The organism is Streptomyces rhizosphaerihabitans (genome assembly GCF_025399795.1).
Taxonomy (GTDB): domain Bacteria; phylum Actinomycetota; class Actinomycetes; order Streptomycetales; family Streptomycetaceae; genus Streptomyces; species Streptomyces rhizosphaerihabitans.
In genome coordinates this window covers 1-57,671 of record NZ_JAODTZ010000054.1, presented here as the reverse complement: position 1 = coordinate 57,671, position 57,671 = coordinate 1, and the positions used below count along the sequence as shown (strand labels likewise).

The 57,671-nt window shown below is 71.8% G+C and carries 29 protein-coding genes (1 of these 29 running past the window's edge); 22 read left to right on the top strand and 7 right to left on the bottom strand.

Going from position 1 to position 57,671, the window contains the following annotated elements; genetic code table 11:
- On the bottom strand, nucleotides 1–404 hold the start of the coding sequence (locus N4G66_RS36920; RefSeq protein ID WP_261708687.1) for a glutamine synthetase family protein. It extends 937 nt beyond the left edge of the window; 404 of the gene's 1,341 nt are visible here — the first part of the coding sequence; the start codon lies at nucleotides 402–404; the stop codon falls past the left edge of the window.
- A gap of 796 nt (nucleotides 405–1,200) precedes the next feature.
- Between N4G66_RS36920 and N4G66_RS36915 the strand changes: the two genes are divergently transcribed.
- The 7 genes from N4G66_RS36915 (at nucleotide 1,201) to N4G66_RS36885 (ending at nucleotide 30,704) form a co-directional block, all read left to right on the top strand.
- Nucleotides 1,201–1,509, top strand: coding sequence for a DUF5132 domain-containing protein (locus N4G66_RS36915; RefSeq protein WP_261708686.1), 309 nt, complete (start codon nucleotides 1,201–1,203; stop codon nucleotides 1,507–1,509).
- Between the two features lie 210 nt (nucleotides 1,510–1,719).
- Nucleotides 1,720–4,017 carry an ABC transporter ATP-binding protein/permease gene (locus N4G66_RS36910; RefSeq protein WP_261708685.1) on the top strand — a complete coding sequence of 766 codons (2,298 nt, stop codon included), beginning with the start codon at nucleotides 1,720–1,722 and terminating at the stop codon, nucleotides 4,015–4,017.
- A gap of 119 nt (nucleotides 4,018–4,136) precedes the next feature.
- On the top strand, nucleotides 4,137–28,235 hold the full coding sequence (locus N4G66_RS36905; RefSeq protein ID WP_261708684.1) for a non-ribosomal peptide synthase/polyketide synthase: 24,099 nt from the start codon (nucleotides 4,137–4,139) through the stop codon (nucleotides 28,233–28,235).
- Nucleotides 28,236–28,240: 5 nt separating this feature from the next.
- Nucleotides 28,241–28,456: an MbtH family protein gene (locus N4G66_RS36900; protein WP_261708683.1), complete on the top strand. Its 216-nt coding sequence runs from the start codon at nucleotides 28,241–28,243 to the stop codon at nucleotides 28,454–28,456.
- 11 nt (nucleotides 28,457–28,467) lie between these two features.
- A complete protein-coding gene (locus N4G66_RS36895) occupies nucleotides 28,468–29,715 on the top strand; it encodes a cytochrome P450 (protein WP_261708682.1) in 1,248 nt (415 codons plus the stop codon).
- 27 nt (nucleotides 29,716–29,742) lie between these two features.
- Nucleotides 29,743–30,483 carry an SRPBCC family protein gene (locus N4G66_RS36890; RefSeq protein ID WP_261708681.1) on the top strand — a complete coding sequence of 247 codons (741 nt, stop codon included), beginning with the start codon at nucleotides 29,743–29,745 and terminating at the stop codon, nucleotides 30,481–30,483.
- 32 nt (nucleotides 30,484–30,515) lie between these two features.
- Entirely contained in the window at nucleotides 30,516–30,704 is a 189-nt protein-coding gene (locus N4G66_RS36885) for a hypothetical protein (protein WP_261708680.1), read from the top strand.
- 89 nt (nucleotides 30,705–30,793) lie between these two features.
- Here N4G66_RS36885 and N4G66_RS36880 read toward each other — a convergent pair whose 3' ends face one another.
- Nucleotides 30,794–32,152 (bottom strand): NAD(P)/FAD-dependent oxidoreductase, encoded by a 1,359-nt coding sequence (locus N4G66_RS36880; protein WP_261708679.1) that lies wholly within the window; start codon nucleotides 32,150–32,152, stop codon nucleotides 30,794–30,796.
- Complete coding sequence (locus N4G66_RS36875) at nucleotides 32,149–32,424, bottom strand: hypothetical protein (RefSeq protein ID WP_261708678.1); 276 nt, start codon at nucleotides 32,422–32,424, stop codon at nucleotides 32,149–32,151. Before N4G66_RS36875 ends, N4G66_RS36880 begins: the two co-directional genes overlap by 4 nt.
- 159 nt (nucleotides 32,425–32,583) lie before the next feature.
- Here N4G66_RS36875 and N4G66_RS36870 point away from each other — a divergent pair, with 159 nt between their 5' ends.
- The 5 genes from N4G66_RS36870 (at nucleotide 32,584) to N4G66_RS36850 (ending at nucleotide 37,935) form a co-directional block, all read left to right on the top strand.
- Nucleotides 32,584–34,344 (top strand): DUF885 domain-containing protein, encoded by a 1,761-nt coding sequence (locus N4G66_RS36870; protein WP_261708677.1) that lies wholly within the window; start codon nucleotides 32,584–32,586, stop codon nucleotides 34,342–34,344.
- A 129-nt stretch (nucleotides 34,345–34,473) separates the two neighbouring features.
- Nucleotides 34,474–34,881: a DUF5132 domain-containing protein gene (locus tag N4G66_RS36865; RefSeq protein WP_261708676.1), complete on the top strand. Its 408-nt coding sequence runs from the start codon at nucleotides 34,474–34,476 to the stop codon at nucleotides 34,879–34,881.
- A 467-nt stretch (nucleotides 34,882–35,348) separates the two neighbouring features.
- On the top strand, nucleotides 35,349–36,098 hold the full coding sequence (locus N4G66_RS36860) for a thioesterase II family protein (RefSeq protein WP_261708675.1): 750 nt from the start codon (nucleotides 35,349–35,351) through the stop codon (nucleotides 36,096–36,098).
- A 260-nt stretch (nucleotides 36,099–36,358) separates the two neighbouring features.
- Nucleotides 36,359–37,501 carry an alpha/beta hydrolase gene (locus N4G66_RS36855; RefSeq protein WP_261708674.1) on the top strand — a complete coding sequence of 381 codons (1,143 nt, stop codon included), beginning with the start codon at nucleotides 36,359–36,361 and terminating at the stop codon, nucleotides 37,499–37,501.
- Nucleotides 37,502–37,548: 47 nt separating this feature from the next.
- Nucleotides 37,549–37,935: a DUF5132 domain-containing protein gene (locus tag N4G66_RS36850; RefSeq protein ID WP_261708673.1), complete on the top strand. Its 387-nt coding sequence runs from the start codon at nucleotides 37,549–37,551 to the stop codon at nucleotides 37,933–37,935.
- 276 nt (nucleotides 37,936–38,211) lie between these two features.
- On the opposite strand, the gene N4G66_RS36845 is transcribed toward N4G66_RS36850, so the two are convergent.
- Nucleotides 38,212–38,898 (bottom strand): hypothetical protein, encoded by a 687-nt coding sequence (locus N4G66_RS36845; protein ID WP_261708672.1) that lies wholly within the window; start codon nucleotides 38,896–38,898, stop codon nucleotides 38,212–38,214.
- 775 nt (nucleotides 38,899–39,673) lie between these two features.
- On the opposite strand from N4G66_RS36845, the gene N4G66_RS36840 reads away from it, so the two are divergent.
- The 8 genes from N4G66_RS36840 to N4G66_RS36805 all read left to right on the top strand — a co-directional run bounded on the left by N4G66_RS36840 (nucleotide 39,674) and on the right by N4G66_RS36805 (nucleotide 49,790).
- On the top strand, nucleotides 39,674–40,696 hold the full coding sequence (locus N4G66_RS36840) for a glycoside hydrolase family 3 N-terminal domain-containing protein (RefSeq protein WP_261708671.1): 1,023 nt from the start codon (nucleotides 39,674–39,676) through the stop codon (nucleotides 40,694–40,696).
- Nucleotides 40,697–40,990: 294 nt separating this feature from the next.
- Nucleotides 40,991–42,256: an MFS transporter gene (locus N4G66_RS36835; protein ID WP_261708670.1), complete on the top strand. Its 1,266-nt coding sequence runs from the start codon at nucleotides 40,991–40,993 to the stop codon at nucleotides 42,254–42,256.
- A 152-nt stretch (nucleotides 42,257–42,408) separates the two neighbouring features.
- Entirely contained in the window at nucleotides 42,409–42,966 is a 558-nt protein-coding gene (locus tag N4G66_RS36830) for a hypothetical protein (protein WP_261708669.1), read from the top strand.
- A 427-nt stretch (nucleotides 42,967–43,393) separates the two neighbouring features.
- Complete coding sequence (locus tag N4G66_RS36825) at nucleotides 43,394–43,681, top strand: hypothetical protein (RefSeq protein WP_261708668.1); 288 nt, start codon at nucleotides 43,394–43,396, stop codon at nucleotides 43,679–43,681.
- Between the two features lie 150 nt (nucleotides 43,682–43,831).
- Nucleotides 43,832–45,799, top strand: coding sequence for a M48 family metalloprotease (locus tag N4G66_RS36820; RefSeq protein ID WP_261708667.1), 1,968 nt, complete (start codon nucleotides 43,832–43,834; stop codon nucleotides 45,797–45,799).
- Nucleotides 45,800–46,174: 375 nt separating this feature from the next.
- A complete protein-coding gene (locus N4G66_RS36815; RefSeq protein WP_261708666.1) occupies nucleotides 46,175–46,639 on the top strand; it encodes a DUF3592 domain-containing protein in 465 nt (154 codons plus the stop codon).
- Between the two features lie 207 nt (nucleotides 46,640–46,846).
- The gene (locus N4G66_RS36810; RefSeq protein WP_261708665.1) at nucleotides 46,847–48,898 is read left to right on the top strand and encodes a phosphocholine-specific phospholipase C; all 2,052 of its coding nucleotides are present in this window, start codon (nucleotides 46,847–46,849) and stop codon (nucleotides 48,896–48,898) included.
- A 52-nt stretch (nucleotides 48,899–48,950) separates the two neighbouring features.
- Nucleotides 48,951–49,790 carry a phospholipid scramblase-related protein gene (locus tag N4G66_RS36805; RefSeq protein ID WP_261708664.1) on the top strand — a complete coding sequence of 280 codons (840 nt, stop codon included), beginning with the start codon at nucleotides 48,951–48,953 and terminating at the stop codon, nucleotides 49,788–49,790.
- Nucleotides 49,791–49,899: 109 nt separating this feature from the next.
- Here N4G66_RS36805 and N4G66_RS36800 read toward each other — a convergent pair whose 3' ends face one another.
- Complete coding sequence (locus N4G66_RS36800; protein WP_261708663.1) at nucleotides 49,900–50,868, bottom strand: hypothetical protein; 969 nt, start codon at nucleotides 50,866–50,868, stop codon at nucleotides 49,900–49,902.
- Complete coding sequence (locus tag N4G66_RS36795) at nucleotides 50,865–51,785, bottom strand: phosphatase PAP2 family protein (protein WP_261708662.1); 921 nt, start codon at nucleotides 51,783–51,785, stop codon at nucleotides 50,865–50,867. Before N4G66_RS36795 ends, N4G66_RS36800 begins: the two co-directional genes overlap by 4 nt.
- 229 nt (nucleotides 51,786–52,014) lie before the next feature.
- Between N4G66_RS36795 and N4G66_RS36790 the strand changes: the two genes are divergently transcribed.
- On the top strand, nucleotides 52,015–52,632 hold the full coding sequence (locus tag N4G66_RS36790; protein WP_261708661.1) for a TetR/AcrR family transcriptional regulator: 618 nt from the start codon (nucleotides 52,015–52,017) through the stop codon (nucleotides 52,630–52,632).
- A 272-nt stretch (nucleotides 52,633–52,904) separates the two neighbouring features.
- On the opposite strand, the gene N4G66_RS36785 is transcribed toward N4G66_RS36790, so the two are convergent.
- Complete coding sequence (locus N4G66_RS36785) at nucleotides 52,905–53,909, bottom strand: DUF2510 domain-containing protein (RefSeq protein ID WP_261708660.1); 1,005 nt, start codon at nucleotides 53,907–53,909, stop codon at nucleotides 52,905–52,907.
- Nucleotides 53,910–54,938: 1,029 nt separating this feature from the next.
- Between N4G66_RS36785 and N4G66_RS36780 the strand changes: the two genes are divergently transcribed.
- Complete coding sequence (locus N4G66_RS36780) at nucleotides 54,939–57,605, top strand: ATP-binding protein (protein WP_261708659.1); 2,667 nt, start codon at nucleotides 54,939–54,941, stop codon at nucleotides 57,603–57,605.
- Nucleotides 57,606–57,671 lie beyond the last annotated feature (66 nt).

The following is a 57,671-nucleotide window of genomic DNA, read 5'->3' as shown; positions in this document are numbered from 1 at the left end:
TCGACGGCCTCGGTGACCTGGCGGACGAATCGGCGCTGGCAGCCGGGGTGCGGAGTGCCGTCCTGGGTGTAGCGGTCGGCCGGGGCCCAGGCCCAGCCGGGCTGGGCGGCGAGCGGCGTGAGCCGGTCGAGGTCGGGGACGAGCCGCAGGTCGCCCACCGGGCCGGTACTCGAAGGCGCAGTGGTGATGGAGTCGTCGACCAGGGCGACGTCGAAGCAGGGTACGGCGCCGACGCCGTACTCGGCGGCGTGTTCGAGCTGGGCGAGAGGGACGGACTTCACCCGGGTCAGCCCGACGTTGTCGACCCAGCCGAACACCACCCCGTCGATTCCGTCGGCGGCGAGCTGGGCTTCGGCCGCCCGGGCCTGGGCGGCCCGCTCAGCTCGGGGGTACGTGGTGGCCATGCCGATCATGCTGGCGTTCGCGGCAGCCGGTGCGCCAGTGGCCGGCCGGGAGTTCACTCGTCCGTGAACGGTCGGACCTGCGACGTGACTCAGGACGCGTGCGCGGGAAGTCTCTCCGGTCACTGAGCTTTTCAGGGCGGGCTCGGCGAGGTGAGTCGAGGGGCAGGGCGATGGCGGTGAGGCAACCGCCGACAGGTGGGGCCGGAGCTGGATCCTGCGTAACGCGCGGCGGAGTGTGCGGTCGAGGCCGTCGGGTGTGCCGGAGGCAGTGCGGGTCATTGCTCTGCGAGCGAGTGACCGGACGGCGGCCTCGACCGGGTTCAGGCCGGGCGCGTACGGCGGCGGCCGGACCGCGGTGAGTGCCGGGTCCGGGACGTGCGGGCCTCCCGCGAAGCGGTGCTGGGAGGAGTCGCGTTGTCATTTCCCGCCCGGCGCCGGAGGGTGGCGCGCGAACTCGGAAGTCACCATGAAGCAGATCACCGGTAATAGGTAAATTAGAAAAGCACTTCGCTCGGCGAGTTCGCCTACTGCAATTCGTAGCGGTCAGAACAGGGATGGCACTCGCATGAGTGAAACCCGCCGAGACCGTTTGGTCTCGACAGTCATGACTGGGCTACGGTGATCGACGAGCGGACGGTTTACCTCATCGACAAGGAATTCAACCCGGCGGGGAGTCCGGCACGGGATATCGAGAATTCCGGAAATGGGTGCTTCCGCCTTCCCCACTGTGTGTGTTCCGGAGTACGCAATGCTCTGGGTCCCCTGTCATACATCTGCGCAGAGAAGTTGGAGCATCATGCCGCCCGTCGTTCCGCCGTTCCTGATCGGTCTCATCGTCGCGCCACTGGCCAAGCGTGTCCTCAAGCCACTGATGCGCGGTGTCGTCACGACGTCCGTCGGTCTTGTCATGGAGGTGAAGAAAGCGGCCCAAGAGGCCGGAGAGAACATCCACGACCTCGCGGTCGAGGTGGCTGCCGAGATGGTGGCGGCGCAGATCGCCTCCGGCGACGACCAACGGCCTACCGAGGGTGCAGCCTCGAACGCCGAGAAGGACGAGGCCAGGGCTCCGAAGATCCGCGCGACCGCCGGTGTCGCGAAGGCGTAGTGACGCCCTGATGCCCGCCCGCCGCCTGGGCGCGTCTTCCTGCCGACCTCGGAAGACGGGTCCTCGCGGCGGTCGGCCGTGGGCCTTTCGGCCGCGCCTCTTCCTCCCTCTCGGACTTTCCGCTCCGTCGCAGTGAATCCGCCGTGCGCCGAATTTCGTCGCGCCCGTTGACGGATTACCCGTGACCTCCGCAAACAGGTGATTGTACGCATGTCATCGCTACTGGGTGCCGCAGCCGGATTCCGGTCCGCGGAATGGGACGTGAACCCGCGCTCGGTCACTCCGGGCCGTCAGCGTTGGGACGTCAAGCTGGTGCTCGGACGGCCACGGACGGCCGAGTTCCTCGCTGCCGCGCTGCGCCGCATTCCCGGGATCACCGAGGCCCGGGCCAACCCGGTCACCGGTGGGGTGCTCGTCCGGCACGATGCACGGCTGCGCGCCACGGACGTCGGCCGGATCGTCCGCAGAGCCGTCACCCTGGTCGCGGAGGATCCGACCGGAGCGGGACGCCCGACACCGGCCCGGCCCGTCGCCGCACCGGCCCCGCAGGTGGACCGCGGCCTGGTCGTGCGACCGGTGCTTGCCGTCGGCGGCGGGGTCGCGGCCGGGATCGCGCTGATCAAGGGGTCGGCGCTGAGCAGGCAACTGGTGGCAGTGGGCGGGGTGGCCGCGTTGACCACGGCCGTCCTCCGGAAGGCCTGGCGCGGAACGGTCGACGCGCCCCAGGAAGCGGCCGGGCCCGGCGTCGAACGTCATCCCCTGCTGGAGATCGTCGGACCGCACCGACACCGTCTCTACGGGGCCGTTGCCCTGTCCGTCGCCTGCCAGGTCTCGGAGATGGCGCTCGGTACCTTCCTCGGCTGGACCGGACTGGTCCTCATCAAGGGTGAGGCAGCTCCACTGGCTCGCCTCGGCCTGACCACCGCGTCCGCCCAACTCTTCGGTCTGGCTGGGCTGATGGCCGCCGCCTGTGCCGCCGTGGCGGGCCTCTCGTACGCCTCGAACCTCCAGTGGCGCCGACTCGGCCAGGACATCGAGCACGACTGGCGCAACCGGACGTACGCCCACGTGCAGCACCTCGAACTACGGCACCTGGAAGGCGAGCGGACCACCCGGATCGCCGGCGCGCTCACCGACGACGTCCGTCAGCTGGGCACCTTCTTCGCCACCTCGGCGGGCGACCTGCTGCACCTTGGCACCAGCCTGGCCCTCCTGGTGCCACTGTTCCTGTTGCTGGCGCCACAGATCGCCTGGATCGCGTTCCTGCCCATCCCGGTCATCGCCTGGCTGTCGTTCCACTACCAGGACAAAGTCGCGGCCGACTACGCAGTCTCCGGCGAGCACCGGGCCAAGCTGCACAGCCAGCTGGTGAACACGCTGGACGCCGGTGCCACCGTCAAGAGCTTCTGCACCGAGGATTACGAGGCCGAGCGCATCGACCGGCTGAGCGGGGAGGTCCAGGACAGCAGTCGGCGGACCGACCGGAGCACGATCCGCCACGCCGAGATCGTCCGGGTCTGCACGACCGGTTCGATGGCCGGAACCCTGCTGATCGGCGGCCGGTCGGTACTCAACGGCAGCCTGCCGTTCGAGGTGTTCAGCCCGCTCATCGGGCTGCCCCAGATGGTGTTGCTGCGGATGAACCGGCTCGGCGGCATCGTCGACCAGTACCAGCGCACGCTTGTCGCCTACGACCGGGTCCGGCGGCTGCAAGCCCTCCCCCTCGAGGCCGACGGCGACGGCGGAGCGCTCGACGCCCGGAAGGTGCGCGGCGAGATCGTCCTCGACGACGTGACCTTCGCCTATCCCGACCGGCCGCCGGTGCTGGAGGGGCTCTCGCTGGCCATTCCCGCCGGGCAGGTCACCGCCCTCGTCGGTTGCACCGGCTCCGGCAAGACGACCGTCGCCAAGCTGCTGATGCGCTTCCTGGAAACGGAGTCGGGCAGCGTGCTGCTCGACGGGCGGGATGTCCGCGACCTGCCGAGGCAGGACCTGCGCCACGCGATCGGGTTCGTCGCGCAGGACCCCTTCCTCTTCGACGGCACCATCGCCGACAACATCCGCTACGGCAGCTTCGGCGCCTCGGACGAGGCCGTGGCCGAGGCGGCCGGGATGGCCGAGGCCCACACCTTCGTCGCGATGCTGCCGGACGGCTACGACACGGTGATCGGCGAACGCGGCGCAGCCCTCTCGGGCGGCCAGCGGCAGCGGATCGCGCTGGCGCGCGCGATCCTCAAGGACGCGCCGGTGGTGATCCTCGACGAAGCCACCTCCGCCGTGGACAACGAGACCGAGGCCGCCATCCAGCGCACGCTCCGTGTCTTCGCGGCCGACCGGACGATGGTGATCATCGCCCACCGGCTCTCCACGGTCCGCCACGCCGACCGGATCTACGTCATGGACACGGGCGGCGTCGTGGCCGAGCAGGGCACCCACGACGAACTCCTCGCCCTGCACGGACTCTACGCATCCCTCTGGCAGCTCCAGGCCGGAGAACTCGTCGCCTGACCCCACCAGCCGTACCACCGGCCGCCCGCCACGTGACGTCACCGCGGCCGGTGCTCCCTGGCGCGCCCTCCCCCCCCACCCTCCCCCCACGTCTGTCCCACTCCCGGAGGTATCCCCCCATGCCCCGTCCCGACGGCGACTCCCTTCCGCTGACAGCGGCCCAGCGCGAGATCTGGCTTGCCGAGCAGAGTTCCCGGACGCCGATCCCGGGCTACCGCGTCGGCGAGTGCCTGGAGATCCACGGGCCGGTGGACCGGGAGCTGTTCGAGACCGCGCTGCGCCGGGTGGTCGGCGAGGTCGACGCCCTGCACGTGACCTTCGTCGACGACGGCGAGGGCCCGCGCCAGGTCCTCAGGGAGAGCTGGGACTGGGCTCCGGCCCACCTCGACCTCAGCGGGGAGCCCGACCCCCGGGCGGCGGCCGTGGAATGGATGGAGCGGGACCTGCTGCGCCCGCTGGACCTCGCTCGTGACCCGCTGTTCGGCCACGCGCTGATCAAGGCGTCGCCGACGGAGTACCTCTGGTACCTGAACTACCACCACGTGGTGCTGGATGCGATCAGCAGCTCCATGCTCCGGCAGCGGGTCGGCGAGGTGTACTCGGCACTGGCCGAGGGCGGCGCCGTGCCGCCCTGCCCGTTCGGCTCGCTGCGGGACCTGGTCGACAGCGACGCCGCCTACCGCGCCTCCACCGACTTCGCCGCCGACCGCGCCTACTGGACCGAGCGCTTCGCCGACCTGCCCGCCCCGACCCGGCTCACCGACGCCTCCGCGACCGACCCGCACCGCGCCCTCCGGCTGGCCGACGAGCGGGAACTGCGCCGCCCGGACGCCCTGCGGGCGGCGGCCGGACGTTCCGGCGTCCGGTGGTCCCGGCTGGTGGTCGCGGCGACGGCGCTCTACGCCCACCGGCTGACCGGCAACCAGGACGTGGTGCTCGCCCTGCCCGTCACCGCCCGTCGGGGCGCCGACCGCGACCTGACGGCGGTGCCGGGCACGACGTCCAACGTGGTGCCGCTGCGGCTGACGGTGCGGCCGGACATGCCGTGGCGCGAACTCGTCGCCCAGGCGGCGCGGGAGGTCGAGACGGCCGTCGCGCACGAGCGCTACCGCAGCGAGGACCTGCTGCGGGACCTCGGCGCCCCCGGCAGTATCGGGACGGCGTTCCCGCTGATCGTCAACATCATGGCCTTCAACTCCAGGCCGAGCTTCGCCGGGCACCCGGCCTCCGTGCACCACTTCGTGTCCGGGTCGACCACCGACCTCGCCGTCTGGGTCTTCGACTACCGGGACGGCAACCCGCCGCTGCTCCGGCTGCACGGCTCGCCGGAAGCGTACGGCGACGACGGCCTCGCCGCGCACCAGCAGCGGCTGCTTGCCCTGTTCGACGCCGTCGCGGACTGCGACCTGGACGAGCCGGTGGGGCGGATCGAACTGCTCACCGCCGAGGAGCGCCGCGAGCTGGCGGTGCTCGGCGCCGGGCCGGTGGCGCCGGCCCCGGCCGCGAGCCTGCCGGAGCTGTTCCGGGAGCACGTCCGGGCGACTCCGGAGCTGGTCGCGCTGGTGTGCGGCGACGTCTCGCTGACATACGCGGAACTGGACGCGCGGGCGAACCGGCTGGCGCACGCCCTGATCGCGCGGGGTGCGGGGCCGGAGCGGCTGGTGGCGGTGGCGCTGCCGCGCTCGGCGGAGCTGGTGGTGGCGATCCTCGCGGTGCTGAAGACCGGCGCTGCGTACGTTCCGGTCGACCCCGAGTACCCGGCCGCCCGGATCGCGTACCTGCTCGACGACGCGCGGCCGACGCTGGTGGTCACCGACTCCCGCAGCGGGGACCGCCTGCCGGACAGCGGTCCTGTCGACCGGCTGGTGCTCGACGCCCCTGAGACGGCCGCCCTGGTGGCGGATTGCCCGGCGGCCGACCCGATGGTGGCCGTCGACCCGGGTCACCCGGCGTACGTCATCTACACCTCCGGTTCCACCGGCAGGCCCAAGGGCGTGCTGCCGACCCACGGCGGCCTGCTCGACCTGCTCGCCGACCTCCGGCAGGTGCACTTCGCGCCGGTGCTGAAGGCGCGGCAGCGGCTGCGGGTGGCGCTGACCACCTCGGTGTCCTTCGACGCCTCCTGGAACCAGTTGCTCGCCCTGTTCGGGGGCCACGAACTGCACGTCCTGGAGCACGCGACCTGGACCGACCCCGACGCCTTCGTCGGTTACGCGGCGCGGTGCGGACTGGACTACATCGAAGCCACCCCGTCCTATCTCCAAGTGCTCGTCTCCCACGGGCTGTTGAGCGACCCGCAGCGGCGCCCGGCACTGGTCGCGGTGGGCGGCGAGGCCGTCCCGGAGCGGCTGTGGGAGCAGCTGCGGGCGGCGGAGGGGGCATCCTGCCTCAACCTCTACGGGCCGTCCGAATGCACCGTCAACTCGGTGGTCGCACAGCTGGGTTCGAACGCACGCCCGGTGATCGGCCGACCCGTCACCAACGCCCGGCTGTACGTGCTCGACAGTGCCCTGCGGCCGCTGCCGACCGGTGCGGCGGGTGAGCTGTACATCGCGGGCGCGGGACTGGCCCGCGGCTACCTCGACCGGCCGGGGCTGACCGCCGGGCGGTTCGTCGCCGACCCGTTCGGGCCGAGCGGGTCGAGGATGTACCGCACCGGGGACCTGGTGCGCTGGGACGAGGCCGGGAACCTGGAGTTCCTCGGCCGCACCGACGACCAGGTCAAGATCCGCGGCTTCCGGGTCGAGCTCGGCGAGATCGAGGCCGTCCTCGCCGAGCACCCGCAGGTCTCCCGGGCCGCCGTGATGGTGCGCACCGAGGGGGAACCCCGGCTGGTGGCCTACGCGGTGCCCGAGCCCGGCGCCACCGTGACCGACACCGCCCTGCGCGACCACCTGCGGGACCGGCTGCCCCGGCAGCTGGTGCCGGCCGCGTACGTGCTGCTGGACGCGCTGCCGCTGACCCCGAACGGCAAGCTCGACCGGCGGGCCCTCCCGGCGCCCGAGCGAGCGTCCGCCGCGCCGGGCCGGGCACCGCGCACCGCGACCGAACACCTGCTCGTCGGGCTGTTCGCCGAGGTGCTCGGGGTGTCCGAGCCCGGGCTGGACGACAGCTTCTTCGACCTCGGCGGGCACTCCCTGCTGGCCACCCGACTGGTCGCCCGGGCCCGCTCGATCCTCGGCGTGGAGCTGCGGCTCGGCGACCTGTTCGACGCGCCGACGGTCGCGGAACTGGCGGCGGCGGTGGACGTCGCGGGCCGGGCGCGGCCGGCTCTGCGGCGGTGTGAGCGGTCCGAGGTGGTTCCGCTGTCCTTCGCGCAGCGCCGGCTGTGGTTCCTGCACCGCATGGAGGGCCCGAGCGCCACGTACAACATCCCGCTGGCGCTGCGGCTGTCCGGGAACCTGGACCAGCGGGCCCTGGAAGCCGCCCTGGCGGACGTGGTCGAACGGCACGAGAGCCTGCGCACCGTCTTCCCGGTGCTCGACGGCGTGCCCTGCCAGCGGGTGCTGGACCCGGGCGCGGCACGGCCGCGGCTGCGGGTGACCGAAGTGGGCGAGCGTGACCTGCCGGAGCGGCTGGCGGAGGCGGCCCGGCACGGCTTCGAGCTCTCCGAGGAGTCGCCGCTGCGCGCCGAACTGTTCCGGCTCGGCGCCGAGGAGCACGTGCTGCTGCTGGTGGTGCACCACATCGCCGGTGACGGCTGGTCGACGGGGCCGCTCCTGCGGGATCTGACGAGCGCCTACGCGGCCCGTGCCGAGGGGGCGAAGCCGGAGTGGTCGCCGCTGCCGGTCCAGTACGCCGACTACGCCCTCTGGCAGCGGGAACTGCTGGGCGACGGCGCGGACCCGGGCAGTCTGTTGAACAGTCAACTCGCCTACTGGCGCGATCAATTGGCGGATCTTCCTGAGCAGGTCGAGCTGCCGTTCGACCGGCCCCGGCCGGCGGCGATGTCCTACCGGGGCGCCCACCTGCCGGTACGGATCGACGCCGAGCTGCACCAGGGCCTGCGCGTGCTCGCCCGGGACGGCGGGGCCAGCCTCTTCATGGTGCTCCAGGCCGGGCTGGCCGCCCTGCTGGGCAAGCTGGGCGCGGGCACCGACGTACCCGTGGGCACGCCGATCGCCGGACGCACCGACGAGGCCGCGGACGACCTGGTCGGCTTCTTCGTCAACACCCTGGTGCTGCGCACCGACCTCTCCGGCGACCCGTCGTTCACCGAACTGCTGGGCAGGGTGCGGGCCGACGCGCTGGCCGCGTACGCGCACCAGGACGTGCCCTTCGAGCACCTGGTGGAGGCGCTGAACCCGGCCCGTTCGCTGGCGCACCACCCGCTGTTCCAGACCATGCTCGCCCTGCAGAACGCGCCGCTGGGCACGTTCGACCTGCCCGGGCTGCGGGTGGCGAGCGACCTGGTCCACACCGGGACGGCCAAGTGCGACCTGACCTTCATCCTGGCCGAACAGCCAGGTGAGGACGGCCTGTCGGGTGTGGTGGAGTACAGCACCGACCTGTTCGACGAGGCCACCGTGACCGGGATCGTCGAGCGGTGGCTGCGGCTGCTGTGCGCCGTCGTCGCCGACCCCGGCCGGCGGATCGGCCAGGTGGACGTGCTGTCCGCCGGCGAGCTCCGCGCGCTGTTCCCGGCGCGTACCGACCGGAGCGAGGGGTCGTCGGAGAGCAGCCTGACCGCGCTGTTCGAGCGACAGGTACGGGCGAACCCGGCCGCCGTCGCCCTCACCGACGGCGAAGTCACCCTGACGTACGGCGAGTTGAACGCCCGCGCGAACCGGCTCGCGCACGCCCTGATCGACCGGGGGGTGGGGCCGGAGCAGCGCGTGGCGCTGGCCCTGCCGCGCTCGGCGGAGCAGGTCGTGGCGGTGCTCGCCGTGCTGAAGGCGGGCGGCGGCTACCTGCCGGTGGACCCGCAGTACCCGGCCGCCCGGATCGCCTACCTGCTCCAGGACGCCCGGCCCGCGCTCCTCGTGACCACGAGCCGGACCGGCGACCTGCCGGGCGCGGACCCGGTGGACCGGCTGCTGCTGGACACCGCCGACCTGGACGGGCTGCCGGACACCGACCCGGAGGTCTCCCTCGACCCGGGCCACCCCGCCTACGTCATCTACACCTCCGGGTCCACCGGCAACCCCAAGGGCGTGGTGGTCACGCACCGGAACGTGGTGCGGCTGTTCGGCACGACCGAGAAGCTGTTCGGCTTCTCCGCAGAGGACGTCTGGACGCTCTTCCACTCCTACGCCTTCGATTTCTCTGTGTGGGAGTTGTGGGGCCCGCTGCTGCACGGCGGCCGTCTGGTGGTCGTGGACCACGAGACCAGCCGCTCGCCCGGCCGCTTCCTGGAGCTCCTCGCCCGCGAGCGGGTGACCGTGCTCAACCAGACGCCGTCCGCGTTCTACCAGCTGATGCAGGCGGACGCGGAGGCCCCGGAGACCGGCCGCCCGCTCGCGCTGCGCACGGTGGTGTTCGGCGGTGAGGCGCTGGAGCACGCCCGGCTGGCGAGCTGGTACGAGCGGCACCCGGACGACGCGCCGCTGCTGGTCAACATGTACGGCATCACCGAGACCACGGTGCACGTCACGTACGCGGCGCTCGACCGATCCGGCGGCGCCGTCGGCGGGATCGGCACGGCCGTTCCGGACCTGCGGACGTACGTGCTGGACGCCCACCTGCGGCCGGTGGCCCCGGGTGTGCCCGGCGAGCTGTACGTCGCGGGTCCAGGGCTGGCGCGCGGTTACCTGGACCGGCCCGGCCTGACCGCCGGGCGCTTCGTGGCCGACCCGTTCGGACCGCCGGGATCGCGGATGTACCGCAGCGGCGACGTGGTGCGCCGCGCGGCGGACAACAGCCTGCACTACGTCGGCCGGGCCGACCAGCAGGTGAAGGTGCGCGGCTTCCGGATCGAGCTCGGCGAGATCGAGGCGGCGCTGGCCGAGCACCCCGGCGTCGCCCAGGTCGCCGTCCTGGCCCGGCAGGACCGGGCCGACGACACCCGGCTGGTCGCGTACCTGGTGCAGGCCGCGGGCGCCGTACCGAGTCCGGCCGACCTGCGTGGGCACCTGCGCGAGCGGTTGCCGGAACACATGGTGCCGTCGGCGTTCGTCGTGCTGGACACGCTGCCGCTGACCGCCAACGGCAAGCTGGACCACCGGGCCCTGCCCGCCCCCGACCTCGCCCCGACGGCCTCCCCCAGCCTCCGGCCGGGGGGACCCCCAACCCGCGCGCCGCGCACCCCGCAGGAGCAGGTCCTCTGCGAGCTGTTCGCCGAGGTCCTGGGCGTGGCGTCGGCCGGCGTCGAGGACGGCTTCTTCGACCTGGGCGGGCACTCGCTGCTGGCCACCCGCCTGGCCGCCCGGATCCGCGCGACGCTCGGCGTGGAAATGCCGCTGCGCACCCTGTTCGAGGCGCCGACCCCGGCCGGCCTGGCCGCCGCCCTGGTGGCGGCCGGACCGGCGCAGACCGCCCTGGCACGGCGCGAACGCCCCGAGGCGATCCCGCTGTCGTTCGCGCAGCGGCGGCTGTGGTTCCTGCACCAGCTGGAGGGCGCCGGCGCGAACTACCACATCTCCCTGGCCTGGCGGCTGTCCGGGGATCTGGACCGGCCCGCCCTGGAGTCCGCCGTGGCGGATGTGGTCGAGCGGCACGAGAGCCTGCGCACCGTCTTCCCGGCGGTCGACGGAGTGCCGTACCAGCAGGTGCTGGACGTCGAGGCATCCCGCCCGCGGCTGCTCGTCAGCCGGACCACCGAGTCCGAGCTGCCGGACGTCATGGCGGAAGCGAAGGCCCGTCGGTTCGACCTGGCGGTCGATGTGCCACTGCGTGCCGGGCTGTTCGAGCTGGCGGCGGACGAGCACGTGTTCCAGGTGGTCCTCCACCACATCGCGGGTGACGGCTGGTCGCTGGGCCCGCTCGCGCAGGGCCTGACCGCCGCCTACGCGGCGCGCCGCCGCGGCGAGGAGCCGCAGTGGGAGGAGCTGCCGGTCCAGTACGCCGACTACACCCTGTGGCAGCACGAGCTGCTCGGCGACGCGGCCGACGGGGACAGCCTGTTCGCCCGCCAGGCGGCCTACTGGACCCGGCAGCTGGCCGATCTGCCCGAGCAGCTCCAGCTGCCCGGCGACCGGCCCCGCCCGGCGGTCGCCTCGCACCGGGGCGGTTCCGTGCGTGCCGGGCTGGACGCCGAGCTGCACCGCGGGCTGCGCGAACTCGCCCGCGCCCACGGCACCAGTCTGTTCATGGTGCTTCAGGCCGGTCTTGCAGTGCTGCTGAGCAAGCTCGGCGCGGGCGACGACATCCCGGTCGGCAGCCCGGTCGCGGGCCGTACCGACCAGGCGCAGGACGAGCTGGTCGGCTACTTCGTCAACACCCTGGTGTTCCGTACCGACACCTCGGGCGATCCGACGTTCGCCGAACTGCTGGGCCGGGTCCGGGAGACCGCGCTGGCCGGGTACGCGCACCAGGACCTTCCGTTCGAGTACCTGGTCGAGGCCCTCAACCCGGTCCGGTCGCTGGCGCACCACCCGCTGTTCCAGGTCATGCTGGTGCTGCAGAACGCGCCCCGGGCCGACTTCGCGCCGTCCGGGCTGCGCGTCGGCGACATGCCGTCGACGTCGACCACCGCCAAGCTCGACCTGATCTTCACCATGTCCGAGCGGCACGCGCAGGACGGCTCCCCGGAGGGGATCGACGGGTCCGTCGAGTACACCGGCGACCTGTACGACCCGGCCACCGTCGAGACGATGATCGAGCGGTGGGAGCGGCTGCTCCGCGCCGTGGTCGCCGACCCGCAGCGGCGGCTCAGCCGGTTCGGCCTGCTCACCGCCGAGGAGCACGATGAGTTGACGGCGCTGGGTACCGGCCCGGCGGCCCAGGCCTTCACCGAGAGCCTGCCGGAGCTCTTCAGGGCTCAGGTGCGTGCGACTCCCCACGCCGTCGCGCTGGTGGGGCCGGAAGCATCGCTGACATACGCGGAGTTGGACGCGCGGGCGAACCGGCTGGCGCACGCTCTGATCGCGCGGGGTGCGGGGCCGGAGCGGCTGGTGGCGGTGGCGCTGCCGCGCTCGGCCCAGCTGGTGGTGACGATCCTGGCGGTGCTGAAGACCGGCGCCGCTTACGTTCCGGTCGATCCGGAGTACCCGGCCGCGCGGATCGCGTACATGCTCGACGACACCCGACCGGTCCTGGTGGTGACCGACACCCACACCCGGGGCCGGCTGCCGGACACCGGTCCCGCCGGATGGCTGGTGGCCGACGACCCGGAGACGACCGCGCTGGTGGTGGGGTGCCCGTCCACGGACCCTGCGGTGGCCGTCGACCCGGGCCATCCGGCCTACGTCATCTACACCTCCGGTTCCACCGGCAGGCCCAAGGGCGTGGTGGCGACGCACGGTGGCCTGTCCAACCTGTTCGCCGACCAGTGTCCGCTGGTCTTCCGGACGGGGGAGCGGGTACGGATGGGGCTGACCACGTCGGTGTCGTTCGACGCCTCCTGCGACCAGATGTTCGCCCTGTACGCCGGCCACGAGCTGCACGTCCTGGACGAGGCGACCTGGACCGACCCGGACGCCTACCTCGAGTACGCGGCGCGGGCCGGGCTGGACACGGTCGGCGGTACCCCGTCCTACCTGCAAGTCCTTGTCGAACACGGCCTGTTGGACAACCCGCGGTGGCGTCCGTCGCTGGTCGGGCTGGGCGGGGAGACCGTTCCGGAGCAACTGTGGGAACGGTTGCGGGCGGCCGACGGGGTGTTCGCCCTGAACTACTACGGGCCGGCCGAGTGCACGGTGGACTCGACCTTCGCACCGCTGGAGTCGAGCCCGCACCAGGTGATCGGCCGCCCGCTCGGCGGTGTCCGGTTGCACGTGCTCGACGCCGCGCTGCAGCCGGTTCCCGCGGGTGTGCCGGGTGAGCTGTACATCGCCGGTGCGGGGCTGGCGCGCGGCTACCTGAACCGGCCGGGCCTGACCGCGGGACGGTTCGTGGCGGACCCGTTCGGTCCCGGCGGTTCGCGGATGTACCGCACCGGTGACCTGGTGCGGTGGGGATCGGACGGGAACCTGGAGTTCCTCGGCCGCATCGACGACCAGGTCAAGCTCCGGGGATTCCGGATCGAACTCGGCGAGATCGAGGCGGCACTGGCGGAACACCCGCAGGTCGCGCAGGCCGCCGTGACCGTCCGGCAGGACCGGGCGGGGGACACTCGCCTGGCCGCCTACCTGGTGCCCGCCACCGGGGCGGAGCTTCGGCCGGAAGACCTGCGGGCGCACCTGCGCGAGCGGCTGCCCGACTACATGGTGCCGGCCGCGTTCGTCGCCCTCGACGTGCTGCCGCTGAACGCCAGCGGCAAGCTGGACCGGCGCGCCCTGCCCGAGCCCGAGTACGCGGGGTCGCGGGCCGGCCGGGCCCCGCACACTCCTCAGGAACACGTGCTGGCCGGGCTGTTCGCAGAGGTGCTGGGCCTGCCTCAGGTCGGTGTCGACGACGACTTCTTCGACCTCGGCGGGCACTCCCTGCTGGCCACCCGGTTGGTGGCCCGGGTCCGTGCGGCCCTGGGCGTGGAACTGGCGCTGCGCACCCTGTTCCAGACCCCGACGGTGGCCGGGCTGGCCGCCGGGCTGGGCGGCGCGGACCGGGCCCGGCTCGCCCTGAGGAGGGCGGAGCGGCCCGTGGGGGCACCCCCGGCCGAAGGCTGGGGGACGGTGCCGCTGTCGTCCGCTCAGCGGAGGCTGTGGTTCCTGCGCCAGCTGGAGGGCGCCGACTCGGTCTACAACATGCCGCTCGCGTGGCGGCTCTCGGGGCCACTGGACCTGGCGGCCCTGGAGACGGCGCTGGGCGACGTCGTCGACCGGCACGAAACCCTGCGCACGGTCTTCCCGGCCGTGGACGGAGTGCCCCACCAGCAGGTGCTGGCCACCGCAGAGGCGCGCCCGGGGCTGTCGGTCACCCCGGCCGACGAGACGGTCCTGCCGGAACTGCTGGCGGGGGCCGCGGCGCGCGGATTCGACCTCGCGGCCGAACCGCCGCTGCGTGCCGAGGTGTTCGAGGTTTCGGCGGACGAGCACGTGCTGCTCCTGGTGATGCACCACATCGCCGGTGACGGCTGGTCGCTGGGCCCGCTGGCCGCCGACCTGGCCACCGCGTACGCGGCACGCCGCCAGGGCGAGGAACCGGGGTGGGCACCGCTGCCGGTGCAGTACGCCGACTACACCCTGTGGCAGCAGGAGCTGCTCGGCGACCCGGCCGACCAGGACAGCCTGTTCGCCCGCCAGCAGGCCTACTGGACCGAGCAGTTGGCCAACCTGCCGGAGCAGATCCGGCTCCCCGCCGACCGCCCTCGCCCCGCGACCCCCTCCTGCTCCGGCGGCCACCTCGCGATCGAACTGGACGCCGAACTGCACGCCGGGCTGATCCGGCTGGGCCGGGAGCACGGCGCCAGCGTGTACATGGTGCTGCAGGCCGCCCTGGCATCGCTGCTGGACAAGCTCGGCGCGGGAACGGACATCCCGGTCGGCAGCCTGATCGCGGGCCGGACCGACGAGGCCCTGGACGACCTCGTCGGATTCTTCGTCAACACCCTGGTGCTCCGCACGGACACCGGTGGCGACCCGGCCTTCGCCGAGCTCCTCGGCCGGGTCCGCGAGGGCGCGCTGGCCGCGTACGCGCACCAGGACCTGCCGTTCGAGCACGTCGTCGAGGCCCTCAACCCGTCCCGGTCGCTCGCCCGCCAGCCGCTGTTCCAGGTGCTGCTCGCGCTGCAGAACGTGCCCCGCACCGAGTTCGCGCTGGACGGTCTGGCCGCCGAGATCGTCCTGGTGCGGACGCCGACGGCGATGTTCGACCTCGGTTTCCACCTGCTGGAGCGCGGCGGCACCGGCGGGCCGGCCGAGGGCATCGTCGGGCGGGTCGAGTACAGCACCGACCTCTTCGACCCCGCCACGGTGGAGGCACTGGTCGCCCGGTGGCTGCGTCTGCTGGCGTCGGTGGTCGCCGAACCGGACCGGCCGCTGAGCCGGATCGACGTCCTCACCGCCGAGGAACGGCACGAACTGCTGGTCGTACGCAACGACACCGCCTGCCCGGCTCCCGATGCCGGCCTGCCCGCTCTGTTCGAGGCGCAGGTCCGGGCGACCCCGGAGGCTCCGGCGGTGGTGTTCGAGGACACCGTGCTGACCTACCGGGAGCTGAACCGAAGGGCCAACCGCCTGGCGCATGCGCTGATCGCGCGCGGGGTGGGGCCGGAGCAGGTCGTCGCCCTGCGGCTGCCGAGGTCGACCGAGCTGGTGGTCGCCGTCCTCGCGGTCCTCAAGACGGGCGCGGCCTATCTGCCGGTCGACCCGGACTACCCGGCGGCCCGTATCGCGTACATGCTCCAGGACGCGCGGCCGGCCGTGGTGCTCGACGACCTCGCGGCCGTCACACCGGACGGGGACCTGCCGGAGCACGATCCGGCAGCCGCCGTGGACGCGCGGCACCCGGCCTACGTCATCTACACCTCGGGTTCCACCGGCCGGCCCAAGGCCGTGGTGATGCCCGCCGCCGGGCTGCTGAACCTGCTGGCGTGGCACCACAAGGCCGTCGGTGGCGAACCCGGCACGCGCACCGCGCAGTTCACCGCGATCAGCTTCGACGTCTCCGTACAGGAGATGCTCTCCGCGCTGCTGTACGGCAAGACCCTCGTGGTGCCGACCGAGGAGCAGCGCCGCAGCGCCGAGCTGTTCGCCCGCTGGCTGGACCGGCACGGGATCGAGGAGCTGTTCGCGCCCAACCTGGTGGTCGAGGCGCTGGCCGAGGCCGCCGAGGAGGCCGGGCTGGAACTGCCCGACCTGCGGCTGGTCGCCCAGGCCGGTGAGGCGATGCGTCTGGGCAGTGCCGTGCGCCGCTTCCAGACCCGCCGGCCGGGCCGGGAGCTGCACAACCACTACGGGCCCGCCGAGACCCATGTGATCACCGCCTACCCGCTGCCGGCCGACCCCGCCGACTGCCCGCTGCCGGTGCCGATCGGTCGGCCGATCGCCAACTGCCAGGCATACGTGCTGGATTCGGCGCTGCGACCGGTCGCCCCCGGCGTGCTGGGCGAGCTGTACCTCGCCGGGGCGGGACTCGCCCGCGGCTACCTGAACCGGCCCGGGCTCACCGCCACGCGATTCGTCGCCAACCCGTACGGTCCGGCCGGCGTGCTGATGTACCGCACCGGTGACCTGGTCCGCTGGCGCGGCGACGGAGAGCTGGAGTTCGCGGGCCGGGTGGACCACCAGGTGAAGATCCGCGGGTTCCGGGTCGAGCCGGGCGAGATCGAGGCCGAGCTGGCCGCGCACCCGGGTGTCGCCCAGGTCGCGGTGCTCGCCCGGGAGGACCGGCTCGTCGCGTACGTCGTCCCGCCGGCCGGGACCGGGGCGACCGCGGCGGCGCTGGCGGCGTACCTGCGCGACCGGGTGCCGGACCACCTGGTGCCGTCCGCGTTCGTGCTGCTCGACGCGCTGCCGCTGACGCCGAACGGGAAGCTGGACCGGGCGGCGCTGCCCGCGCCCGAGCCGGGCACGACCGCCGGCGGCCGGGCGCCGCGCACGCCGCAGGAGCAGATCCTGTGCGAGCTGTTCGCCGAGGTGCTGGGCGTGCCGCGGGTCGGGGTCGACGACGGCTTCTTCGACCTGGGCGGGCACTCCCTGCTCGCCACCCGGCTGGTCTCGCGGGTCCGGGCGACCCTCGGGGTCGAGCTGGAACTGCGCAGCCTGTTCCGGGCGCCGACACCCGCCGGGCTCGCGGCCGGGCTGCACGACGCCGGCACCGCGCGGCAGGCCCTGGTACCCCGGCCCCGCCGCGATCCGATGCCGCTGTCGTTCGCCCAGCGCCGGCTCTGGTTCCTCCAGCAGTTCGGGGCGCCGAGCGCGACCTACCACATGCCGCTCGCCCTGCGGCTGTCCGGCGACCTCGACCGGGCCGCGCTGAGCGCCGCGCTCGCGGACGTGGTGGCCCGGCACGAGACCCTGCGCACGGTCTTCCCGCACACCGCCGGAGTCCCGTACCAGCGGGTGCTGGACGCCGGTGAGGCCGCCGTCCCGCTGACCGTACGCGCGGCCGGTGAGGCGGAGGTGCCCGCCCTGCTGCGCGAGGCGGCGGTACGGGCGTTCGACCTGACCTCGGAAGTACCGCTGCGGGCGGAGCTGTTCGCGCTCGCCCCGGACGAGCACGTGCTGCTGCTGGTGATGCACCACATCGTCGGGGACGGCTGGTCCATGGGCCCGCTGGCCCGTGACCTGGCCACCGCCTACACCACCCGGCAGGGTGGCGGGGCTCCGGCATGGCCGCCGCTGCCGGTCACCTACGGCGACTACACCCTGTGGCAGCACGAGATCCTCGGCGACGAGCACGACACGGACAGCGTGTTCGCCCGCCAGGTCACCTACTGGACCGAGGCGCTGGCCGGGCTGCCCGAGCAGTTGCAGCTGCCTGCCGACCGACCGCGCCCGGCCACCATGTCGTACGGCGGCGACCTGCTGGAACTCCGGATCGACGCCGAACTGCACGCGGCACTGGTGGAGTTGGCCCGAAGGTCGGGTGCCACCCTGTTCATGGTGCTGCAGGCCGCGCTCGCCGCGTTGTACACGCGGCTGGGTGCGGGCACGGACATCCCGATCGGGTCTCCGATCGCGGGGCGTACCGACGAGGCGCTGGACGAGCTGGTCGGGTTCTTCATCAACACGCTGGTGCTGCGGACCGACACGAGCGGTGATCCGAGTTTCGCCGAGCTGCTGGGTCGGGTGCGGGAGACGGCGCTGTCGGCGTACGCGCACCAGGACGTGCCCTTCGAGCACCTGGTGGAGGCGCTGAATCCGTCCCGCTCGCTGTCGCACCACCCGCTGTTCCAGACCGGTCTTGTCGTGCAGAACGCGCCGGGCGGCGACTTCGAGCTGCCGGGTCTCCAGGTCTCCGGGGTGACCGTGCTCACCGGGACCGCGCGGCTCGACCTGACCTTCGGGTTCGCGGAGGAGCACGGGCCCGACGGCGCGCCGGCCGGGATCGGCGGTGCGGTCGAGTACAGCACCGACCTGTTCGACCGCTCGACGGTCGAGGCCCTGGTCGCCCGGTGGACCAGGCTGCTGGCCGCGGTCGCCGCCGCACCCGACCGGCCGATCGGCGGGATCGACCTGCTGTCCGCCGAGGAACGCCGCGAGCTGCTGCCCGCCGTCCAGGACGGGGCGGCCGGGGGGAGCCTGCCGGAGCTGTTCGCGGCGCAGGTGACGGCGACGCCGGACGCGGTCGCGCTCGTCTGCGGTGATGTCGAGGTGACGTACCGTCAACTCGACGCTCGGGCGAACCGGTTCGCGCACGCGCTGATCGCCCGGGGCGTCGGTCCGGAGCAGGTCGTGGCGGTGGCGTTGCCGCGGTCGGTGGAGTCGGTGGTGGCGGTCCTGGGCGTGCTGAAGGCCGGGGCCGCGTACCTGCCGGTGGATCCGGGGTACCCGGCGGCACGGATCGCGTTCATGCTGGACGACGCGCGGCCGGCCGTGGTGGTCGACGATCCGGCACTGGTGACCGAGGCTTCCGGTCGGCCGGAGACCGATCCGGATGTCGTGGTGGACGCCCGGCACCCGGCCTACGTGATCTACACCTCGGGCTCGACCGGCCGGCCGAAGGGCGTCATGGTGAGCCACACCGGCGTGTCGGGCCTGGTGGCGGCGCAGGTCGACCGGCTCGGCGTGGCGCCGGGCAGCCGGGTGCTCCAGTTCGCCTCGCCCAGCTTCGACGCGTCCTTCTGGGACCTGTGCGGTGCGGTGCTCACCGGCGCCGCCCTCGTACTGGCCCCGTCCGAGGCCCCGCTGGAGGCCCTGACGGACCGCCGGCTCGACGTCACCCACGTGACGCTTCCGCCCTCGGCGCTGGCCGCGTTGGAGAGCTCCGACCTCACGGCCACCACCCTGGTGGTGGCCGGTGAGGCCTGCACGCCGGAGCTGGTGGCCCGGTGGGCGCCGGGCCGGCGGATGATCAACGCGTACGGTCCGACGGAGACGACGGTGTGCGCGACCATGAGCGACCCGCTGTCCCCGGAGCGCGGTGTACCGCCGATCGGCCGATCGGTCGCGGGCTTCCGGGTGTACGTCCTCGACGAGCGGCTGCGCATCGTGCCGCCGGGGGTGGCGGGGGAGTTGTACGTCGCCGGCCCCGGTCTGGCGCGCGGGTACCTGAACCGGCCCGGGCTGACGGCCGGGCGGTTCGTCGCCTGCCCGTTCGGGGCCGGTGAGCGCATGTACCGCACCGGGGACGTGGTGCGCCGCCGGACCTGGGGGTCCCCCCGGCCGGTGGGGGCACCTCCCAGCCTCCCCCAGACTTCGTCCGGGGGGACCCCCATGGCTGGGGGCGCTGGGGGAGAGCTGGAGTACGTCGGCCGTGCCGACGACCAGGTGAAGGTGCGCGGCTTCCGCATCGAGCCCGGCGAGGTCGAGGCGGCGCTGGCCGAGCACCCCGCCGTCGCTCAGGCCGCTGTCCTCGCCCGGGACGACCGGCTCATCGGCTACGTCGCGGCCCGTCCCGGCACGGTCGTACGTCCGGCGGAGCTGGCGGCGTACCTGCGTGGCAGGCTGCCCGACTACCTGGTACCGGCTGTCTTCGTGGTGCTGGACATGCTGCCGCTGACGCCGAGCGGGAAGCTGGACCGGGCGGCGCTGCCCGCGCCCGAGCCGGGCACGACCGTCGGCGGCCGGGCGCCGCGCACGCCGCAGGAGCAGATCCTGTGCGAGCTGTTCGCCGAGGTGCTGGGCGTGCCGCGGGTCGGGGTCGACGACGGCTTCTTCGACCTGGGCGGGCACTCCCTGCTCGCCACCCGGCTGGCCGCGCGGGTGCGCTCGGTGCTCGGAGTGGAGGTGGCGCTGCGCGCGCTGTTCCAGGTGCCCACCGTGGCCGGTCTGGCCGAGGCGCTGGGCGGGGCCGGCCACGCCCGCCCGGCGCTGACCACGCACGAGCGGCCGGAGGCGGTGCCGCTGTCCTTCGCCCAGCGCCGACTCTGGTTCCTGCACCGCATGGACGGCACCGCCGCGACGTACCACATCCCGCTGGCGCTCCGGCTGACCGGGACGCTCGACCATGCGGCGCTGGACGAGGCGCTGGCCGACGTGGTGGCCCGGCACGAGAGCCTGCGGACGGTCTTCCCGGAGGTCGACGGCGTACCCTGCCAGCTCGTCCTCGATCCGGCAGAGGCCCGGCCCCGGGCGCGGCTGACCGAGGTGTCGGAGGCCGAACTGTTCGAGCAGCTCGCCGAGTTCGCACGACAGCCCTTCGACCTCGAGGCCGAAGCGCCACTGCGGGCGGAGCTGTTCGTCCTCGCGCCGGACGAGCACGTGCTGCTGCTGGTGATGCACCACATCGCCGGGGACGGCTGGTCCACCGACCCGCTGGCCCGCGACCTGGCCGAGGCGTACGCCGCCCGGTGCGAGGGGCGCGCGCCGCAGTGGCCGGTCCTGCCGGTGCAGTACGCGGACTACACGCTGTGGCAGCGCGACCTGCTCGGCGACGCCGCCGACCCTCAGAGCCGGTTCGCCGAGCAGCTCGACTACTGGAAGCGCCAGCTGTCCGACCTGCCGGAGCTGCTCCAGCTGCCCGTCGACCGGCCGAGGCCGGCCGTCGCCGGCTGGCGCGGGGACCACGTCGGCCTGGAGCTGAGCCCCGAACTGCACGCAGCGCTGGTGGAGTTGGCCCGAAAGTCGGGCGCGAGCCTGTTCATGGTGCTGCAGGCGGCGTTGGCGGCGCTGTACACGCGGCTGGGTGCGGGCACGGACATCCCGATCGGGTCTCCGATCGCGGGGCGTACCGACGAGGCGCTGGACGAGCTGGTCGGGTTCTTCGTGAACACGCTGGTACTGCGGACCGACACGAGCGGTGATCCGAGTTTCGCCGAGCTGCTGGGTCGGGTGCGGGAGACGGCGCTGTCGGCGTACGCGCACCAGGACGTGCCCTTCGAGCACCTGGTGGAGGCGCTCAACCCGTCCCGCTCGCTGTCCCATCACCCGCTGTTCCAGACCGTCCTGGCCGTGCAGAACGCTCCGATGGGCCGGTTCTCCCTGCCTGGCCTGGACGTCGCCACCTACGCGGTGGCCACCGGGACCGCCAAGTTCGACCTCGGTGTGAGCCTCGTCGAACAGTTCGGTCCGGACGGCAGTCCGGCGGGGATCGTCGGCGCGGTGGAGTACGCCACCGACCTGTTCGACCGCTCGACGGTCGCGGCGCTCGCCGGGCGCTGGACGCGTCTCCTGGAGGCGGTCACCGCCGACCCGGACCGGTCGATCGGACGGATCGAGCTCCTCGACGCCGACGAGCGGCACCGTTTGCTGGAGCAGGGCAACGCGACCGCCCGCGAGGTGGCGGCCGTCCCGGTGCCGCAGGCGTTCGCGGCACAGGTCGCGGCGACCCCGGACGCCCTCGCGCTGGTGTGTGGCGACACCGAGTTGACGTACCGTCAACTCAACGTCCGGGCGAACCGGTTCGCGCACGCGCTGATCGCCCGGGGCGTCGGGCCGGAGCAGACCGTGGCCGTGGCCCTGCCGCGCTCGGTGGAGTCCGTGGTGGCCGTCCTGGGCGTGCTGAAGGCCGGGGCCGCGTACCTGCCCGTGGATCCGGCGTACCCGCCGGCGCGGATCGCGTACATGCTGGACGACGCCCGGTCGGCCCTGATGGTCGACGACCCGGCGCTGGTGACCGAGGTGTCCGCCTGGCCGGACACTGATCCCGTGGTCGCGCTCGACGTCCGGCACCCGGCCTACGTGATCTACACCTCGGGCTCGACCGGCCGCCCCAAGGGCGTGGTGGTCGGCCACGGTGGTGTCGCGAGCCTGGTCGCCGCACAGATCGAGCGGTTCGCGATCGAACCCGACAGCCGGGTGCTCCAGTTCGCCTCGCCCAGCTTCGACGCCTCGGTGTCGGAGATCTACACCGCCCTGCTGCGCGGCGCGGCCCTGGTGCTGCCCCCCACGGCGGACCCGGTGGCCGCGCTGGCCGACCGGGACCTCGCGGTCACCCACGTGACCGTGCCCCCGTCCGTCCTCGCCGCCGTGCCGGAGGGCTCGGTGCAGGTGCCGACGCTGGTGGTGGCGGGTGAGGCGTGCCCGCCGGAACTGGTGGACCGCTGGGCGCCCGGACGCCGGATGATCAACGCGTACGGTCCGACCGAGACCACGGTGTGCGCGACCATGAGCGACCCGCTGTCCCCAGGAGTGGGCGTCCCGCCGATCGGCCGTCCGATCGCCAACACCCGGGTGTACGTGCTGGACGAGCGGCTGCGGCCGGTGCCGACGGGCGTGGCGGGGGAGCTGTACGTCGCGGGCGCGGGACTGGCGCGCGGCTACCTGAACCGGCCGGGCCTGACGGCCGGACGGTTCGTCGCCTGCCTGTTCGGGGCCGGTGAGCGCATGTACCGCACCGGAGACCTGGTGCGCTGGCGCAACGACGGTGAGCTGGAGTACGTCGGCCGTGCCGACGACCAGGTGAAGGTGCGCGGCTTCCGCATCGAGCCCGGCGAGGTCGAGGCGGCCCTGGCCGAGCACCCCGCCGTCGCCCGGGCCGCCGTCCTCGCCCAGGACGACCGGCTCGTCGGCTACGTCGTCCCGCACCAGGGCGAGGGCCGGGACAGTGGCCTGGAAGCGGACCACGTGGGCGAGTGGCAGGACATCTACGACGCCCTGCCCATCACCCCCGAGGAAGCCGGCTTCGGCCAGAACTTCGTCGGCTGGAACAGCAGTTACGACGCGAGTCCGATCCCGGTCGAGCAGATGCGGGAGTGGCGGGACGCCACCGTGGCCCGCATCCTGGCCCTGCGCCCCCGCCGTGTGCTGGAGGTCGGCGTCGGCACCGGACTGCTGCTCTCGCAGATCGCACCGCACTGCGAGACCTACTGGGCGACGGACTTCTCCGCCACGGCGGTCGACGCGCTGACCGCGCAGGTCGCCCGGCAGGACGACCTGGCCGAGCGTGTGGTGTTGCAGACCCGCCCGGCGCACGACACCGAGGGCCTGCCGGCCGGGTGGTTCGACACCATCGTGATCAACTCGGTGGTGCAGTACTTCCCGTCCGCCGACTACCTCGCGGACGTGATCGGGAAGCTGATGCGGCTGCTCGCCCCCGGCGGCACGCTCTTCGTCGGCGACGTCCGCAACCTGCGGCTGCTGCGCCCGCTGGCCACCGCGGTCCAACTGCACCGCACCGGTGCCGACGGCGACCTCGCAGCGGTGCGCCGCGCGGTGGAGCAGGCCGTCAGGGTGGAGAAGGAACTCCTGGTCGACCCGGACTTCTTCACCGTCCTGCGGGAGCACGGCACGGACATCGGCGCGGTGGCCGTGGAGGTCAAGCGCGGCCGTCACCACAACGAACTGACCCGCTACCGCTACGACGTGACGCTGCACAAGGCCCCGGTCGTTCCGGCGGCCCCGGGCCGGACGGTCGAGCTGGAGTGGGGACACCGGCTCGCGGGACTGGCCGAGCTGCGCGAACTCCTCGCCCAGCCGCCCGCCGACGTGCTGCGGATCACCGGAGTGCCGAACCGTCGGGTGCTGCGCGAGGCCGCCCTTTCCCGGGCACTGCAGAACGGCGACGGCTCGCTCGCCGAACTGCTGGAGCGGCTGCACGGACCGGAGGAGAGCGAACTCCCCGACCCGGAGGACTTCCGGGTCATCGGGCTGGAGTTCGACCGCTGGGTGGGCGTCACCTGGTCGGCCACCGTGGCCGACGCCTTGGACGTCGTCTTCGCCGGCCCGCAGGCGCATCACGGCTCCCCGGCCGAGCCGTACCGGTCGGCCCGGACCGCCGGCACGCCGCTGTCGTCGCTGACCAATTGTCCGACCGGCAGCCGGGGCACCGGCGCCCTCATCGGCGAACTCCGCGAATGGCTGCGCGGGCGACTGCCCGACTACCTGATCCCGTCGGCGTTCGTGGCGCTGGAGACGTTGCCGCTGACGGCCAGCGGCAAGCTCGACCGCCGCGCGCTGCCCGCGCCCGACCTGGGCCCGGCCGGAGCCGGGCGGGCGCCGCGGACCCCGCAGGAACAGCTCCTCGCCGAGCTGTTCGCCGAGGTGCTCGGCCTGGCCCAGGTCGGTGTCGAGGACAGCTTCTTCGACCTGGGCGGACACTCACTGCTGGCGACCCGCCTGGCCTCCCGCGTCCGGGCGACCCTCGGCGCGGAGCTCGAGGTCCGGACTCTGTTCGAGACGCCGACCGTGGCCGGACTGGCGGCCTGCCTCGACGGCTCCGGCACGGCCCGGCCCGCGCTGACCGCCCGGCCGCGACCCATGGGGGCACCCCCGGCCGAAGGCTGGGGGAAGGTCCCGCTGTCCTTCGCCCAACGCCGCCTGTGGTTCCTGCACCGGATGGACGGCCCGAGCGCCACCTACAACATGCCGCTCGCGCTGAGCCTGACCGGCGAACTCGACCGCCCGGCCCTGCACGCCGCGCTCGCGGACGTGATCGCCCGGCACGAGAGCCTGCGGACGGTCTTCCGCGAGACGGACGGTGTGCCGTACCAGGTCGTGCTGAGCGCCTCACAGGCGCACCCGGAGTTGCCGGTGGTCGAGCTCGACGAGAGCCGGCTGGCCGGGCGGCTGGCGCAGACGGCCCGGCGAGGCTTCGACCTGGCAGCGGAGCCGCCGGTCCGGGCGGAGCTGTACGCGCTCGCCCCCGACCGGCACGTGCTGCTGGTCGTGGTCCACCACATCGCCGCCGACGGCTGGTCGATGGGGCCGCTCTCCGGCGACCTCGCGGCCGCCTACACGGCGCGCTGCCGTGGCGAGGAGCCGCAGTGGTCCCCGCTGCCGGTGCAGTACGCCGACTACACCTGCTGGCAACGCGACCTGCTCGGCGACACCGCCGACCCGGACAGCCTGTTCGCCCGGCAACTGGCCTACTGGAAGGACGAACTGGCGGGCATTCCGCAGCAGGTGCAGTTGCCCGCCGACCGGCCCCGGCCGCCGGTGGCCTCCCAGCTGGGCAGCCGGGTCGTGGTCCGGCTGGACCCCGAACTGCACCAGGCACTGCGGGACCTGGCCGCCGCGCGCGGCGCCAGCATGTTCATGGTGCTCCAGGCCGGCCTCGCCGCACTGCTCACCCGGCTCGGTGCCGGTACGGACATCCCCGTGGGCAGCCCGATCGCCGGCCGTACCGACCAGGCGCTGGACGACCTCGTCGGCTTCTTCGTCAACACCCTGGTGCTGCGCACCGACACGAGTGGCGATCCCGGCTTCGCCGAACTGCTCGGCCGGGTGCGGCAGAAGGCGCTCGCCGCCTACGACCACCAGGACGTGCCGTTCGAGTACCTGGTCGAGGTGGTCAACCCGGCCCGTTCGCTGTCGCACCACCCGCTGTTCCAGATCATGCTGGCCCTGCAGAACGCGCCGGTGGGCGAGTTCGCGCTGCCGGGTCTGTCGACCGGCCACCTGGAGGCGTCGACCGGGACCTCGCGGGTCGACCTGACGTTCAGCCTGGCCGAGCAGTTCCGCCCGGACGGCGACCCCGACGGCCTGGTCGGCGCGGTGGAGTACGCCACCGACCTGTTCGACCCGGCCACCGTGGAGCTGCTGTTCGAGCGCTGGGCGCGGCTGCTGCGCGCGGCGGTCGCCGACCCCGGTCGGCCGATCAGCCGGATCGACATCATGTCGGGCGAGGAACGCCGCCGGCTGCTGTCCCGGTCCACCGGCGCCGCGGTCGAGCTGCCCGAGGCCGCGCTGCCGGAGCTGTTCGCCCGCCAGGTGCGCGCCACCCCGGACGCGGTGGCCGTCGTGGCGGGTGCCACCGAGCTGACCTACCGGGAACTCGACCAGCGGTCCAACCGCCTCGCGCGGGCCCTGATCCGCCAGGGCGTACGACCGGAGACACCGGTCGCGGTGCTGCTGGACCGCTCGGCGGACCTCGTCGTGGCGCTCCTGGCGATCGTCAAGGCGGGCGGCGCCTACGCGCCCCTCGACTCGCGCTTCCCGCAGTCCCGGATCGACCTGATCCTGCGGGAGGCCGGGGCCGCGCTGGTGCTCACCGAGGACGTGCTGACCGCGTCGATCGAGGGTGAGCCCGACGCGTCCGGCATCGAAGTGCGCTGCGATCAGCGGCAGTTGGCGTACGTGATGTACACCTCCGGCTCGACCGGCCGGCCGAAGGGCGTGGCCGTCACCCACCGCGACGTGGTGGGCCTCGCGCTCACCCCCGAGTACCACGGCGGCGGACACGAGCGGGTGCTGATGCACTCCCCGACCGCCTTCGACCTCTCGACCTACGAGCTGTGGGTGCCGCTGCTCAACGGCGGCCGGGTCGTGGTCGCACCGCCCGAGCGGCTCGACCTCGACCTGCTGCAGCACACGATCAGTACGCACGGCGTGACCGGACTGTGGCTGACGGCCGGCCTGTTCCGCCTGGTCGCCGAGGAGCGGCCGGCCCTGCTCGCGGGGGTGCGCGAGGTGTGGACCGGCGGCGACGTGGTCTCCCCGGCCGCCGTCGCCCGGGTGCTGGAGGTCTGCCCCGGCATCGAGGTGGTCAACGGCTACGGGCCCACCGAGGCCACGACCCTGGCCACCCGCCACCCGGTGCACAGCCTCCCCGAACACGCCGCGACCGTGCCGATCGGCGGGCCGATGGCGAACATGCGCGCCTACGTGCTCGACGACCGCCTGCGGCCGGTGCCCACCGGCCTGGTCGGCGAGCTGTACCTCGCGGGGACGGGCGTGGCCCGCGGCTACCTCGGCCGACCCGGCCTGACGGCGGAGCGCTTCACCGCCGACCCGTACGGGCCGCCCGGGAGCCGGATGTACCGCACCGGCGACCTGGCGTGGTGGCCGGCCGAGGGCACACTGGAGTTCGCCGGACGGACCGACCACCAGGTCAAGCTCCGCGGCCTGCGGATCGAGCCCGGCGAGATCGAGGCGATCCTCGCGAGCTGCCCGGGCGTCGCCCAGGCGGCCGTCGTCGCCCGCGAGGACCGGCCCGGCGACAAGCGGCTGGTGGCCTACCTGGTGCCCGCCCCCGAAGGTGCGCCCGAGGCGCGCGAGCTCTCCGGGCGACTGCGCCGTGACCTGCCCGACTACATGGTGCCGTCGGCGTTCGTCACCCTGGACACGCTGCCGTTGACCGCCAACGGCAAGCTGGACCGGGCCGCCCTGCCCGCCCCCGAGTACGGGGTGCAGGGCACCGGACGCGGCCCCCGGACGCCGCGGGAGCAGCTGCTGTGCGGCCTCTTCGCCGAGGTCCTCGGCCGGGAACAGGTGCACATCGACGACAACTTCTTCGATCTGGGCGGGCACTCGCTGCTGGCCGCCCGCCTGGCCTCCCGCGTCCGCGAGACCCTCGGCCTGGAGCTCGGCCTGCGCATGCTGTTCGAGGCGCCGACCGTGGCCGGTCTCACCGAGCGCCTGGTCATGGACGACCCCGCCGACGCGCTGGACGTGGTGCTGCCGCTGCGTTCGACCGGGACCGGTACGCCGCTGTTCTGCATCCACCCCGGCGGCGGCATCAGCTGGTCGTACAGCGGGCTCCTGAACCACATCGGTCCCCAGCACCCGGTCTACGCGATCCAGGCGCGCGGCCTGGGCCGGCCCGAACCCCTGCCGACGTCCTTCGAGGAGATGGCGGCCGACTACGCCGACCAGATCCGCAAGATCCAGCCCGAGGGCCCGTACCTGCTGCTCGGCTGGTCGGCCGGCGGGCTGATCGCCCACGCGATCGCCTGCGAGCTGCAGGCGCGCGGCGAGCGGACCGCGCTGCTGGCCATCCTCGACGCCTATCCGGTGAAGGACGTGCAGTTCGAGGAGATGCCCGTGCCCACAGAGCGGGACGTGCTCGTCGGTGTGCTCGACGTCGACCCGGACGAGCTGGGCGACCGGGAGCTGACCTACGCCGAGGTTGCCGAGGTTCTGAACCGGCGGGGCAGCGCGCTGCAGGGCCTGACGGAGCAGCAGATCGAGGTCATTGTCCACATCATGATCAACAACGCGAGGCTGGCGGTCGACTTCGTCCCCGCCGGGTTCGACGGCGACCTGCTGCTGTTCAACTCGACGATCGACCGCGACGGGGACGACGCCGGGCCCGCGACCTGGCGCCCGTACATCGCGGGCCGGATCGAATCGCACGAGATCACCACCCGGCACAACCGGATGACCGAAGCCGGCTCACTGGCCCAGATCGGACCGATCCTGGCCGCCCGCCTCGCCGAGGTCGCCGGTGACACCCCGACCCACCACCAGGAGGACTGATTCCCATGACCAACCCGTTCGACGACGAGGACGGCACCTTCCTCGTGCTCACCAACGACGAGAACCAGCACTCGCTGTGGCCGCAGTTCGCGGACGTCCCCGACGGCTGGAGCGTCGCCCACGGACCCGACACCCACGCCGCCTGCCTGGAGTACGTCGAGCGGAACTGGACCGACATGCGGCCCAAGAGCCTCGCCGACGCCATGAACGCCGAGCGGTAGCGCGGCTCGCAGTGAACCTGACCGAAACCACCGACGAGGTCCGCGCCAGCGCGGGCCTCGCCCGGTCCGACGACCTCGCCGCAGCCCTGCTCACGCCCGAGGCCCGCCGGGACCCGTACCCGTACTACGCCCGCATGCGCCGCGAGGACCCGGTCCACCGCAGCGCCCAGGGCATCTGGTACCTCACCCGGTACGCCGACGTCGAGGCGGCCCTGAGCGACCTGCGGCTGTCCAACGACCGGGACCGGATGACCCGCGCCTACAGTGCGCTCGGCGGCGACCTCAAGGCCTTCAGCCGGCTCACCGACCGGCTCGGCCGGGTGATGAGCAACACCGACCCGCCGGACCACGCCCGGCTGCGCAGGCTGGCCAACCGTGCCTTCACCGCCCGGCGCGTCGAAGCCCTGCGCGACGGCATCCAGCGGATCGTCGACCGGCTCATCGACGAGGCGGTCGCGGCCGGGCCGGGCATGGACCTGGTCGAGGCGGTCGCCTCCCCGCTGCCGCTGTCCGTCGTCTGCGAGCTCTTCGGCATCCCGCCCGAGGACCTCCCGCAGGTCAAGACCTGGTTCCACCGCTTCGGCCGGCTGAGCGAGGACATCGACAAGTCCGAGGAGGCGATCGAGCAGTACGAGGAGTACCTCGCCCGGCTCGTCCGCCGCCGCCGGGCCGACCCCGGCGACGACCTCATCAGCGCCCTGGTCGCCACCCAGGCGCAGGACGACCGGCTCACCGACTCCGAGCTGCTGTCCACCTGCTTCGTCCTGATCACCGCCGGCGACGAGACCACCACCCACCTGGTCGGCAACGGCATGCTCGCCCTGCTGCGCCACCCCGACCAGCTGGCCCGGTTGCGCGAGGACCCGATGCTGATCCGCACGGCCGTCGAGGAACTCGCCCGCTACGACACGCCGACCCAGGCGATCGTCCGGGTCGCCGCCGAGGACATCGCGATCGGCGGGCGGACGCTGCGCGAGGGCGAGCTGGCCTACCTGTTCCTCGCCGCGACCAACCGGGATCCCGAGCGCTTCGAGGACGCCGACCGGCTCGACCTGACCCGCCCGGGCAACCGGCACCTCAGCTTCGGCAACGGCCCGCACTTCTGCCTCGGCGGCCCGCTGGCCAAGCTCCAGGCGGAGGTGGCCGTCGGCACGCTGGTCCGCCGGCTCCCGCACCTGCGGCTCGCTGACGGCGCGGTACTCGACTGGCGGCCCAACCCGCTGCAACGGCGGCTCACCGCGCTTCCGCTCACCTACTGACCCATGAACGACGAAGGAGAAGTGACCATGGCCCGAGAGCTCGAGGTCCGCCGGGAACAGGACCTGCCCGCCACGCCCGAACAGGTCTGGGACGCGGTCGCCACCGGCGCCGGCAACCTCGGCTGGCTCTACCCGATGGAGGTCGAGCCGCGCGTCGGCGGAAAGGCCACGCGCGGCGACAGCACCGTCGTGGCATGGGAGCCGCCGCACCACTTCGCGGTTCGGGCCACCCAGGACGGCGGGTTCTCCAACACGCTCACCTACCGCATCGAGCCGGCCGACGGCGGCGCGAGCCACCTGCGGATGGGAATCCACTGGGTGCACACGGGCGTCGTCGACGACACCTGGAACTGGGACACGAAGGCGGACGCGGCCGAGAAGCACGTCGACTTCTACCAGCACTCCCTCCCCGAGTACCTGAGGCACTTCGCCGGCCGCCCCGCCGTCTACGTCAGGGCCGCCCGTGGCGAGTCCACCGAAGACCCCGCCGACTTCGCCGCCCTGTGCCGGCGCCTCGGCCTCGACGACGCGGCCGTCGGCGACCGGTTGTCGCTCGACCTCCCGGGTACGGACGGCGGTTCGACGGAGGTGGTCGTGGACTGGCTGAGCCCCGACTTCGTCGGCCTGCGAGGCCCGGACGCGCTGTACCGGTTCTTCAACGGCAGCTCCTGGAACTGGCCGATCTGGCTGGGCCACCACCTGTTCGCCGAGGACGCGGACGAAGAGCTGGCCACCAAGGCCTGGAACGCCTGGCTCAACGGCGCCTGACCCCGCCGCACGACACGACCGAAGGACCCCTGGTGGAAACACTGCTCTACGCCGCCGAACTCGTCGAGGAAGACGGCACCTACAAACTCGTGGTGCAGGACGTGGTGCGGGACACGGTCCAGGTCACCCCGGTTCCCGAATCCGCGGTGGCCAGGCTCCCGGTATTCCTGTCGGTGCTGAGTTCCAAGCTCGGCTCGGCGTCGGCACGCGGCCGCTGGTAGACCGCTTCCGGATCAATGAGGCCGGTGTCGTCCCGCACATCAACTGCCGGACGGCACCGGCTTTGTGAACGGGCGCTGATGGTCGAACGTCAGCCCATGACGGTTCGAGAGGCGGCACCCTCGGCCAGGGGCCGTCTGCGGGAGAAGGCACCGAGGTCGACGACGACGCCGGTGTGTTCCCCCGTGTACCGCAGCGGATCGTGGTCGTGGTCGTGGCCGGCCTCGACACGGTCGACCAGGGTGGCGAGGAACCGGCCCGCCAGGGGAGCGTTCTTGAACTGGTTGCCGCTCGTGCCCATGGCGACGTAGAAGCCGGCCAGATCGGTGCGGTCGTAGATGGGGGACCAGTCGTCGGCGGCGTCGTAGACGCCGGCGATGCCGGTCGGCCGGTTCGGAACGCCGAGGAGCGGGAATCGGCGTGCGGCCCTGGTCACCTGGGTCTCGAACCGGGCGGGGGTCGGGTGCGGGTTGCACTCGTCGGGATCGTCGAGCCACTCCCTGGGGTCGCAGTCGGGCAGTGTACTGCCGATGAGGAGGTGTCCGCCGGAGGGGCGCAGATAGGTCCCGAGGTCGACATCGGCCACGATCGGGCCGGACGTGGTCCCGGTGCCGCCCGGGCCCGAGATGGTTCCGTCGCCCTGACGGACCGGCGCGGCCACCTGGTGGACCTCCTGGCGCAGCGGGCGCACTCCCACGGTGAACTCTGCTCCGACCCCGGCCGTCCGGTTGAACCCGCCCGACCAGGGCCCGGCGGCGTTGACCACCACCGGTGCCGTGATCGCGGTGCCGTCGGCGAGCCGAACGCCCGCCACCCGGTCCTCGCCGCGCAGCACACCGACGACCGCGCGCCGGAAGAGGAAACGCACCCCGATGCGGGCTGCCGCGTCCGCGAGGTTCTGTGCCGCGAGCTGTGGATCGTCGACGAAGCCCGCGTCGGGTGTGAACAGCGCGCCGAGTTCACCTTCGGGACCGGAGAAGAAGGCATCGTCGAGCAGGGACCTGGGAGGCCCGTAGCGTCCCGCGTCGATACCGGGAATCCGGCTGCGCAGCGTCGCGGCGTCCCAGCGCTCGTACGGCACACCGGCACGCTCGAACAGCGCGACGACCTCCGACGTCCCGGAGCCCGGTGCGTCGAGGAGTACCGCTCCGGTCCGCCGGAACGCCGCCAGACCGGGGCCGCGCACGGTGCCCAGGTGCTCCGCCCATCGTGCCCAGCAGTGCCGGGATTCCCATGCGGTGGCGACCCCGTCCCAGGTCGAGTAGTTGAAACGGATGATCGCGCTCGACGCGCTGGTGGATCCGTGGCCGACGCCGCCGGACTTGTCGACGACCACGACGCGCCGGTCGGTGCGCGCCAGTTCCAGTGCCACCGCGGCACCGATCACACCGGCCCCCACGACGACCGCGTCCGCGCCGGACGGAGGCGTGTCCGCTTGCCCGGCCGTCATCTCTCGGCCAGACCGGACACCACACGCCCGTCCCGCGCCACATCGACCAATGAGGCGTAGGCATAAGGAGCCAGTGAAAGGCCGGACTGCGAGTACGGGTTGAAGCTCGGGGTCCCGGAGGCGGTGGCGATCGTGACGGTGCCGCCCACGACCACAGGAGTGCGCGTCGACGACACGTCGCCGCCGCAACCGGCCGGCACGGCTGACACGACGGCGCCGGCCGCCGCCACGACCGACCGAGCCCTGGGAGACGACACGGTTCGGCGGTGCATGGCGCTCATCGTGCCATCGCGATCGACGGCGTCGGCCGGGCTTTCCCGGGCCGGACGCGAACACGCGGGTCTATTTCCCCCGTCCGAGTGAGGCTGCCCGACGCGCGGTTCACGGCCTCGTTGCTGACGCTGCGTCACCTCAAGGCGCACACTGGCGACATGGTCATCAATCCAGGAGGCTCCCCGGACGACTCCACGGCGCGAGAGATCGACCGACTCGCGACCTCGTACTGGGACTTCCTGCTCGCACGCGAGCCGTCGCTGCGCACGCGCCGCGGGCTGCCGGTCGAGTCGCTGCCGGGGGTGTCCGCGGGGGAGGCCGACGAGCGCGCCGGGTTCGCGGCAGGGGTGCTGAACCGGTTGCGTGCGCTGCGACCGGCGGAGCTGTCCGGTCCCGCCGCCGACACGGCGGGCTTCCTCCGGGCACTGGCCGAACAGGAAGCGGAGGCGGGACGTTTCCACTGGCTCACCCCCACCGCGACGCCGTACCAGCTCTTCCGCCTCCAGCAGTACGGTGACACCGTCTTCCGCCCGTTCCGCTTCGAGCACCGAGCCGACGCGGACCGGTACGTGACCCTCGTACGGGACCTGGCCCGTTGCGTCGCGACGATCGGCGACAAGGCCGCCGGGCAGGCGGAGCGGGGCTTTCACATCCCCGCTCCGGCCCTGACCGGTGTCCACACCACACTCACCCGCCTGCGGGCCTCGTCGGCACGGTACGTCCGGGCGGACGCCGGGCGGCTCACCCGGCTCGACGCGGCGAGCCGGGGGCACCTGCGCGACACGGTGGAGCGGCTCGTGGCCACCGAACTGGAGCCGGCGTTCGACCGCCTCGTCGCCCTCGTGGGCGACCCGCACTACCTCCGGCGGGCGCCGCAGGCCGTCGGCTGGGCCCGCTACCCGGAAGGCGAGGCGGCATACCGGGCCTTCGTCAGGACGTACACATCCGGCGACACACCACCCGAACGCCTCCACGAACTCGGCCGGGAGCACTGCCGCGAACTCGGCGAGCGGATGCGGGAGATGCGCGACACGCTCGGTTTCGCGGGGACGGAGGCGGAGTTCCACGAACGGCTCGCGACCGAGCCGCGCCTGTACGCCACCACCCCGGAGGAGGTCGAAGCCCGCTACCGCGGACACCTCGACCGCCTCACGCCGCTGCTGCCGCGCTGGTTCGCGGTCCTGCCCCGCGCCCCCTACGGCGTGGCCCGCCTCGACCCGGCGCTGGAGGGGTCGATGACGTTCGGCTACTACGAACCGCCGACCGCCACGCAACCGGTGGGACGCTACCGCTACAACGCCTCGGACCTGGCACATCGGTCACTGCTCGGCGCGGCCGCGCTCATCTACCACGAGCTGTCGCCCGGACATCACTTCCACCTCGCCCGCCAGGCCGAGAACACCGCGCTGCCCGACCTGCGACGCGAGCTGGCGGCCTTCAGCGGGTTCGAGGAGGGCTGGGCGGAGTACGCGGCAGGGCTCGCCTGGGAGATGGGGCTGTACGACGACCCGTGGGACGCGTACGGACGACTGGCCCATGAACGGTTCACCGCGCAGCGCCTCGTCGTCGACACCGGCCTCAACCTCGGGACGATGACACTGGAGGAGGCGCGCACCTTCATGCGGGCCCACGCGGCAGCCGAGTCCGAACGGCAGATCACGACCGAGTTGTTGCGCTACGCGACCGATCTGCCGGGGCAGGCGCTGACGTACCGGGCGGGTCATGCGGAGTTCACGGCATTGCGGGCAGCGTGCGAACGCGGCGCCGGCGCCGCGTTCGACGTTCGCGCCTTTCACGAGACCGTGCTGGCCGGCGGCACACTGCCGTTTCCCGCCCTGCGCCGACGGGTGAAGAGAGAACTGCACGGGGCATACGGCCGAACAGACTTCCAGGGAAAGCCGCTCTACTCGAATGAGTGAAGGCCACAGGGAATTGGTAGCCGCTTACCCGTCCTTGGATACTCTCTGTGATGGAGGGTGCGGGTCCGCTGAAGCGGAGTGCGTCCATCCAATCATCGTCTCCTCGACAGAAGAGAAGGATGTTGTGCCATGCCGCCTGTAGTACCTCCTTTCCTGATCGGTCTGATCGCCGTATCCCTGGTGAAGAGGCTGGGCAAGCCCTTGGTGCGAGGGGTCGTCAAAGCGTCGGTGGGCCTGGGAATCGAGGTCAAGAGGGCTGTCCATGAAGCCGGCGAGGGAATCCATGATCTCGCTGCCGAGGCGACTGCCGAGGTGCTCGCAGCCCAGACGACACCGGGAGTCGGACACGGTGTCGGGGCCCCGGAGGACGGCACCACGGGCCGGGCCGGAGCGGCCGCCAAGCCGGCGCCCGTAGCGGCAAAGGCCCACGAGGGACGGACCGGCCGTCAGGCCAAGCCCGTCGGCAAGGCCCGTAGCGACGGTTCGGCCGCTGCCAAGGCCCGTAGCGACGGTTCGGTCGCCGCCAAGGCGCACTGAGTCTGCCCGCCGACTCTCCGTGTGATTCTGGCTCGTCCCGATGTCACGGGCACGTTTTCGTCTGCGTAACCGGTCGAGACTGCCAAGTGCGGGCCGGAGCAATCCCGTTCCTTTCCGCGCGAGTCCCTCCGTGAAAAAGTTGACTTTGTTCCATGGATTCTTCGGCGGACACAGCGGCCGTTCGTCGTCCCGGCCTCTCGCATGCGACCGCCGCGCCACCGGCGACATGGTGGGCTGCGCCGTATCGGCCATCACGACACCCTGATGGAGGCAGGTCAGATGTCTGCGACCGGAACCCCCCTGTATTCCGCGGAACTCATCCAGGAAGGCGGTGCCTGCAGACTCGTCGTGACCGATCGCCGGCGCCACACCGTGCAGCCTGCATACGTATTCACGAGGGCGGTGGAGCAGCTTCCCGCTTTTCTCGCCAGGCTCGGCTCCCTGCACCTGCGCGGGATCCGTCGGCGATGACGGCGACCGACGCGAAGAAGTGGTTCCGTGTTCACCGGCGTGCGGCGGACCCCAGGCTCCGACTGGTGTGTTTCCCGCACGCCGGCGGCACGGCGCAGCTGTTCCACGGCTGGCCCGCGTTGCTGCCGACGGACGTCGAGGTGCTCGCCGTGCGGTACCCCGGCCGCCAGGACCGGCTTGCGGAAGCCTGCATCGAGGACATGGCCACCCTGGCCGACACGATCGAGGACGCACTGCGGCCCTGGCTCGACCGGCCGTTGGCGCTCTTCGGGCACAGCATGGGCGCATGCGTCGCCTACGAGGTGGCCCTGCGGCTGGAGACCCGCGGCATCGTCCCCGAGCACCTGCTGGTCTCCGCACACGAAGTCCCCCGGTGGGCCGAACGCGTCGCGCTGCACGACGCCGACGACGAAACCCTGATCACCCACGTCCGGCACCTCGGAGACCTGCACTCGGAGGCCTACGACATCCCGGAGCTGCGTGACCTGCTGCTGCCCGCCCTCCGTTCGGACTACCGGCTGATCGAGGGCTATCACCCCCAGAATCCGGCTCCGGTCAAGGCGCCGATCACCGCGTACGTCGGCCAGGACGATCCGAGTTGCGCGCTCGACGGGGTCCTCGCCTGGTCCGGCCTCGCCGCCCCGGGCTCCTTCGAGCTGTGCCCGTTCCCCGGGGATCACTTCTACCTCGCAGCCCGGGAGGCCGAAGTGGTCGCGGACGTGGCAGCACGCCTTGCGCGCGCGTGAGGCGCCGGTCGGGCCTGACGGCGAATGCCCGTATCGAGAACCTGGAAGTCCACGGCGCACACGCACAGCTCCCGGACCGTGCGCGGTCGGTTCCTGGCAGGGTCCGTACGGTGTCGGCGGCTGCCCGGCTGTGACGGAAGGCGGGGTCCCGGCACCGCGCATGGCGCCCTCGGGGTTCCCAGGGGACGATGGTCGTACCGGTCGCTGAGACGTGCGGTGTCCCCGGCAGCGGCCGCGAAGGCTGGGACGGAGAAGGGACCATGCGACCGGGAAGACGTGCCGCCGACGCGATACTCCGGCTGCTCAGCCGCGACTGGGCCGGGCTGGGGATCGCTCTGCTGCCGGCGGCCGCGGGTGCGCGGTGTGTATCCAGGGGTGCCGGCCGGCGGATTCTCGGCGGTGTGCTGTGGGCCGTGGCCCTCGCGCTCGGTCTCGGGTCGTTCCGCCATCTGGTGCATGTGGGCCGGATACGCGGGCGGTATCCGCCCCCCGGGCGAATGGTCGACGTGGGCGGCTACCGCATGCATGTCCTGGCCGAGGGAGACGCCGGACCGAGGCCCACCGTGGTCTGGATGCCGGGCGGCCATGCCGGCGGATACGCCATGTACCGGCTGCACGCGCTGGCGCGGGAACGGATGCGTTCGGTCCTGGTGGACCGTCCGGGGTCCGGCTGGAGCGACCCGGGCCCGTTCCCGCGCACGACGGCGGCAGAAGCCGTCGAACTGCTCACGGCGCTGGAACGGGCCGGTGAAAAGGGGCCCTATGTCTTCGTGGGGCACTCGTTCGGGGGGCTGCTCATGGCCAACGCCGCCAGGCGCCGCCCTGACCTGGTGGCCGGTCTGGTGCTGCTCGATCCCACCCCGCCCGATGCCGTCGCCTTCGGCCCGGCGCTTCCGGCCCTGCGACGTGCCCCGAGGGACCAGACCGTCCTCGCGCTGCGTCACCTCTTCGGCCTCCACCCTCTCGCGGGCAAGGAGGAGACACACACCTCCGACGACCCGGCGCAGGTTCTCGCCATGATCGAGCTCAGGACCAAGGCGAGCTGCGCCGCGGCATCGATCCTGCGAGAGCTGTCGCCGGACGGCATCACCAGAGACGGCTGGCAGACGGCCGTACACGACGGCGAGCTCGGCTCGCTGCCCCTCCTCCTCGTGGCGCCACGCGATCTGACGGGCGGTGGCGAGATCTTCGACGCGGTCGACGATCCGGAGGAGAGCGCCCGGGTACGGCACTTCTTCCTCACCGTGAGAGAACGGTTCCTCGCGGCCTCCAGCAGGGGGCGGAGGGTTTACACCCCAGAGGGAACCGGCCACGACTTCCCGGATCGCGTACCGGAATTCGTTGTGCAGGTAGTGGACTCGCTGCTGGACCAGTGCGGGCCGGGGGCGCCGAAGTCGTTTTGATCCCGTTGCGCAGCCACGGTCCGCTCCGCGAGTTTCCGCCCGACCGAATGAACAGCGCCGGCGTCTACGGGCGCATCGGCCAAGGTCCGACTATCGTGTTTTTGGTGGGGGTGAAATTCCTGCCCAGCTTTGTCGGCCAGACGGTATCGGCTCGTGCGGCGTCGGCAGTCGTGCTGTGCACACAAGAAGAGGGTTCACACATGCTCCCTGCTGTTCCTCCCTTCCTCGTCGGCGTGATTGCGGCCCCTCTGGCCAAAAGAGTGGCGAAACCGCTGGTGCGAGGCGTCATCAAGACGTCGGTCGGCCTGACCCTGGAAGTCAAGCGTGCAGTCATCGAGGCCGGGGAGGAGATCCAGGGCCTCACCGCCCTGGCTGCTGCCGAGAAGATGGCGAGTTCGGCTCGCACAGGTGGTGTGGAGTCGGCGGTGAGGTGACGGCGCACGGTGCCACGGCCGGCTGAAGTCCGTCGACACCTCGGCCTCGCCGAGGAACTGCAACGCGGGCAAGAGACCCTGCACAGTCGCGGCGGACTCCGCGACTGGCAGTGGAGGTTGTACCTCTCCCGGGCACCGAACTGCTTCGGATGCAGGTAGAACGGCGGTTCCCACCACTGCAGGCCCTCGGCCTCCGGCACTTCGGTTGCTTCTTTCGTCGGTCAGGGGGCGTGCGCCGCTGAATGAACAGTTGCCGGGCACTCTGGCATGGGGAGGTCAGGGGACGACCGGCCGGCAGGTCGGCGATGCGCGCAGGATCGGGGCCAGCAGCAGGAAGACGCTGACTGCGGCGGTGGCGATCCAGACCGCGTAGCGGGCCATGGTGCCCATGCGGTGTCGGCTGAGGGCTGAGGCGGCGCTGCCGACTGCCGCACCGAGGGCCAGTGCCGCGACCAGGCAGGCCGGGACCATCAGCGCGGGCTCAAGGTGGGCGGGGACAGGGGGCGCGGTCATCTCGCAGAGATCAGCGGCCCCGATGACAAGCGTCACCAGGGCCATCAGACTTGCCGTCACTGCCGCCGTCCACGCCAGGGTGCTCAAGGCGCGGCCGAGCATGTGCCAACGCCGATCGGAGGTGTCGAGCCGGACGGCGCTCGCCAGGGCCGCCGTCATCAGCAGGGCCGGCACGGTGAGCAGAATCGGAACGAGCAAACCGGTGGTGTGCCGGGGCGCGTTGCTGTCCGACCAGTAGAAGAGGTCGAACGCCTCTGTGACGGCTGCTTCCAGAAGCAGCCAGGCCAGCCCGTAGGCGGCGGTCCGAGCCGCGCCGCGTGGCACCCTGAGCACCGGCCACAGGGCCGCCGTCCAGTCCAGGTGCCTGCGGGTGCTCTCAGGCGTACCCGGGAGCCTTCCGTTGAGCGGTATCACCGTGGTGTCCTCCCCGATCCGTGTGCTTGCGGCCACCGCGCCCGCTCGCGAGTGATCGTTCCAGGACACCGCTGTGGGTGCAGCAGCGAAATCCCGTGTCTCACCTGTGGTGATTCGCCTGCGCCCTTCCCCGGTTCCGGGGTGCCCGCAGATGTTCGCCGTTGATCACTTCCCGGAGCCGGTGCCGTTCCCGCAGCTGCGGCCCGCCGCGCACCGCCAGAGCCGCGCACCCGTGATCAACACCGGTCAACTCGGGTCACTCGGAGGCCAGTTGCAGAGCGCGTTGCCTTTGACTGCCTCCGATCGCCTCTGCAACCCGTCCTAACAGGTCGCAGCCGGTTCGGCCCCACACAAGCGCAGGTCAGAAAGATGCGCTAGCTGTACCACCGGTTCCTGGCGAAAGCGGTCAAGTGCGGCATGGGGGAGGCCTTGATGACCCTGGGGGCCGCCTCGGGGCCGGGCGCCGTCCGCGGGCACGTCGCCCCGCACGGACCCGCCGGCGCGCGCCCAGGACGCTCAAAAACCCGTCGGTGCACGCCCCGGCCCAGCGGATATGGGTGCGGGTAGCATGAAGTCGGGAACCGGCTACCCGCTCAAGACGCGAACGGCCCGCAGCAGGCACACTCGGAGTATTTTCATGGCATCGCACCCGTCGCCCGCCCACCGTTCCAGCAGCAACCGATCTGTCTGGCTCGCGTCTTCGCTGGCACTGTCGTTGGCGGCAGTGGGAGTGGTCGGCGTCGAGGTCTCTCATGCCGCCACGAACAGCAAGTTCGCGGCGGCTACGTGCGCCGACAGGACCTTCAGGGCGATGACGGCCCCACAGCGGGTCGGTCAGCTCTTCATGGGCTCGGTCACGCCGTCCGCTCCGGACAGCAAGCGGATCCAGCTCATGCGCCAGTACCACGTCGGCTCGGTGTTCCTGGCCGGGCGGAGCAAGGCCGGGACGACGGCGACGAAGACCCTGGTCGACGGTCTTCAGGCGAAGGCGGACAGTGCGGCAGGACATCGTGTGGGTCTCCTGGTCTCGACCGACCAGGAGGGCGGACAGGTACAGGTGCTGTCCGGCCCCGGGTTCTCGACCATCCCGAGTGCCCTGACACAGGGAAGCTGGACGACGGACAGACTGCGCAGTGAAGCTGCGGTGTGGGCCAAGGAGCTCAAGTCGGCCGGCGTGAACCTGAACCTCGCGCCCGTCGCGGATGTCGTACCGGCCGCCCTGGGCAAGGACAACGCTCCGATCGGTCGGTACGACCGCGAGTTCGGCTACACCGCTGCGACGGTGGCTCCCCACAGTGACGCGTTCCTCGCGGGCTCCGCCCAGTCCGGAGTGCTGGCCACGCTCAAGCACTTCCCCGGACTCGGCAACGTCCGCGGTAACACCGACACCACAGCAAATGTCGTGGACACGGTGACAACGAGCAAAAGCTCGAGCATCACGACGTTCAAGTCCGGCGTCGAGGCCGGGGCGCCGTTCGTCATGATCTCCTCCGCCACGTACAGCAAGATCGACCCGAAGAACCGTGCCGCGTTCTCCTCGACGGTGATCCAGACACTGCTCCGCAAGGATCTGGGTTTCAAGGGCGTGGTCGTATCGGACGACCTCGGGAACGCGGTGGCGGTCAAGGCCGTGTCCCCGGGCGACCGCGCGGTCAAGTTCCTGTCGGCCGGCGGTGACTTGGTGCTGACCGTCGAACCGAACCTGATCCCGGCCATGACCAAGGCGGTGCAGGCTCGGATGACGCAGAGCGCGAGCTTCCGCTGGCAGGTGGAACAGAGCGTCCACCGCGTCCTCAACGCCAAGCAGAAGGCAGGCCTGCTGTACTGCGGCTGACCTGGCCGGTGCGGCGCCTCCTCGTCCTCGTCCTCGTCGGATGCCGTCGGGGTGTGGTGCTCTCGGTGGCGCCGGAGACGGCAGTGCCGGAGCCGGGATGCCGGAGCGTCACTGTCGGCAGCCGTACGAGGTCGGGGCGAAGCTCCGGGGGCCATGGCTCACGGCGAGCCGCCGGAACGGGCTCTGGCCCGGGAATCCAGGTGACCGACGAAGGCGGCGCTGCCTACCATCGGGCGCTGCAGTCCTGTTCTTCCTTTGTCGATCGGTCACCACGTGAAGTCTTTGGTTCCCGGCGTGCTGCGTGATGAACCGCAGTTCGCCCGCCTCTTCGTCGGGCAGTCCCTGTCGGTGGTGGGCGACCGTATGTCGTTCGTGGCCGTGCCTTTTGCCGTGCTCTCGGTGGGCGGGTCCGCCTCCGACGTGGGGCTGCTGGCGGCGGCGGGGCTCTTGCCCATGCTGCTGTTCGCCCTGGTGGGCGGGGTCTGGGCGGACCGTTTCCAGCGGCACCGCATCATGCTGGTCTCGGACCTGGTGCGGTTCGTGGTGCAGGGGATCGCTGCGGTCCTGCTGTTGACCGGCGTTGCCGAGGTCTCGCATCTTGTTCTGCTGATGATCGTGTTCGGCGCGGCGGACGCGTTCTTCATGCCGGCGGCCACCGGACTGATGCCTCTGGTCGTCGGGGCCGACCGATTGCGGGAGGCGAACGCCCTGCGCGGGTTCGTCCAGTCGTCCGGGCTGGTGGTCGGTCCGGCCCTGGCCGGGTTGGTGGTCGCGTCGGCCGGCCCCGGCGGCGCCCTGGCGGTGGACGCCCTGACCTTCGCGGTGAGTGCCGCGGTCCTGGCTCGGCTGAGACCCCGCAGCACGGCGCCGGAGACGGTGCAGCTCGCCCCCGGAGGAAGGTTTCTCGGGGAACTGCGCGCCGGCTGGGCGCAGGTGCGCGGTCGGACGTGGGTGTGGTCAGGCATGGCCGCCATCGCGGTCTACCACGTCGTCGTACTGCCGTCGGTGTTCGTGCTGGGGCCTGTCCTGGCCGAGGACGAGTGGGGCGGCGCGGCAGGCTGGTCGGTCGTGACCGTGGGCTTCGGTATCGGCTCCATCGTCGGAGACGTCTGCGCCTACCGGCTCCAGGTCAGCCGTCCCATGGCGCTGGCCGCCGCGGCGCTTGCCGTGGGCTCCTGCCAGGCACTCATCATCGGGTCCGGCGCGCAGCTCGTTCTGATCGCGATTCTCGAAGCGGTTACCGGCGTCGCCGTCTCCCTCTTCTTCGTCATCTGGGAAACCGCACTGCAGACGCACATACCCGAATCCGCCCTGTCCCGTGTGAGTTCATACGACTATCTGCTGTCGGCAGGGCTCATGCCGCTGGGTCTTGTGCTCGCCGGTCCGGTGTCCGAGTCCCTCGGCGTGCGACCCACGCTGTACGCGATGACCGTCATCGCGGTCCCCGCCGCCCTCGCACTGCTCTGTGTCCCGGCCGTACGGCGCCTCCCGGCCCGTGCTTCGGACGCGGCAAGTGTCGGCGGCGGCATCCACGCCGCCCCGGAAGTCGGCGTGCAGTGAGGCAGGCGGGTCGGCCCGGGGAGCCCCGAGGGGTCCGGTGTGATCCACCGTCGCATCCCATGAGGTCACGGGGGTGCAGCGTTGTCCGGCCATCGGTTCGGATTCGGCCCGGTGATCCGTTACGCTGCGGGCCGTCGATCGCAAAGGAAGACATGTTCAAGCGACTTGTGACGGCCGCGGTGACGGCGGTTCTGATAGCCGGACTCGGCGCGTGCAGCCGTGGGGGTGACGTCCACGACGAGGGCACGCAGCACTCGGTCGACGCCGGCCGGGACGGTGGGGGCGTTGCCGAGGAGTCCCGGCCGGACCCGGCCACCACGACGGACGCGAGCGTCTTCGGCCTCCGGGACGAGGTCCGCCACCTCGCCGCCAGGACCACCCGGGCCACGCGGCCGCACACGACCAAGAAGTGCACCACGACCACGCGGCGGGTCAAACACACGACAAGCACCGGATCGGGCACCAAGCGGCGCACCCGCACCTCGTACTCCACCGAGCAGTCCAAGAACTGCAAACAGGTCCGCAGCGGAACCGAGACCTACACGCGCGTCGTCCGGCCGGAACGATGGTGCGTCAGCCTGGACAACCTCGACGGCGACGCGACGCACGACGACGTCTGGTACCGGGTCAGCAAAACGACCTACGACGCCGCCATCGGCACGGACAGGCACGCCCGCATGGACTTCACCCCCACGGGCAGCGACTGCTGACCTGAAACGCACCGGCCGTCTCCCGCCGGCCCCGCTCCGGACGGCGTGCCGCGTCTGGCCCATGAGATGCCGGCGGCATGCAGACGGCCTTGGGCGGCAAGATCACGTGATGTGACGAACAATGCCTCGATATTGCCGAGTTGACGTACACATCACATATTTTCAGTAGCCTGATCGCCCATCAGCCGCCGCCCGCCACCCCTCGGCGCCGCTCATCCCTGAAGGGCTCCCCATGCCTCCCACGTTGCCGCAGCCGGTGCCGGTTCCGTCGCTTCGCAGCTGGACGCTGGCCGTCGTGACGTCACATCGGCCGGACGAAACCGAGGTTTTCGATACGTTGGTCGAGCCGTATCTCACTCCGCGGGGCTCGCTCCGAAGGCAGCGAGGCGGTGCCGACCGAGCCCTGGGGAGCGGTCTGGACACCGCTGTGGGTCTCATCACCCCGGTTGCCCTGCTGGCCTGCGCGGCGGCGCGGGAGGCCCTGATCGACACCGTGAAGAATGAAGTGTCGGGGCGGATCGACGGCCTTCTGCGGCGGGTGCTGCGCAGCGACGAGCGGGACACCGCCGAAACCGAGGTCGTCCTGACGGTCGAGACCTTGGCGGCCGTCAGGGACGCGGGCATGCGCGCGGCGCGGCAAGCGGGTCTCGACGAGACCGAAGCGCGCGCCCTCGCGGATGCGGTGACAGGGGCTCTGCTGGATACCGAGAGGTGAACGTCCCCGGCCTCGGTACCGGGGTTCGGGGTTCGGGTGCGCCCGGCATCCTCAGGTCGGGCGTCCTCACGCCCCTCGGCGCGCCCCATGCGCCGCACCACAGACGAAGGCACCTGGTCACCGCGTCCCGCGCGTCGGCGGAGGGTTCGGATGGCTGAGACACCGGCGTCCGGGAGGCAGATGGAGCCTTCCTCGGGGGCGTACCGCCCCGACCCGCTGACGTACCCGCGCTCCGGTCTCGCCCTGCTCGTACTGGCCGGCTGCGCCTTGCTCTCCGACGCCATCGTGATCAGCCGCTTCGCGGGCTGGGAGCCGCTCCACGCAGTCGTCCTGTACCTGCCGATCTTTCTGGCCGTGCGACGCCGGCCCACGAGGCGGTACGGTCGGCTGGCGGTGCTGCCCAAGGGGCACTTCACCGATCTGGTGGAACGGGTGGGCCGTGAGATGGGTCTCCGCGAACCAGTGACAGTGCTCGATGCCTCACGACTACGGCACCGCGGCCTGAGGGTCGACCTGTGGAAGGGACGGCCAGTACTCCTCGTCGGATCCGAACAGGTGGAGATTGCGAGGCTTCAGCCGCTCGGGGGAGAGGCTGTCGTGCGGCACGAGTTGTCCCATGTGGTCAACCGGGACATCCCACTGCGGGAATTGACCATTTCGTTCCGCAGGGCGTACCTCAGCCTGATCGGGGTCCTCGTCTGCGTCATCGGCCTCCGGGCCAGGGCAACGGAGCCCGGCCGCTGGATCGAGGCCGTCTTTCCGGTCGTCTGGCGGGCCGTGGTCACGGTCTTTCTCGTCGTCGCGGTCACTCGTGCCCTGCTGCGCACACGCGAGTACTACGCCGACGCCCGCTCGGGTGCGGGAGCTGCTCCGGAGGTGCGTGGTGCCCTGATCGACATGTGCCGGAGGCAGTCGCCCCGGCGTCGCGGCGACAGGCGGGCCCGGTCCGTGATGGCCGGGGCTCGCGGCCTGATGCGCAACCACCCTGATCCCCGGCTGCGGGTCCAGGCCCTCGAAGAGCCGGACACACTCATGCGGTTGGCGCCCTGGGACTGCTTCCTGGCGGGTGCGTTCGCCGGCATGCTCTCGAGCGCCGTCGGCTCCGCGGCCCAGGCATTTCTGCCCACCGCCGCCACCCCCTCATCGATGCGGGAGGCCATGGCGTCCGGCTTGGTCGCCGGGGTACCTCTCGGATTCTTCCTGTGCTCGGCCCTGTGGCGGTCCTGCTGGCACGACCTGGCCCGGTCCCGGAACCCTCGCACCGCGTCGACCGCCTTGGCGACCGCTGTCGGGTTGCTGGCGGGGGTCCCTCTTGCTGTGTCGGACAGCGCGGTGTCCGCCGGATCAGCGGCACATGTGATGTCCCCGCTCATCGACTGGCGGCTGGTTCTCGCCACGGTTGTCGGCACGTTGCTGGTGTTCCGTTGGCTCGCCGACGTGGCCGCCGCGATGTGGCGCCGAGCCCGACCGGCCCGAGCCGAATCCGACTCCACCGGCCCGGCGGCGTCCTTCCGTCTGCAGTACCGGCTGGCCCTGCTCCCGGCGACGGTGCCGATCTGCTGGCTCATCGCGTTCCTCCAGCACTGGCGGCTCGCCAATCTGGCCGGACGCCCGAACGCGGGACGGACCGCCTTCCGCGAGTTCCTCCTGGTGCCCCCGTACACCGCCTTGGTCCTCGTACTGGCCGCAGTGCTGCCCGCCGTGATTCACCGGTCCGATCTGGCGCGACCCGGGGGCACGGTCACAGGTTGGACGCGGACGGGCAAGGGCGGAGCGGTGGGTGCCGCAGTTGCACTCGGCGCCCTGCTGGTCAACCCGCATTTCGGGTCCGCGGACATTCCGTGGACAGCGAGGGACGCCAGCGCCGGATATGTGTTTGTGTATCTCGCGTTCGCGGTGACCGCATGTGTCGTCGCGGCCCGATCGTCCTCCTTCGAACGAGGCGCCCACGCGCTGCGGGTCACGCTGGTCGCGGGCTTCACCGTCACCGTCGTCCTCACCTTTTCGGGCGCGGCCCAGGACGTGTCGCAGACCGCTCTCGTCGCGACGCAGCTCTGGGCGATCCCAGCAGCTGCCCTGGGCAGCCTGATTGCGGGCCGGTCTCGGCCACGCCGTTGAACAAGAAGATGAGCCCGCCCGGGTGCCTGGAGAGCCGGACGACGTGCGAGAGCAGCCGGGTGGCTTCCCGGTCGGCGGGTTCGGCTGCGGCGATGGAACGGAAGTGGCTCTGCGTCCGTCTTGGCGTAGAAGGCTCCACCGCGGCCTGATTCCTACGGGCGGGGCGAGTGGTGGTGCCTGGACCGGCGGACCGAGCCTCGGGCGTGCGGACCGGGGCGGGCCGACTGATCCGACCCGGACGGCATTGTGGGGTGAACTCCTGACGTTCACACGGCTTCACGCGCTTCGTCATGACTTCATCCGCTCCGTCACGACTTCACGCGCTCCGTCGCACCATCAGAACCATCAGCATGATTCGCACCAAAGGAACTTCGCATGATCTTCATCGCACTTGTGTTCGTCGCCATCGTCTCCGCGATCGTGCTCGTCCCCGTCGCCATGGCCGTGTCGGTGGTGAAGCGGGTCCGCTGGCGGACGCGGGCACAGCGGCACGGCCTGCGCACCGAGGGCAGATGCATAAGAATCGATACGGTGCGGCGCACCGGCGGTGGGCATGCCCCGTCGTTGCGGCGCTACTTCCTCTTCGAGTTCACGACCCAGGACGGCAGGCAGGTCCGCTTCGAGGACGTCGCGCCCAACAGCACCATGCCGGGCGACTTCTTCACCGTGTCCTATCTTCCGGAGCGCCCGGACAAAGCGACGGTCGCCCTGCCCGGCGACCGCAGAGCCCAGCGGGAGCTCGGCTGCATTCTGGTGTTCCTCGCCTTCTTCCTCATCGTTTCACTGGTGATCGCCGGTGCCGGGATCGGCGTGCTCTCCGTGTTCGCGGGCGGCAGCTGACATGGACGGCGACATCCGGTGGATCGTGGACGGACCGGCGGCGTGTTCCGGTGCCGCGTCCGGAACCGTTCGCTTCGTGTACCGCCGAGTTTCACGCAAGTGATACAGGGCCCTTTCCTGACGTTTGGTGCGCTTGGAACACTCCCTTCGCGCACGTTCCACCAACCTCCGGCCCATGGGCCCGTCAGGACAAGAGGTCACCCACTCATGCCCCAAGCGAATCGGCGCCGATTCCTCCAACTCGCCGGTGGTACAGCGGCGTTCACCACGCTGTCCGGCAGCATCCAGCGTGCGGCGGCTCTGCCCGCGCACCACCGTTCGGGCACGATCGAGGATGTCGAGCACATCGTCGTCCTGATGCAGGAGAACCGTTCGTTCGACCACTACTTCGGTTCGATGAGGGGCGTCCGCGGGTTCGGCGACCCGCGTCCGGCCACCACGACGGGCACCAAGCCGGTCTGGTACCAGTCGGACGGCACCAAGGACGTACTCCCCTTCCACCCGGAGGCGGACGACCTGGGGCTCGCGTTCATCCAGGACCTCCCGCACGGCTGGAGCGACGGGCACGCCGCGTTCAACAAGGGCAGGTACGACAAGTGGGTGCCCGCCAAGTCGGCGACGACGATGGCCTATCTGACACGTGAGGACATCCCGTTCCACTACGCGCTGGCCGACTCGTTCACCATCTGCGACGCGTACCACTGCTCGTTCATCGGCTCCACGGACCCCAACCGCTACTACATGTGGACGGGTTTCACGGGCAACGACGGCAAGGGCGGCGGCCCGGTTCTCGGCAACGACGAGGCGGGGTACGGCTGGACGACCTACCCGGAGCGGCTGGAGGCGGCCGGGATCTCCTGGAAGGTCTACCAGGACGTCGGCGACGGGCTCGACGCGAACGGCTCCTGGGGCTGGATCCCCGACGCCTACCGGGGCAACTACGGTGACAACTCGCTGCTCTACTTCAACCAGTACCGCAACGCCAAGCCCGGCGACCCGCTGTACGACAAGGCCCGTACCGGCACCGACGCCCGCAAGGGCGAGGGCTTCTTCGACCGGCTGCGGGCCGACGTGCAGGGCGGGACGCTGCCGCAGATCTCCTGGATCGCCGCTCCCGAGGCGTTCTCCGAGCACCCCAACTGGCCCGCCAACTACGGTGCTTGGTACATCTCCCAGGTGCTGGACGCGCTCACCTCCGACCCCGAGGTGTGGAGCAGGACGGCGCTGTTCATCACGTACGACGAGAACGACGGCTTCTTCGACCACCTGGTGCCGCCGTTCCCGCCGCAGTCCGCCGCGCAGGGCAAGTCGACGGTCGATGTCGGCCCGGACCTCTACGCGGGTGACGCGAGCCGTGCCGCCGGACCGTACGGACTGGGCCAGCGGGTGCCGATGCTCGTCGTCTCGCCCTGGAGCAAGGGCGGTTACGTCTGCTCCGAGACGCTCGACCACACCTCGATCATCCGGTTCATGGAAGCCCGGTTCGGGGTGCGCGAGCCCAACATCTCGCCCTGGCGGCGCGCCATCAGCGGCGATCTCACCGCCGCCTTCGACTTCGCCCACAAGGACACCGAGCCGGTCGCACTGCCCGACACCGACGGCTACCGGCCGCCGGACGGCAACCGCCACCCCGACTATGTGCCGACCCCGCCCGCGAACCCCGCCCTGCCCAGGCAGGAGCGCGGATCGCGCCCGGCCCGTCCCCTCAAGTACGCGCCTCTCGTGGACGGTTCGGCGGACACCGCGGCCGGCAAGTACACGCTGACCTTCGGCTCCGGCGCCAAGGCCGGCGCGGCTTTCCTCGTCACCTCCGGAAACCGCGCCGACGGCCCCTGGACGTACACCACCGAAGCGGGCAAAACCGTCTCGGACACCTGGAACTCCGCGTACTCCGGCGGCTCGTACGACCTCACGGTGCACGGTCCGAACGGTTTCCTGCGTACGTTCAAGGGTGCCGGAAAGACGGCGGGGCCCGAGGTCACCGCCCGCCATGCCGGCTGCGACGTGGAGCTCACCCTCGTCAACAAGGGCGCCGCCACGGCGACGCTCAAGCTCACGAACGGCTACGGCGGACAGCCTCAGGTCTTCCGCGTGAAGGCGGGCGCGACCGTGAAGTACACGGTGGATCTGCGGGCGAGCAAGTGCTGGTACGACCTGACCGTCGTCTCCGACACGGAGACGGGCTTCCTGCGGCGATTCGCCGGGCATGTCGAGAATGGGATGCCCGGTGTCAGTGACCCGGCCCTCATCACCTTGTGATGGATGCCCAACTGCCGGTTCATTTTCGGGCACGCCACGGTAGTGTGCCCCGGTGACCACGCATTCGAACACTCCTGCAGGTTGGTACCCGGACCCGAACGGGACGCCCGAGACGCAGCGTTACTGGGACGGCTCGCAGTGGACCGACCAGCAGGCTCCTGCCGCACAGCAGGTGCCCCAGCAGGCCCAGCCGCCGCAGCAGGCGTTCCCTCAGCAGGCTGCGGCTCCCGATTCGCGCGTTCAGCGTCAGGTGCAGCAGCAGGCCGGGGTGGCGCCGAGCGGCGTCGGCGGCGGCACGCTGTTCACCGAGCCGGTCCTGGTGGTGAACCAGAAGGCCAAGCTGATCGAGCTGACCAACGAGTACAAGGTCATGGATCAGCAGGGCAATCTGATCGGCTCGGTCGTCGAGGTCGGGCAGGGCGTACTCAGGAAGATCCTGCGCCTCGTCTCCAGCCTCGACCAGTACCTGACGCACCGGCTGGAGATCCGTGACGCGCACGGCCAGCCGCAGCTGCTGCTCACGCGCCCCGCGAAGATATTCAAGTCGCGGGTGATCGTGACGCGTCCGGACGGTTCGGCCGTCGGCGAGATCGTGCAGCAGAACATGATCGGCAAGATCAACTTCGCGATGAACGTCAACGGCCAGAAGGTCGGTGCGATCAAGGCGGAGAACTGGCGTGCCTGGAACTTCGCGATCGTCGACCACACGGAGAACGAGGTGGCCCGGATCACGAAGACCTGGGAAGGCCTCGCCAAGACGATGTTCACGACCGCGGACAACTACGTCCTGCAGATCCACTTCCAGCTCCCCGAGCCGCTGTTGAGTCTCGTCGTCGCGACGGCGCTGACCGTCGACACGGCGCTCAAGCAGGATTCCCGCGGGCTGGGCTGACCGGTTGCGGTTGTAGGGAAGGGCGGTCGCGGATCTCTCCGCGACCGCCCTTCCTGCTTGTTCCCGCTCGTTCCCGCTTGTCCCCGGCAGTGACGCGAGTCGCGTGTTCCTACAGCGACGTGAGATGGCCCGAGTTGGGTTGCTGGGGCGTCAACGAGGGTTCGTACGTCGCTGATCCCGGCTCCAGCGCCAGCACCGCGGCGACCGGGTGGTCGTCGTCCACGAGGGCGTCCGGGGGAGCGTCCATCGGGGCCCCGGACGACTCGGGCGCCGAGCGGGACAGCGTCACGACGCCCCACCCGGCGATCGACGCCCCCGCGAGCGCGAGCAGCAGGCCCGCCGCGCCGCCCTGGAGACGTTCGCCGAGCAGCGACAGCCCGATCACCGCCGCGGCCAGCGGGTTGGCGAGCGTCACAACGGCCAGCGGGGCGCCGAGTCCGCCCTGGTAGGCGGTCTGCGACAGCAGCAGTCCGCCCGCCGCGAAGACCGCCACGAGCAGCGCCACCACGACGACTTGGGCGCTCGGCAGCGAGTCCGATCGGTCCGTCGCGGCCACCGTCACGGTCTGGGTGAGCGCCGAGGCCGCGCCCGAGGCGACCCCGGAGGCCGTCGCGTGCCGCAGGCCCGGCCGCGCGCCGCGCGACAGCCCGCCGATGACCACGGCGGTCGTTCCCGCGACGGCCAATGCCTGCGGCAGGCTCAGTACATCGTCCGGCGCGGGCCCGGACGCCGTGACGAGCAGTGCTGCGAGGCCGGTCAGCGTGAGCGCCGTACCGCGCCACTCGACCGCGCTGACCCGTCGCCCGGCGATCCGCGCGCCCAGCGGCACCGCCGCCACGAGTGTGAGCGCCCCGAGCGGCTGGACCAGAGTGAGCGTTCCGTACTTGAGGGCAGCGACGTGCAGCAGCGCGGCCGCGGCGTTCAGCGTCACCGACCACCACCAGGCGCCGTGGGCCAGCAGGCGCAGCGTGCCGGAGCCGGCCGACCGTGCGGCCAGCCGCTCCTGGGCGACGGCCGCGGAGGCGTACGCCCCGGCGGAGAACAGGGACAGGACGACGGCGGCGAGCGTCGGGTTCATCGCCCCGCTCCTACGAGTTCGGGCAGATCCTGTACGGGGACCTCGGCGCGCTCGCGCGTCCAGCCGGCCCCCGCGTTCGTCGCCGTCCGGTGCGGAGGCTGGACCACGGCGAGGGCGATGCAGAGCAGCGCGGTCGCGACGATCGCGTCGAGCCAGTAGTGGTTCGCGGTGCCGACGATCACCAGCAGGGTGAGCAGGGGATGCAGCAGCCACAGCACACGAAGGCGCGACCGGGTCGCCGTGATCAGGCCGATCGCGACCATCAGCGCCCAGCCGAAGTGCAGCGACGGCATCGCCGCGAACTGGTTCGCCAGCGCGTCGGTCGCCGGGTGCGCCCCGTACACCGTGGGCCCGTACACCTGGCCGGTGTCGACGAGACCCGCCTCGGCGAGCAGCCGCGGCGGCGCGAGCGGGAAGGCGAGGTGCCCGATCAGGGCGGTGGCGGTGACCAGGGCGAGGACCCGGCGCGCCCACACGTAGTGCGCCGGGCGCCGCAGATACAGCCAGACCAGGAAGGCGACGGTGGCCGGGAAGTGGACCGTCGCGTAGTAGGTGTTCGCGATGTGCACGAGCGGGTCGCTGTGCAGCAGCGTGGCCTGTACGGCGCCCTCGCCCGGCAGGTGCAGGGACCGTTCCCAGCCCCAGACGCGGTGCGCGTTGGCGAAGGCCTCGCCGGTGTGGCCGGTGGCCAGCAGGCGGCCGGCCTTGTAGACGACGAAGAGACCGACGACCAGCAGCAGCTCCCGCAGGAGCGGCGGGCGCGCCGCGGTGCCGTCCGGGTCTGGGTGCGTGTGCGGCTGCGGGTGTGCCTGGGCGGCCGCGTCGCGTGACGCGGCCGTGGGTATGGCCGCGTCGGGCGGCTCCGGTTCTGATGCGGACTCGGATGCGGAATCTGCAGGCTCGGTTCGGGAATCCATCCCCGGCCCCCTTGCTGACGGTCTCGTGTCGGGTGGTGCGCGGTGAGCCCAGGACAGGATCCACTCGGCCTCCGCGCGGGAGGGGTGGATCCTGTCCGAGGCTCATCGATACGGCAGTGTACCGATACGCGAGTGTACCGATACGAAGACGTACCGGTACACTCGCGTATCGATTACACTGGGCGCAAGACCGCACCGGCGTGAGCCGGATCGAGCGAGGAGAAGCGCCATGACGTCGCAGGCCGCGGACGGACCGGAGACGGTCGTCGCCTCGCGCCGCTCCAAGATCACGCCCGAGCGTGAGCAGGAGTTCTACGACGCGGTACTCGAGCAGATCCGGGAGTGCGGATACGAGGCGCTCACCATGGAGGGCGTCGCCGCCAGCACCCGGTGCAGCAAGTCCACGCTCTACCGGCAGTGGAAGACGAAGCCCCAGTTCGTGGCCGCCGCGCTGCGCAGCAACCGCTGTCCGCGGTTCACGGGGATCGACACCGGCTCGCTCGCCGGAGATCTGCGCGAGGCCGCCAGGGCCGCGGGCGAATGGTCGGCCAGGGACAGTACGCAGTTGCTGCAGGGCCTCGGCAACGCCGTGATGCAGGACAAGGAGCTCCAGCAGGCGCTCCGCGACGCGCTCGTCGAACCCGAGGTCGCCGAGCTGCGGCAGATGGTCAGCCGTGGCGTCGAGCGCGGAGAGGTAGCCGCCGGTCACCCGGCACTGGAGTTCATCCCGGCCCAGATGCTCGGCGTTCTGCGGGTGCGCCCCCTCCTGGAGGGTCAGTACGCGGACGCGGCGTATCTCACACGGTTCGTGGAGGCGGTCGTACTGCCGACGCTGGGCCTCACTTAAGACTCAGGCCGCCGTCCGTGGGATGACCGGACGTCGGCCTGTAACGCGCCGCACCGTGGGGACGGGGGCGGCGCGCACCCCCCGGCCGGGTGGGGTTCCCCTTGAGCGGAGGGGCGCTCCACCCGGCCGATCCATGTCCGAGGTGTCCGACCAGGGCTGGGACAGGGATGCCCAGCGGTGGCGGTCCTGCTTGCAGCCGCACGCACCACACCCGCTCACCGGCATCCACAAGGCACGGCCGGCATCCTCCACCGTGATCGACCGGGCAGGTCCTAGACGTTCTGCCCGTTGCCGCCGGTCCCGGCCGCCACCTTGATGCCCTTGGTGATCGTGTCGATGACCGACAGCTGAGGGGCCTTGGAACTGACGTCGACGCCGAAGCGGACCACGACGAGCGAGGCGGGGTCGGCCGGGGAGGGGAAGACGAGCGATTCGACGTAGCCGTCGTCGCCCTTGCTCGTCGCGACCTTCCAGCGGACCAGATAGCCCTTCTCACCGGCCACCGTGACCGCCTTCGAGGCGAGCTGCGTGTGCGAGGTGATCGAGCCGTAGCCCTTTCCGTACGACTCGGTCGCGTTCTTGGAGATGTCCTCCTTGGCCGCCGCCTCCGCCGTCGTGGACTTCAGCTTCTGCGCCTTCGCCGGAGCCGAGTAGGCGCCGCCGCGCTGGCAGTTCTGCGAGGTGTCGCCCGGGCACTTGTAGGTGTCCTTGGTGGAGACCGCGGCGGTGCCCGCGCCGCTCTGGCCGGTCCAGCCGTCCGGAACCGGGATGCTGATGCCGTTGTAGACGTCCGTGGCGTAGCCGTCCTCGGTCTGCGGCAGACCCGAGGCGCCCGGCGCCGGCGTCTGCCCGCCGAAACCACCGGAGCCTCCGGAGTCGCCAGGAGCACCGCTCGGACCGCCCGAGCCGTCCTGGCCCCCACCGGGGCCGCCCTGGCCGCCCTGTCCGTTCGGCCCGCCAGGTCCCTGGGAAGCCGCGCTGCCACCGCCTCCGCCGTCATTGGTCAGCGCGTACACGCCGCCGCCGATGCCCGCGAGCACGGCGATCGCCGCCGCGACGGCTATGCCCGTGCGCAGCCAGCGCCGCGGGCCACCCGGGGCGTACGGCGGATACGGTCCGGCCTCCGGCGGGTGTGCCGGCGGACCCCATACGGCCGCCGACCCGACGGGGCGGACCTGGTCCGTCCATGCCTTACCATCCCACCAGCGCTCGGTGGCGGGAGCGTCACTTGTCTGCCCGGGGTCGGGATACCAGCCGGGGGGAGTCACCTGCGTCATGGGCCCACCGTATGAGCCCAGGGTGAAAGGCGGATGAGAGGGTTCCCCCGAAGCCGTCTCCGGGACCTGAGGCGAGTGCCCTGGGAGGCGCGGCGACCTTCCCCGGAGCCCGCCCGGAGCCCGCCTGAAGCCCGCCCGGAGACGGCCCTGGGGCCCGTGCCGGGACCTGACGCGGGCACGCCGACGAGGGCGGAGTGTACGGCCGGGGTGCACGGCGGAGTGCACGGCGGGGTGCACTCCAGGGCTGCCCCACCGGTCAACCTTCCGCTCCGCTGGCGGCGCCCGCGACGGCAGTCGCAGCCCGCCTCGGCCTGGCATGACCGACCCGAGCATGCTGGGGCGCCACCCGGAGGACGGTGAGCGGTCACGGTGTCAGGGTGTCGGCGGTGCCGTACGCGGGCGGGATTCCGATCACGGTGGTCGGCGGCCGACATCGGGACGATGACCGTGACCGGATCGGAATCGGAATCGGATCGGAATCGGCGAATCGGCGGCCGCCCGGCGCGGTCACCGAGCAGCAGGACGAACACAACGGCCCCACCGGACGGATGAAGAACGCCAGTGCCAAGGGCGCGTACGTCGCACAAGTGCCTCGGTCCGGCCGACGGCCTCCGGAGCGAAGAGGCGTTCCGCGGCGACCGTCGCGGAACAGCCGTGGACGCCGAACGCGTACCACTCGATGAACTTGCCCGCGGAGCCTGTGAGTAGGGCTCCGCGGGAGCGCCGGAACGGAGAGCGCGCAGGTCACGGTCACGCGCGGGGGCGCTCGTGCCGGTCCCTCCTGGGGCGTGCGAGGGTCGGTCGAGCCCGGCCCGGCGGTGCGGACGAAGGCGGAGCATTACCTTCATTTTCCGTGCAGTTGACTGTCGACACCTTTGTCCCGGGGCCGTTGGGCGTCCGGTGGCATGGCCTCCGCGACATCGTCGTCATTCGTCCCGGCAACTGCTGCCGGGTCCCGCCTCCACCGTGGCTTCCAGGAGGCTAGGCTCATTGCAGTTACGTCGTTGGGTGACCTGGGGAGGTAGCGGGATGACGGAGGTACGGCCCGGAACGGTCGCCTCGGCTTCCCTGTGGGAGCGCGATGAGGAGGTCGCCACCCTCGAAGAGGCGATCACCGCGCTGCGCGCGGACTCCGCGAGCTCGGGCACCCTGCTGGTGCTCAGCGGCGAGGCGGGGTTCGGCAAGACCGCCCTCCTCGCCGAGACGCGCCGGATCGCGGAGAGCAACGGCTGTGCGGTGTGGTCGGCACGCGGCGGCGAGACCGTCACGTCCGTCCCCTTCAATGTCGTACGGCAGTTACTCCAGCCCGCCCTCGTCTCGCTGCTTCCGGAGGAGGCGCGCGAGTACCTGGGCGACTGGTACGACATCGCCGGCCCCGCGCTCGGCATAGCCGAACCAGGCGACCGGCAGCCCGACCCGCAGGGCGTCTGTGACGGCCTGGTCGCCGCGGTGCGGCGGCTGGCGAAGCGGGAATGGCCGCTCGTCCTGCTCATCGACGACGCGCACTGGGCCGACCAGGAAACCCTGCGCTGGCTCGCCGCGTTCGCCGAGCGTCTCGACGACCTGTCCGTCCTCGTCGTGGTGGCCCGCAGGCCCGGCGGAGTCACCGGCGAGAGCGCCCGGCTGCTCGACGTGGTGGCCGGCGCGGCCGGTCCGATCTCCACCCTGAGCGCGTTGACCCCGGCCGCCGCCGAGGGACTCACCCGTGCCACGCTCGGCGAGCACGCCGACGCGCCGTTCTGCCGCGAGGTGTGGGCGGTCACCGGCGGCAACCCCTACGAGACCGTCGAACTGCTGGCCAAGGTCCAGGACAGTGAAATGGAGCCGAGTGAGGGTTCGGCCGCCGAGCTGCGCGACCTGAACCGTTCGGCCCGCGGCCGCGGACTCGTCGCCCGGCTCGAAGGGCTCGGCATCGACGCCACCCGGTTCGCCTGGGCGGCCGCCATTCTCGGCACCGGTATCTCCCTCGACCTCGCCGCCCAACTCGCCGGAATGCCGGACGACGAGGCCTCCCGCTGCGCCGAACTGCTGGGCGCGGCCCGTATCCTGACCGCGGCCGGGTCCGCGAACGGCCACCGGCCGGACGGCGACCTGGAGTTCGTGCACCCACTGATCGCGACAGCGGTCTACCGCTCGATCCCGGACGCCCTGCGCACGGCGATGCACGGTCAGGCGGCCTGGGCGGTCACCGAGTCCGGACGCGGAGCGGCCGCGGCCTCCCGCCACCTCCTCGAAGTGCATCCGGACGACGATCCCGAACTCGTCGAGCAGATGCGCGAGGCCGCCCGCGAACACCTCGCCGTCGGCGCCCCGGACGCGGCCCGGCGCTGCCTGGAGCGCGCGCTGAAGGAGCCACCGCTTCCCGAGATGCACGCGCTGGTGCTCTACGAGCTGGGCTGTGCCACGCTCCTGACCGCGCCGTCCACGACCATCGGCCATCTGCGTGCCGCGCTCGAACGGCCCGGCCTCGAAGACACGGTACGGGTGGACGCCGTCTTCCGGCTCTCCCAAGCGCTGCTCCACAACAACCAGTTGGACGAGGCCGTCCGCACGGTCGACGCGGAGGTCGAGCGGCTCGAGCCGGGACCCGCCCGGATGCGGCTCCAGGCCGTGCACTACATGTGGGAGGGCATCCACGCCGGCGAGGAGCGTGCCGGACACTCCAGCGGTCTCACGGAACTCGTCACGACCTGTACCGGGCGTGACAACGCCGAGCGCGCGCTTCTCATACTGCGCGGTTTCGACGCGATGACCCGCGGCGAGAACGCCGAGGAGGTCGTGGAATTCTGCGACCGGGCCCTGGTCAACGGCCGCCTCGCACCCGGACTCGCCTGGACCGACACCGAGTGGGGCGTCGAACTCCTCCTCATGCTGGGCAGCGCGTACGCCTACGCGGACCGGCTCGACCGGGCCGAGAGCCTGTTCAGCGAGGCCCTGCACGCCTATGTGAAGGCGGGCTGGAGCGGCGGTCATCTGTCCCTGGCCAACGCCTACCTCGGACTCGCCCACCGCAGGCGCGGCCGCCTGGCCGACGCGGAGCACTACCAGCGCGAATCGCTGCGCCTCGCGGAGCGGGTCGGACGCGGGCTGCCTCTGTACTGGTCGGCGACCTGCGGGCTCATCGACACCCTGCTGGCCCGCGGGCACGTCCAGCAGGCCGCGGAGATCGGCGAGCGCTACGGCTTCGCACCTCCGTACCCCTCCACGATCGTCCTTCCCGACACCCGCTCCGTGCGCGGCCGCCTGCTGCTCGCCGTCGGCCGCACGAAGGAGGGCATCAACGAACTGGAGGCGGCCGAGAAGGCCGCCGCCTCCCGCGGCCACCACAACACGGTGCTCGCACCCTGGGGCGTCGACCTCGCGCGGGCACTCGCCACCGAGGACCCGTCACGCGCCGCCACCCTGGCCAGTGACGCCCGGCGCCAGGCCGAGCGGTTCGGCACCGACACGGCGATCGGCGAAGCGCTCCGCTGCGCCGCCGCCCTCGAAACCGGCCAGCGCGCGGTCCGGCTGGCAGCCCAGGCGGTCACCTACCTGGAAGCCTCTCCCTGCCAGTACGAACACGCGGCGGCCCGTATCGAGTACGGCATCGTGTCCCGCTCGGTGATGGAGCTCAACAAGGGCCTGACACTGGCGCGTACCTGCGGGGCGGACGGCCTGGTGGCGAAAGCGGGGGCGGCACTGGCGGGTCTGTAGCCCGCTGCCCGGCAGGGGGCTACGGCATGATCCGCTGCCCGCTGCCCGCTGCCCGCTGCCCGCTGC

Bases quoted from the DNA above. Each gene is read 5' to 3' on its own strand.
- N4G66_RS36915 (WP_261708686.1), top strand. From the start codon at position 1,201: ATGCCGCCCGTCGTTCCGCCGTTCCTGATCGGTCTCATCGTCGCGCCA.
- N4G66_RS36910 (WP_261708685.1), top strand. From the start codon at position 1,720: ATGTCATCGCTACTGGGTGCCGCAGCCGGATTCCGGTCCGCGGAATGG.
- N4G66_RS36905 (WP_261708684.1), top strand. From the start codon at position 4,137: ATGCCCCGTCCCGACGGCGACTCCCTTCCGCTGACAGCGGCCCAGCGC.
- N4G66_RS36900 (WP_261708683.1), top strand. From the start codon at position 28,241: ATGACCAACCCGTTCGACGACGAGGACGGCACCTTCCTCGTGCTCACC.
- N4G66_RS36890 (WP_261708681.1), top strand. From the start codon at position 29,743: ATGGCCCGAGAGCTCGAGGTCCGCCGGGAACAGGACCTGCCCGCCACG.
- N4G66_RS36880 (WP_261708679.1), bottom strand. From the start codon at position 32,152: ATGACGGCCGGGCAAGCGGACACGCCTCCGTCCGGCGCGGACGCGGTC.
- N4G66_RS36875 (WP_261708678.1), bottom strand. From the start codon at position 32,424: ATGCACCGCCGAACCGTGTCGTCTCCCAGGGCTCGGTCGGTCGTGGCG.
- N4G66_RS36870 (WP_261708677.1), top strand. From the start codon at position 32,584: ATGGTCATCAATCCAGGAGGCTCCCCGGACGACTCCACGGCGCGAGAG.
- N4G66_RS36865 (WP_261708676.1), top strand. From the start codon at position 34,474: ATGCCGCCTGTAGTACCTCCTTTCCTGATCGGTCTGATCGCCGTATCC.
- N4G66_RS36860 (WP_261708675.1), top strand. From the start codon at position 35,349: ATGACGGCGACCGACGCGAAGAAGTGGTTCCGTGTTCACCGGCGTGCG.
- N4G66_RS36855 (WP_261708674.1), top strand. From the start codon at position 36,359: ATGCGACCGGGAAGACGTGCCGCCGACGCGATACTCCGGCTGCTCAGC.
- N4G66_RS36850 (WP_261708673.1), top strand. From the start codon at position 37,549: ATGAACAGCGCCGGCGTCTACGGGCGCATCGGCCAAGGTCCGACTATC.
- N4G66_RS36840 (WP_261708671.1), top strand. From the start codon at position 39,674: ATGACGGCCCCACAGCGGGTCGGTCAGCTCTTCATGGGCTCGGTCACG.
- N4G66_RS36830 (WP_261708669.1), top strand. From the start codon at position 42,409: ATGTTCAAGCGACTTGTGACGGCCGCGGTGACGGCGGTTCTGATAGCC.
- N4G66_RS36820 (WP_261708667.1), top strand. From the start codon at position 43,832: ATGGCTGAGACACCGGCGTCCGGGAGGCAGATGGAGCCTTCCTCGGGG.
- N4G66_RS36815 (WP_261708666.1), top strand. From the start codon at position 46,175: ATGATCTTCATCGCACTTGTGTTCGTCGCCATCGTCTCCGCGATCGTG.
- N4G66_RS36810 (WP_261708665.1), top strand. From the start codon at position 46,847: ATGCCCCAAGCGAATCGGCGCCGATTCCTCCAACTCGCCGGTGGTACA.
- N4G66_RS36800 (WP_261708663.1), bottom strand. From the start codon at position 50,868: ATGAACCCGACGCTCGCCGCCGTCGTCCTGTCCCTGTTCTCCGCCGGG.
- N4G66_RS36795 (WP_261708662.1), bottom strand. From the start codon at position 51,785: ATGGATTCCCGAACCGAGCCTGCAGATTCCGCATCCGAGTCCGCATCA.
- N4G66_RS36790 (WP_261708661.1), top strand. From the start codon at position 52,015: ATGACGTCGCAGGCCGCGGACGGACCGGAGACGGTCGTCGCCTCGCGC.
- N4G66_RS36785 (WP_261708660.1), bottom strand. From the start codon at position 53,909: ATGACGCAGGTGACTCCCCCCGGCTGGTATCCCGACCCCGGGCAGACA.
- N4G66_RS36780 (WP_261708659.1), top strand. From the start codon at position 54,939: ATGACGGAGGTACGGCCCGGAACGGTCGCCTCGGCTTCCCTGTGGGAG.